The sequence below is a fragment of the Hwangdonia sp. genome (assembly GCF_048381975.1).
In the GTDB taxonomy this organism is placed as follows: domain Bacteria; phylum Bacteroidota; class Bacteroidia; order Flavobacteriales; family Flavobacteriaceae; genus Hwangdonia; species Hwangdonia seohaensis.
This window is the reverse complement of sequence record NZ_JBLWYT010000001.1, coordinates 461371-519041: the sequence shown is the minus strand read 5'-3', so window position 1 is coordinate 519041 and position 57671 is coordinate 461371. Positions and strand designations below refer to the sequence as shown.

The 57671-nt window shown below is 36.2% G+C and carries 46 protein-coding genes, 2 tRNA genes and 1 pseudogene (1 of these 49 running past the window's edge); 32 read left to right on the top strand and 17 right to left on the bottom strand.

The genetic code is table 11. The features are described 5' to 3' along the window. Positions 1-12: 12 nt before the first annotated feature. Together ACN5J7_RS02250 and ACN5J7_RS02245 are read left to right on the top strand one after the other, a co-directional pair. A complete protein-coding gene (locus tag ACN5J7_RS02250; protein WP_418602495.1) occupies positions 13-807 on the top strand; it encodes a hypothetical protein in 795 nt (264 codons plus the stop codon). A 3-nt stretch (positions 808-810) separates the two neighbouring features. Continuing rightward, entirely contained in the window at positions 811-1425 is a 615-nt protein-coding gene (locus tag ACN5J7_RS02245) for a deoxynucleoside kinase (protein WP_418602494.1), read from the top strand. 80 nt (positions 1426-1505) lie between these two features. Here ACN5J7_RS02245 and ACN5J7_RS02240 read toward each other — a convergent pair whose 3' ends face one another. Together ACN5J7_RS02240 and ACN5J7_RS02235 are read right to left on the bottom strand one after the other, a co-directional pair. Further along, positions 1506-3872: a sodium-translocating pyrophosphatase gene (locus ACN5J7_RS02240; protein ID WP_418602492.1), complete on the bottom strand. Its 2367-nt coding sequence runs from the start codon at positions 3870-3872 to the stop codon at positions 1506-1508. A 130-nt stretch (positions 3873-4002) separates the two neighbouring features. Then, positions 4003-4530: an inorganic diphosphatase gene (locus ACN5J7_RS02235; RefSeq protein WP_311939083.1), complete on the bottom strand. Its 528-nt coding sequence runs from the start codon at positions 4528-4530 to the stop codon at positions 4003-4005. 152 nt (positions 4531-4682) lie between these two features. On the opposite strand from ACN5J7_RS02235, the gene ACN5J7_RS02230 reads away from it, so the two are divergent. From ACN5J7_RS02230 to ACN5J7_RS02210, 5 genes are all read left to right on the top strand, one after another. Then, complete coding sequence (locus ACN5J7_RS02230) at positions 4683-6911, top strand: M1 family metallopeptidase (protein ID WP_418602489.1); 2229 nt, start codon at positions 4683-4685, stop codon at positions 6909-6911. 56 nt (positions 6912-6967) lie between these two features. Continuing rightward, positions 6968-7534: an SGNH/GDSL hydrolase family protein gene (locus ACN5J7_RS02225; RefSeq protein ID WP_418602487.1), complete on the top strand. Its 567-nt coding sequence runs from the start codon at positions 6968-6970 to the stop codon at positions 7532-7534. 94 nt (positions 7535-7628) lie between these two features. After that, complete coding sequence (locus ACN5J7_RS02220; protein WP_418602485.1) at positions 7629-8480, top strand: alpha/beta hydrolase; 852 nt, start codon at positions 7629-7631, stop codon at positions 8478-8480. A 61-nt stretch (positions 8481-8541) separates the two neighbouring features. Next, positions 8542-8847, top strand: a complete 306-nt coding sequence (locus ACN5J7_RS02215) for a hypothetical protein (protein ID WP_418602483.1) — start codon at positions 8542-8544, stop codon at positions 8845-8847. 106 nt (positions 8848-8953) lie between these two features. Continuing rightward, positions 8954-9949, top strand: coding sequence for a restriction endonuclease (locus tag ACN5J7_RS02210; protein ID WP_418602481.1), 996 nt, complete (start codon positions 8954-8956; stop codon positions 9947-9949). A 307-nt stretch (positions 9950-10256) separates the two neighbouring features. On the opposite strand, the gene ACN5J7_RS02205 is transcribed toward ACN5J7_RS02210, so the two are convergent. Beyond that, positions 10257-12770 (bottom strand): DUF5686 family protein, encoded by a 2514-nt coding sequence (locus ACN5J7_RS02205; protein WP_418602479.1) that lies wholly within the window; start codon positions 12768-12770, stop codon positions 10257-10259. Positions 12771-12833: 63 nt separating this feature from the next. Further along, on the bottom strand, positions 12834-13811 hold the full coding sequence (locus ACN5J7_RS02200; RefSeq protein WP_418602477.1) for a pyruvate dehydrogenase complex E1 component subunit beta: 978 nt from the start codon (positions 13809-13811) through the stop codon (positions 12834-12836). A 215-nt stretch (positions 13812-14026) separates the two neighbouring features. On the opposite strand from ACN5J7_RS02200, the gene ACN5J7_RS02195 reads away from it, so the two are divergent. The 7 genes and pseudogenes from ACN5J7_RS02195 to ACN5J7_RS02165 all read left to right on the top strand — a co-directional run bounded on the left by ACN5J7_RS02195 (position 14027) and on the right by ACN5J7_RS02165 (position 22501). After that, positions 14027-14773, top strand: a complete 747-nt coding sequence (locus tag ACN5J7_RS02195; RefSeq protein ID WP_418602475.1) for an electron transfer flavoprotein subunit beta/FixA family protein — start codon at positions 14027-14029, stop codon at positions 14771-14773. An 80-nt stretch (positions 14774-14853) separates the two neighbouring features. Next, the gene (locus ACN5J7_RS02190; protein WP_418602473.1) at positions 14854-15813 is read left to right on the top strand and encodes an electron transfer flavoprotein subunit alpha/FixB family protein; all 960 of its coding nucleotides are present in this window, start codon (positions 14854-14856) and stop codon (positions 15811-15813) included. A gap of 120 nt (positions 15814-15933) precedes the next feature. Continuing rightward, positions 15934-16551, top strand: coding sequence for a bifunctional nuclease family protein (locus ACN5J7_RS02185; RefSeq protein WP_311937434.1), 618 nt, complete (start codon positions 15934-15936; stop codon positions 16549-16551). A gap of 14 nt (positions 16552-16565) precedes the next feature. Continuing rightward, positions 16566-18095, top strand: coding sequence for a NupC/NupG family nucleoside CNT transporter (locus tag ACN5J7_RS02180; protein ID WP_418602470.1), 1530 nt, complete (start codon positions 16566-16568; stop codon positions 18093-18095). Positions 18096-18320: 225 nt separating this feature from the next. Continuing rightward, positions 18321-19145 carry a thymidylate synthase gene (locus tag ACN5J7_RS02175; protein WP_418602832.1) on the top strand — a complete coding sequence of 275 codons (825 nt, stop codon included), beginning with the start codon at positions 18321-18323 and terminating at the stop codon, positions 19143-19145. A 220-nt stretch (positions 19146-19365) separates the two neighbouring features. Next, positions 19366-19712, top strand: a pseudogene (gene thyA / locus ACN5J7_RS02170) (thymidylate synthase); the annotation flags it as partial. A 17-nt stretch (positions 19713-19729) separates the two neighbouring features. Beyond that, complete coding sequence (locus ACN5J7_RS02165) at positions 19730-22501, top strand: T9SS type A sorting domain-containing protein (protein WP_418602468.1); 2772 nt, start codon at positions 19730-19732, stop codon at positions 22499-22501. 70 nt (positions 22502-22571) lie between these two features. On the opposite strand, the gene ACN5J7_RS02160 is transcribed toward ACN5J7_RS02165, so the two are convergent. Further along, the gene (locus ACN5J7_RS02160; RefSeq protein ID WP_311937426.1) at positions 22572-22865 is read right to left on the bottom strand and encodes an isoamylase early set domain-containing protein; all 294 of its coding nucleotides are present in this window, start codon (positions 22863-22865) and stop codon (positions 22572-22574) included. A 336-nt stretch (positions 22866-23201) separates the two neighbouring features. On the opposite strand from ACN5J7_RS02160, the gene ACN5J7_RS02155 reads away from it, so the two are divergent. The 5 genes from ACN5J7_RS02155 (at position 23202) to lspA (ending at position 28351) form a co-directional block, all read left to right on the top strand. Beyond that, the gene (locus ACN5J7_RS02155) at positions 23202-24116 is read left to right on the top strand and encodes a dihydrofolate reductase (RefSeq protein ID WP_418602466.1); all 915 of its coding nucleotides are present in this window, start codon (positions 23202-23204) and stop codon (positions 24114-24116) included. 114 nt (positions 24117-24230) lie between these two features. Next, complete coding sequence (locus tag ACN5J7_RS02150) at positions 24231-25010, top strand: hypothetical protein (protein ID WP_311937423.1); 780 nt, start codon at positions 24231-24233, stop codon at positions 25008-25010. A gap of 185 nt (positions 25011-25195) precedes the next feature. After that, the gene (locus ACN5J7_RS02145; protein ID WP_418602464.1) at positions 25196-26752 is read left to right on the top strand and encodes an NAD(P)/FAD-dependent oxidoreductase; all 1557 of its coding nucleotides are present in this window, start codon (positions 25196-25198) and stop codon (positions 26750-26752) included. A gap of 213 nt (positions 26753-26965) precedes the next feature. Beyond that, entirely contained in the window at positions 26966-27859 is an 894-nt protein-coding gene (fabD, locus tag ACN5J7_RS02140) for an ACP S-malonyltransferase (RefSeq protein ID WP_418602462.1), read from the top strand. Beyond that, a complete protein-coding gene (gene lspA, locus ACN5J7_RS02135; RefSeq protein ID WP_311937415.1) occupies positions 27860-28351 on the top strand; it encodes a signal peptidase II in 492 nt (163 codons plus the stop codon). It abuts the gene before it with no gap. Positions 28352-28481: 130 nt separating this feature from the next. Here the strand turns inward: lspA and ACN5J7_RS02130 are convergent, their stop codons facing one another. From ACN5J7_RS02130 to ACN5J7_RS02120, 3 genes are read right to left on the bottom strand one after another with little or no spacing between them, the layout of a single operon-like run. After that, on the bottom strand, positions 28482-29375 hold the full coding sequence (locus tag ACN5J7_RS02130; protein ID WP_418602459.1) for a hypothetical protein: 894 nt from the start codon (positions 29373-29375) through the stop codon (positions 28482-28484). A gap of 11 nt (positions 29376-29386) precedes the next feature. Further along, positions 29387-31081, bottom strand: coding sequence for a SusD/RagB family nutrient-binding outer membrane lipoprotein (locus tag ACN5J7_RS02125; RefSeq protein ID WP_311937411.1), 1695 nt, complete (start codon positions 31079-31081; stop codon positions 29387-29389). 10 nt (positions 31082-31091) lie between these two features. Beyond that, a complete protein-coding gene (locus ACN5J7_RS02120) occupies positions 31092-34289 on the bottom strand; it encodes a SusC/RagA family TonB-linked outer membrane protein (RefSeq protein ID WP_418602457.1) in 3198 nt (1065 codons plus the stop codon). Positions 34290-34841: 552 nt separating this feature from the next. On the opposite strand from ACN5J7_RS02120, the gene ACN5J7_RS02115 reads away from it, so the two are divergent. Next, positions 34842-35624 (top strand): LytR/AlgR family response regulator transcription factor, encoded by a 783-nt coding sequence (locus ACN5J7_RS02115; RefSeq protein WP_418602456.1) that lies wholly within the window; start codon positions 34842-34844, stop codon positions 35622-35624. 20 nt (positions 35625-35644) lie between these two features. Beyond that, on the top strand, positions 35645-36760 hold the full coding sequence (locus tag ACN5J7_RS02110; protein WP_418602455.1) for a sensor histidine kinase: 1116 nt from the start codon (positions 35645-35647) through the stop codon (positions 36758-36760). On the opposite strand, the gene galE is transcribed toward ACN5J7_RS02110, so the two are convergent. Next, positions 36757-37779: a UDP-glucose 4-epimerase GalE gene (gene galE / locus ACN5J7_RS02105; protein WP_418602454.1), complete on the bottom strand. Its 1023-nt coding sequence runs from the start codon at positions 37777-37779 to the stop codon at positions 36757-36759. The genes ACN5J7_RS02110 and galE overlap by 4 nt on opposite strands. Further along, positions 37772-38905, bottom strand: coding sequence for a DegT/DnrJ/EryC1/StrS family aminotransferase (locus ACN5J7_RS02100; RefSeq protein WP_418602453.1), 1134 nt, complete (start codon positions 38903-38905; stop codon positions 37772-37774). The genes galE and ACN5J7_RS02100 overlap by 8 nt, the downstream gene beginning before the upstream one ends. A 133-nt stretch (positions 38906-39038) precedes the next feature. Here ACN5J7_RS02100 and ACN5J7_RS02095 point away from each other — a divergent pair, with 133 nt between their 5' ends. Together ACN5J7_RS02095 and ACN5J7_RS02090 are read left to right on the top strand one after the other, a co-directional pair. Next, positions 39039-40301, top strand: coding sequence for a 3-deoxy-D-manno-octulosonic acid transferase (locus ACN5J7_RS02095; protein ID WP_418602452.1), 1263 nt, complete (start codon positions 39039-39041; stop codon positions 40299-40301). Between the two features lie 126 nt (positions 40302-40427). Then, entirely contained in the window at positions 40428-40715 is a 288-nt protein-coding gene (locus ACN5J7_RS02090; protein WP_311937396.1) for a hypothetical protein, read from the top strand. A 107-nt stretch (positions 40716-40822) separates the two neighbouring features. Here ACN5J7_RS02090 and ACN5J7_RS02085 read toward each other — a convergent pair. From ACN5J7_RS02085 to mutS, 3 genes are all read right to left on the bottom strand, one after another. Then, positions 40823-40906 (bottom strand) — tRNA-Leu (locus tag ACN5J7_RS02085). Between the two features lie 30 nt (positions 40907-40936). Then, positions 40937-41008, bottom strand: a tRNA-Gly gene (locus ACN5J7_RS02080). A gap of 98 nt (positions 41009-41106) precedes the next feature. Then, positions 41107-43719 carry a DNA mismatch repair protein MutS gene (gene mutS, locus ACN5J7_RS02075; protein ID WP_418602451.1) on the bottom strand — a complete coding sequence of 871 codons (2613 nt, stop codon included), beginning with the start codon at positions 43717-43719 and terminating at the stop codon, positions 41107-41109. Positions 43720-43954: 235 nt separating this feature from the next. Here mutS and ACN5J7_RS02070 point away from each other — a divergent pair, with 235 nt between their 5' ends. The 3 genes from ACN5J7_RS02070 (at position 43955) to ACN5J7_RS02060 (ending at position 46119) form a co-directional block, all read left to right on the top strand. Then, positions 43955-44491 (top strand): RNA methyltransferase, encoded by a 537-nt coding sequence (locus ACN5J7_RS02070; RefSeq protein ID WP_311937387.1) that lies wholly within the window; start codon positions 43955-43957, stop codon positions 44489-44491. After that, positions 44484-45143 (top strand): class I SAM-dependent methyltransferase, encoded by a 660-nt coding sequence (locus tag ACN5J7_RS02065; protein ID WP_311937383.1) that lies wholly within the window; start codon positions 44484-44486, stop codon positions 45141-45143. The genes ACN5J7_RS02070 and ACN5J7_RS02065 overlap by 8 nt, the downstream gene beginning before the upstream one ends. 451 nt (positions 45144-45594) lie before the next feature. Beyond that, positions 45595-46119 (top strand): T6SS immunity protein Tdi1 domain-containing protein, encoded by a 525-nt coding sequence (locus ACN5J7_RS02060; protein ID WP_311937380.1) that lies wholly within the window; start codon positions 45595-45597, stop codon positions 46117-46119. 214 nt (positions 46120-46333) lie between these two features. Here ACN5J7_RS02060 and folK read toward each other — a convergent pair whose 3' ends face one another. Next, on the bottom strand, positions 46334-47464 hold the full coding sequence (gene folK / locus ACN5J7_RS02055) for a 2-amino-4-hydroxy-6-hydroxymethyldihydropteridine diphosphokinase (RefSeq protein ID WP_418602450.1): 1131 nt from the start codon (positions 47462-47464) through the stop codon (positions 46334-46336). Positions 47465-47771: 307 nt separating this feature from the next. On the opposite strand from folK, the gene ACN5J7_RS02050 reads away from it, so the two are divergent. The 4 genes from ACN5J7_RS02050 to rpsU all read left to right on the top strand — a co-directional run bounded on the left by ACN5J7_RS02050 (position 47772) and on the right by rpsU (position 52608). Further along, positions 47772-48476: a queuosine precursor transporter gene (locus ACN5J7_RS02050; RefSeq protein WP_311937372.1), complete on the top strand. Its 705-nt coding sequence runs from the start codon at positions 47772-47774 to the stop codon at positions 48474-48476. 108 nt (positions 48477-48584) lie between these two features. Continuing rightward, entirely contained in the window at positions 48585-51254 is a 2670-nt protein-coding gene (locus ACN5J7_RS02045; RefSeq protein WP_418602449.1) for an AsmA-like C-terminal region-containing protein, read from the top strand. A gap of 264 nt (positions 51255-51518) precedes the next feature. After that, complete coding sequence (locus tag ACN5J7_RS02040) at positions 51519-52382, top strand: sigma-70 family RNA polymerase sigma factor (RefSeq protein ID WP_418602448.1); 864 nt, start codon at positions 51519-51521, stop codon at positions 52380-52382. 31 nt (positions 52383-52413) lie between these two features. Then, on the top strand, positions 52414-52608 hold the full coding sequence (rpsU, locus tag ACN5J7_RS02035) for a 30S ribosomal protein S21 (protein WP_316981883.1): 195 nt from the start codon (positions 52414-52416) through the stop codon (positions 52606-52608). A gap of 196 nt (positions 52609-52804) precedes the next feature. Here the strand turns inward: rpsU and ACN5J7_RS02030 are convergent, their stop codons facing one another. Together ACN5J7_RS02030 and ACN5J7_RS02025 are read right to left on the bottom strand one after the other, a co-directional pair. Next, entirely contained in the window at positions 52805-53029 is a 225-nt protein-coding gene (locus tag ACN5J7_RS02030; protein ID WP_311937362.1) for a hypothetical protein, read from the bottom strand. Between the two features lie 67 nt (positions 53030-53096). Continuing rightward, on the bottom strand, positions 53097-53891 hold the full coding sequence (locus ACN5J7_RS02025; protein WP_311937360.1) for a DUF2797 domain-containing protein: 795 nt from the start codon (positions 53889-53891) through the stop codon (positions 53097-53099). A 164-nt stretch (positions 53892-54055) separates the two neighbouring features. Between ACN5J7_RS02025 and ACN5J7_RS02020 the strand changes: the two genes are divergently transcribed. Further along, complete coding sequence (locus ACN5J7_RS02020) at positions 54056-55570, top strand: GH3 auxin-responsive promoter family protein (protein WP_311937356.1); 1515 nt, start codon at positions 54056-54058, stop codon at positions 55568-55570. Between the two features lie 133 nt (positions 55571-55703). Beyond that, positions 55704-57329, top strand: a complete 1626-nt coding sequence (locus tag ACN5J7_RS02015; RefSeq protein ID WP_418602447.1) for an OmpA family protein — start codon at positions 55704-55706, stop codon at positions 57327-57329. A 300-nt stretch (positions 57330-57629) separates the two neighbouring features. Here ACN5J7_RS02015 and clpX read toward each other — a convergent pair whose 3' ends face one another. Continuing rightward, positions 57630-57671, bottom strand: partial view of an ATP-dependent Clp protease ATP-binding subunit ClpX gene (gene clpX / locus ACN5J7_RS02010; protein ID WP_311937351.1) — the 3' end only. It continues 1191 nt past the right edge of the window; the window shows 42 of its 1233 coding nt (coding positions 1192-1233); its start codon lies beyond the right edge, outside the window — the gene reads right to left on this strand; its stop codon occupies positions 57630-57632.

The window sequence follows — 57671 nt, the reverse complement described above, 5'->3', positions numbered from 1 at the left end:
CAGTTTAAATTAATGAGATTAATACCCTTCTTTTTCTTTTTTGTTTCCACAGTCGCGTTTCCACAAAAAACGATTAAAACAACATTCGTTAAAAAAATTGAGCTTAAAGCAGAAAGCATAATTTCCGTTGATAAAGTCAGCAATTTCGAAGTCATTAAATACATCGATAACAACACGTTATTTAGAAAGCATAAAGACGCTATTATTTATAATTACAGCAACGTACAATTGGGCGACATCACATCGGTTGATGCTTTTAGTCCTTTAAAAATCAAAGTCTTTTACAAAAACTTTAATACGATTGTGGTTTTAGACAATCGGTTTTCCGAAATGGATAAAATCGATTTCAACACCATAAAACCGTATAAAAATATATCGCATGTTTCTACAGGTTTTGGCAGCAAACTTTGGGTTTTCAATCAGGATTTGCAACAATTAGAGCTTTTCAACTATAAAACCGGAGAGGTTTGGGCAAAAGCACTCCCCGTGCAGTCGCTTGTAATTCAGCTTGTAAGCAGCTATACCTATTGCTGGTTGCTTACAGAAAAGTACTTGTATAAATACGATGCCTATGGTAGTCTTATTTATAAAATCGAAAATAAAAACTATATAGCCATGGCTTTAAATTATGGCAACATAGTGCTTCAATCCAACGATAAAAGCTTGTACTATTTACCAAAAAACAGTCAGGTTATTTCCCCGATTGAAACACCAAAATTGTTAATAAATCAGTTTTTACTAAACAGAGGAAGCTTGTATCTTTACGACAATGAATTTCTTCATGAATACCAACTAATAAAAGATTAAATTATGCACGTTGCAATTGCAGGAAACATTGGCGCGGGAAAAACAACGCTTACAAAATTATTGGCAAAACATTATAAATGGGAAGCGCAGCTTGAAGACGTTGTGGACAATCCGTATTTAGACGATTTTTACAATCAAATGGAACGCTGGAGCTTTAACCTGCAGGTGTATTTTTTAAACAGCAGATTTCGTCAAGTGGCTCAAATCCGTGAAAGCGGAAAAGACATTATTCAAGACCGCACCATTTACGAAGATGCGCATATTTTTGCCCCCAATTTACATGCCATGGGCTTAATGACCAATCGTGATTTTGAGAATTACTCATCGCTATTTGAACTTATGGAATCGTTTGTACAAGGGCCGGATTTGCTTATTTATTTGCGCAGTTCCATCTCTAATTTAGTGGATCAAATCCATAAACGCGGTCGCGATTACGAAAACTCCATAAGTATTGATTACCTAAGCAGATTAAACGAGCGTTACGAAGCTTGGACATCAAAATACGATAAAGGCAATTTGCTTATTATTGATGTCGATCAATTGGATTTTGTTTCGAATCCCGAAGATTTAGGTTACATTATCAATAAAGTGGAAGCTGAAATTAATGGGCTTTTTTAAAAGAATTATTTAGATATTTTATAACGAAAAAACCACATCGATTGATGTGGTTTTTTTTGTTATTATAAGGAATATTATAATTAACTATTATCTGCTTTCTTCAAATTTGAAACCGCTTGTTTTACTTCGGCTTCAGTACCTTCAAACGTTTCATAATTGGTCGTTTTCTCACCATTTTTGTTGATAACGGTAGTTACAACTGCTTTAAAAACGCCAGTTTCAACTTCATTCATTTCTACTTTAATTTCTTTTGAAATATTTTGAGCCACTAATTCCGTAGCCTCTTTTTCTTCGGAATAGGCTGCAACACCATCGGTAGTTATGGCGATACTAGGCGCGATAACCAATGCGACAACAGACATTAATTTTAAAAGGATGTTTAATGATGGTCCAGACGTATCTTTAAAAGGATCACCAACGGTATCACCAACAACAGCCGCTTTGTGAGCCTCTGTTCCTTTACGACCTTCTTCTTCAATGGTTTTCTTAGCGTTATCCCAAGCACCTCCAGCATTCGATTGGAAAATAGCCATAAGCACACCACAAGTCGTTACACCGGCAAGAAGGCCTCCTAACATTTCTGCGCCTCCAATAAATCCAACGGCCACAGGAACAGCGATTGCCAATAAACCTGGTAACACCATTTCTTTAATCGATGCCTTGGTTGAAATATCGATACATTTTCCGTAGTCTGCAACACCATCTGCAGCATCAAAAATAGCTCTATCCGCATCACTAGCCTTTGACATGTCTGAATCATACTTTCTCATAATACCTAATGCCGCTTTAAGCTCTGGAATATCCCTAAACTGGCGACGAACCTCTTCAATCATTGCCATAGCAGCTCTACCAACGGCATTCATAGATAAGGCTGAAAACACAAACGGCAACATACCACCAACTAATAATCCAGCCATAATTTTAGGTTGCGATACATCAATTGCAGTAACACCTGCTGTTTGCATAAATGCAGCAAATAGCGCCAAAGCTGTTAAGGCTGCCGAAGCAATAGCAAAACCTTTACCTACAGCTGCAGTTGTATTACCAACAGCATCTAATTTATCTGTACGTTCTCGAACTTCACTAGGTAATTCTGCCATTTCAGCAATACCGCCAGCATTATCACAAATTGGTCCATAAGCATCAACCGCTAATTGAATTCCTGTGTTTGCCAACATCCCTACAGCCGCAATTGCGATGCCGTATAACCCAGCAAAATGGTGAGACACGATAATAGCTGCAGCAATTAACAAGATAGGAATTGCTGTACTCATCATACCAACACCCAATCCAGCAATAATGTTTGTAGCCGATCCGGTTTCAGATTGCTTAACAATAGACATTACAGGTTTTTTACCTGTAGCTGTGTAGTATTCAGTTATTTTACCTACAGCTAAACCAGCGATTAAACCAGCGATTACAGCAATAAAAACACCAATAGAGGTATACTCTACGCCATTTAAGTTAAATGTTTCGGGAATAAATTCTTGAATTAAAAAGTAAGTCGCAACAGCCATTAATCCCGCTGAACCAAATTCACCAATATTTAATGCTGTTTGCGGATTCCCACCATCTTTTACTTTCACGAAGAAGGTTCCTATAATTGACATTATAATTCCTACAGCTCCGAGTACCAATGGTAAATACACAGCACCTAAACCATCAAAATTAGGTGTTATGATTATAGCTCCCAATACCATGGTACCTATAATAGAACCTACATACGATTCAAATAAATCGGCACCCATTCCGGCAACATCACCAACGTTATCACCAACGTTATCTGCAATTGTAGCAGGATTCAATGGATGATCTTCTGGAATACCTGCTTCTACTTTACCAACCAAGTCTGCACCAACATCGGCTGCTTTGGTATAAATACCGCCACCAACACGAGCAAATAAAGCTATTGAAGATGCACCTAATGAAAACCCGGAAAGTACGTTTAGTACCATTGGAATATTATCTGCTCCTGGCCACATCATTTGATATACCATAAATAAGCCACTTAATCCTAATATACCTAAACCAACAACGCCCAATCCCATTACAGCACCACCTGCAAAAGCCACTTCTAAGGCTCTTCCCAATGATGTTCTTGCCGCTTGTGTGGTTCTAACATTGGCCTTGGTTGCAACCTTCATTCCAATAAATCCAGCCAACGCCGAACAAATAGCGCCAACTATAAACGATATGGCTACCATCCAGTTTGAACCCACTTCATTATTCCCTTTAAAAAACAATAAGATAGCTACTGCAACCACGAAAATTGCTAAAACTTTGTATTCTGCTTTTAGGAATGCCATGGCACCGTCTGCAATGTTTTTTGCAATTCTGGCCATTTTAGCATCTCCCACTTCTTGTTTTGAAACCCAGCCACTTTTTATTAATACAAACACCAGTGCCAAAACACCAAAAGCGGGTAAAAAATTTACTATTAATTCCATATTTATTCAGTTAGTTTATTTAGTTAATATTTTTTTAACGGGGCTAAAAATAGGAAAATATAAGTGATAAAAAAAACCACCTTAAATATTAAAATGGTTTGTTTTTTTGTCCCGTCATAAAATAACGATACTATATTGTAAAAGTTCTTTTTTTCTTGTGCTCACTTTGCTCATAACGCTCTACACATTTATGATAAATATCTATGGCTTTTTCGGCATCTCCCCAACCGCCAACATCTACTTTCTTTTCTTCTAAATCTTTATAAACCTGAAAAAAGTGCTCGATTTCCTTTATGCGGTGCGGGTTCAAATCACTCAAATCTTTATTTTTGCTCCAAATCGGGTCTGAAACCGGTACACAAATAATTTTTTCATCCGGTCCTTTTTCATCCGCCATATGGAAAACACCTATAGGCTTTACTTCCATAACAACCATGGGGTACGTTGGCTCTATGCCCAAAACCAAAACATCAAGCGGATCTTGGTCCAAAGCCAATGTCTCTGGAATAAAACCGTAATCGCCCGGATACATCATGGACGAAAACAAGGTACGGTCAAAACGTATTTTATTCAGTGTAAAATCGTATTCGTATTTATTTCTACTCCCTTTTGGTATTTCAATTAATACATCAAAAGTCACGTCTTTTTTCTTAGTCATCTTTATTATTTTGGCCTGCAAAGGTACTGAACATGTTAAGATTTAACAACAAAATCCATTTGTTTTTTGCTTAAAACCAAGTATAAAACCAGCTGTAAGACTTAAAAATTATTATATTGCTTCACTGTTATAATTAATTATAAATCAATATTATGCGTCGTTTTCTATTTTTCCTAATTACAACTATTTTATGTTTATCAATTCAAGCCCAAACCCAAAAATGGCAAGGTAAATTTGAACCGATTGACCGCATGATAGCACCTCCAAACACCTATCGTGCTGCAAGTGGTGCTCCGGGAAAAGCGTATTGGCAACAACGTGCCGATTATAAAATAAAGGCTGTTTTAAACGAAGCTAACAACACACTTTCCGGCGAAGAAACCATTACGTATTACAACAACTCTCCAGACGATTTAAGTTATTTATGGATTCAATTGGAACAAAATGTGAATAAAAAAGGGAATGAAGACTTTGGCAGTATAAACAACGGTATTAAAGATGGCATGAATGCCAGACAAATGCAGTTTCTTACCAGAGCCATCAATTTTCCTGCGGGCTATTCCATTAAATATATAAAAGACCAAAATGGGCATGCCATAAAATCACTCGTTAATAACACTATGATGAAAGTATTGCTTGAAGAGCCTTTAAAATCGGGCACTTCCATGACTTTTTCCATAGCTTGGTCGTATCCCATAACCGATCGAAGCATGTATTTATTATCCCGGGAAGGCTACGAGTATTTTCCTGAAGACGATAACACCGTTTACTTAATTGCACATTGGTTTCCGCGAATGGCTGTTTATAACGATACCGAAGGCTGGCAAAATCAGCAGTTTCAAAAATTAGGTGAATTTGCTCTGGAATTTGGTGATTATGAGGTTGAAATTTCGGTTCCCGAAGACCATATTGTCGCTTCAACCGGAAGCCATCAAAACAGCGACCATGTTTTATCAAAAACGCAACAAAACAGAATGGAAACGGCACGTAATTCGTTTGATAAACCCGTTATGATTATTACCAAAGAAGAAGCCGAAGCAAACGAAAAAACAAAATCAAAAAAACTAAAAACCTGGAAATTCAAGGCTACCAATGTTCGTGATTTCGCCTTTGCATCTTCGAGAAAATTTTTGTGGGATGCTCAAGCTGTAAAGTTGCCAAGCAATACGGTTATGGCCATGTCGTTTTACCCCAAAGAAGGTTTGCCGGTGTGGCAAGAGGAATCTACAAAAGCTATTAAGCATGCTTTAGAAGTGTATTCTGAAGCAACCTTTGATTACCCATATCCGGTATGTATTTCGGTTAACACCTCCAATATTGGAATTGAATTCCCGATGATTAGTTTTAATGGCGGTCGTGCAATTAATGGCAAAATGAGCGATGCCGCCAAACAAAGTATGATAGGAACAATAATACATGAAGTGGGACATAACTGGTTCCCCATGATTGTGAGTTCAGACGAGCGTAAATGGATGTGGATGGACGAAGGTTTAAACACCTTTTTGCACCAGCGTACCGTTGCCGAACGCTACCCGGATTTTAACAGCACAACACCAAAAAGCATCGTGCCGTTTATGAGTGGCGATAAAAACATTTTGCGCCCTATAATGACGACCTCCGATAATGAATTAATGAGTCAGTTTGGAGCCAATTTCTATTTAAAGCCCACCGTTGGATTACAAATGTTGCGCAACTCCATTATTGGTAAAGAGCTATTCGACCAAGCATTTAAGGAATATGCCAACCGTTGGAAATTCAAACACCCCAATCCAGCCGATTTATTCCGAACGCTTGAAGATGCCACCGCAACCGATTTAGATTGGTTTTTTAGAGGTTGGTTTTTTACAACCGATAATGTGGATATGGAATTAACAAATGTAAAATGGTTCAAGGTTTTTGAGGAAAAGACGAATATTGAAGACCAAAAGCAAAAATCGCAATTTAAAATTGAAGGCGAAAACACTACTGTAAAAGCCAAAGATTTTTCTAGCGGTCCCGAGGTTATAAATATGACCACCACACCCGATGCAGCTTATGGTCAGTTTTTATCGCGACTTGATGAAACCGAAATTAGAAAACAAGTGTTGGGAAAAAATATTTACGAAGTAAGTATTAAAAATAAAGGCGGCTTAATTATGCCCGTAACCATTGAGTGGATTTATACCGATGGCTCTAAAGAAATCGATAAACTACCGGCTCAAATTTGGCGCAGAAACGAATACGAAGTAAAGCAGACCTTTATAAAAGAAAAGGAAGTTGCCGAGGTTAATCTTGACCCAAATTTTGAGTTTGCCGATGTTGATACCACCAACAATAGCTTTCCTAAAGTTGAAACAGAAAGTGAATTTGACGCCTTTAAAAATAAGGAAACTGGGAATTAGTTAAGATGAATCTTTTTAAATACATAGTAACCTTTTTTACATGCATCTGTCTTTTTTTGCAATTAGAAAGTCAGTCGAAACAAACCGAGTTTCATATTCTGTTTATTGGCAATAGCTTAACCTATTCCAACAATTTACCGCAATTGGTTAAAAAGCAAGCCAAAAAACACGGCATTACTGTAAAAACAAAAATGGTTGCCAAACCCAATTATGCGATTTCAGATCATTGGGAAGAAGGCGAGGTACAAAAATTAATAACAAGTAAAACCTACGATTTTGTGATTATTCAACAAGGCCCATCGTCGCAGCAAGACGGTAAACAATTACTGGTAGATTATGGCAAAAAGTATAGTATACTATGCAAAAACAGCAATGCAAAACTCGCCTATTTTATGGTATGGCCGCCCATTAATCATCCCGAACGGTTTAAAGGTGTAATAAACAACCATAGTTATGCCGCCAAAATAAATAACGCTATTCTTTGTCCCGTTGGCGCGATTTGGAAAAAATATTTTAACGCGACAAACAACTATGATTATTATGGCACCGACGGATTTCACCCTTCTAAAAAAGGCAGTGAAGCAGCGGCAAAAGTTATTGTAGAGTATTTGTTTCCTAAATAATTTATAAAAACTCAACTTAATTGCATTTGGCCTTGTAAAAAAATCTACTACCTTCGTTTAACTACCAATACAAAACATTAAACCTATATCATAAATGTCGCCAATTAAAACGATTCGAATAAAAATAATCCTAACATTTATTAGTATAATATTATGCAATTTTATTTTTGGCCAAAACGAAAACGAACAGAATAAGATAACTCCACTCTCGATTGGAGAGAAAATAAATTTCCAATCGAAAATACTTAATGAAAACAGAATTTTAAACGTTTATCTGCCAAACGGATACGCCACGGATTCAATAAAAGAATTTCCCGTAATTTATGTATTAGATGGTTCCATTGATGAGGATTTTATTCATATTTCTGGAATTGTACAATTTGGTTCCTTCTCTTGGATTAATATGATACCGGAATCAATTGTTGTTGGAATTTCTAATGTTGATAGAAAAAGAGATTTTACATTTCCAACGAATAACAAAAAAGACAAAGAAGACTTTCCAACAACGGGAAAATCCGAAAGATTCATCAATTTTATTGAAAAGGAATTGCAGCCATATATTGACACAAATTATAAAACAGATTCACTTAAAACTTTGATTGGGCAATCACTTGGAGGCCTTTTGGCAACTGAAATATTATTTAAAAACCCCAATTTATTTGATAATTATATTATCGCAAGTCCTAGTTTATGGTGGGACGACGAATCGTTGCTTAAATACACACCGAGGCCATACTCGTCCAAAAAATCCATTTATATTGCAGTTGGAAAAGAAGGCCAAATTATGGAACGGACAGCTAAAGCTTTATACCATAAATTAAACCTACTTAAGAAAGAAAATACGAATATATATTTTGAGTTTTTTGAAAAGCAAAATCACGGAGATGCCCTTCATTTAGCAGTATATAGTGCCTTTGAGAAAATATTTATGGAAGAAAAAAATTAAAAACATAAATTGAACTCTGTGTTAATCTGAAAAAGTATAAATTCAATTAACTGATAGTAATATGAAAAAAGAACACATCGAAAAAATGAGTATTCAAGAACTCGAAAAAAAGACCAAAACTTATAAAATGGCTACAATTGTGCTTAGCATACTCGTTTTAATAATGTTTGTAGCAAGCTTTCTTAATTACCAAGAAAGCGGACTAAGTTTTCCTGTTTTTATGCCTTTCTTCTTTGTGCCTATGGTAATAATTAACAGAATGACTTTTTTAAAACTACAAAAAGAATTAAAGTCAAGCCAAAAAGGGTTAAAAATAAAAGTTTTTTTTGATTACGCCTCTTTTGATTTTGTCAGAAAAAATATCTAAATTCGTTTGCAGCATTAAAACTATGACACACATAATTTGTATATAGTTAATATTAATTATATATAATTGTTGTGAGCAATTTGAGAAAAATACGTCTATGAAGTAAATGGGAGCTATAGTTTGGAGTTTTGAAAATTTTATAAATACAATGCTTGACATTGTAGTCATTAAAACTGGGTTAGTTATTAGCGAATCCTATTTATTGGAAATTTTAATAGAAGAGTTTCCAGAAGACAAAAGACTTCCTCAATATGAAGAAAAAAAGGATTACGCATTAAGAATTCGGTCAGAGGATTTTGATGAATATTGTTGGGCTGTTCGTCAAAGATTGGGAGAACTTGAAGAAGTAAGTCCTTTGTTTTTTAAAGACATAAACAGTATGATGACTTGGATGGATAAAGGTTATGACCCAGCAAAAATATTCTCGAAACTAATCGATTTCGCTAGTGACATTCACGACCCTGAAAACCCAAAACTTATTGACCCTAATGAAATTTTAGAAAGAGCAATAAAAGAAAATATCGCACCTGTTCCTCTCATTATAGAAGTAATGGATGGAATGATTAATAATCAACGTATTTCGAATGTTATAAAACCAGTTGAAGAAATACTCTGGGATGGTGGAATTGAATTAAGCTCATTATTTGAGAAAGAATCTATACCAAAATCAAAATCGGATTTTATAGAACAAAAATTTATTAATTTTCTTCAAGCAAATCCAGAAAAATTAGAATTTATGCATTGGAGAAATTTCGAAAGATTAACAGCGGAATTTTTTAAGAGAAAAGGATTTGAAGTTGAGTTAGGTCCAGGAACAAATGATGGTGGAATTGATGTTCGAGTTTATGACAAAAAGGATAATAAAAAACCATATATAATTATTCAATGCAAAAGACATAAAGAATCTAACCAAGTTAAGATAGAAACGGTAAAGTCGTTTTATACTGACGTTGAATTTGAAGGTGCTAAAAAGGGACTTATAGCAACAACATCAAAAGTTGCTGTTGGAGGAAAAAAAGTAGCCTCAATTAGAAAATATCCATTAGAATTTGCTGAAAATGAAGAAATAAAAGTTTGGGTTGATAAAATGAAAAAAAGATAAAAACTGCTCACAACAATGTGTATAATTCATTGCTAGTTATAGCGTACTTACGAAAGTCCTCGCGGACTTTCTATCTGTGATTTAATTGCTAACTTTAGTGCTTAAGCACGCAACGAAATCATACACTAGACCGTTAAACAAACCTCTCAAAAACAAAATCAACGTCACATTTAAACATACACTAGCAAATAGGTGCGTTAGCGATTGAACGGTTTGCTTGAAATCCTTTTTGTGAGGCACGAGCAAAAAGATTGAGTAGTGAAAGCGCGACCTGAGTTTTTACGAGGGGAACGCCCTAATAACCTGCCTAAAAATGAAACCCAAAGGTTCCGGTTACACCAAACTTACGTGCATCTGGGTATAGCTCGTTATCTTTATAATTGCCTCTAAAATTAAAGTCGATTCTGAATATTTTAAAAATATTCCCAACGCCTAAACCGTACTCGTAATAGGGCTTATTGTTTGGCGCCACAAGCGGAATGTTATTGGGATTGTTGGTGGTGTTTAAGTTGATATTCTCCTGCGAAATGTCGCCCCAAACGCCTCGAATACTCACAATTTCACGAAGGTTTAATTTGCGTAAAAACGGGATTCTTGAAAAGAAGCGACCATTAAAATTATGCTCGAAATGAAAAGATGCGTAAGTATCGGATACAAACTCGTAATAATCTAACTGCGAAAAGGTATTGTAAATTGAAAAATATGATTGGTTTCCGGGGATAACGCTTAACAATCCCAAGGGTACTTCGCCAAAGGTTTTACCGGCTTCGATAGTGGTGTACAGCCTACCAAAACCACCAAGCTGCCAGGGTTGTATGTACGATAGCTGCAGTTTGGTATAATTGAAATCGCTATTAAAAACCGTTTTATCGCCACGGCTAACTTGCGCAAAAATGCGTGCAAAATCATCGTTTGCCGTACGACGCTCTACGCCAAAGCCCGTCATTTTCCGTTTCGGGAAATAGGAAAGCGAAAGCGAGGTTTCAAATTGGTTTATTTCGGATGAAAAACCTGTTGAAGAATTGGCATCAACATAATCTAAACTAAAGGTTGGCGATGCCGATTCCAAAGTACGGTAGTTGGCACCGAGCCTAAAAATAACATTGCGCCAAGGCTCAAGCTGTACCGCTAAACTGGTTAAGTTTATAGCCGTTAATTTGTCGTTTGATCCGGTTCCTACAACCGATGACGATGCTAAACTACGCCCCAAAACATCGGTACTTGTAGTAAGGCTAGCCCCTATTTGCTCGACATCGCGCCGGTTTCCGCCAGAGATAATCAATCGGGTTTTTTTATCCAACAGCCATTTTCCTGAAATACCGTATTTAAATTTATCATCACTAAAACCGTAGGCCAAAAAACCTTCCAGTCGCCATAAATCGTTTCTGCCAAAATAGGTGCGTCCACCGGTTCGCAATCGCATCCCTTCAACTTCGTTAAACCCAAAGGTTGAAAAAATGGGGCCGTAATCTAACGGCAAGGTGTTAAACTCGATATAACCCGACGATAAAATGCTCCCTAAGTTATAAAGCCGTTTAAACTTTTTTACGGTTTTTAAGGTGTCCAACATTTTGTAAACCCCTTGTTCGTCTTTATTTAAATCTTCCAATCGGTTTTCTGCCCAAAACGTTTCATCTCTGTCGTAAACATCTTTATCGTAATTGTAAACTTCCCTGTCGTAAAACTTTCTATCTAAGGGTTTATCGAATTCGTAATTATTGAATAACGTGGTTCGTTTGCCGTACACACCACGCGAATCTTCTTTTTTGCTCAACGCAAAATCAGACATCATATAATCGCGTTTTACAAGGAAAAGCGAATCGTTCAACACTTCAAACTCCTGTTCGATATAAATCTCTTTTACCCAGTTTATATTGGCACTTTTTGAAGCTTGTAAATTAATTTCCTTTATGGCATAGGTAGAATCTGCGACCCAAAAATCGCCTTTAAAAGTAAGTTCGTTTTTTCGGCGCGGGTAATAAATAATATTGTAGCACCATTTATTGTCGATAAAGGCACTGTCGGACAACACATAATTATAAGTGTTGATGCCTGTTTTTGAAAGCGGACTCACGAAGCTTTTATCGAAAAATTTAAGGTAATTATCGTAAACGTTGTAATCGGAATACAAATCGTCAACAAAATCAATAACGACTTGATTATCGCTAAATCCCGAGTTTTTGTTTCCTTTTAAAACCTCTTTTTCTTTATTGATTACATTATCGCCATAAACCCTGGAAACGGCTTCGTTGATAAACATGGGCAAGTAGGTTTTTCCCGTTACGCGCGAGGTATCAACTTCGTTAAACACAAATTCCATACCTCTAAAAAGTTTGCTTTTAATAAGCGCACTATCGATGGTATTGATGTCGAATTCTACTTTTTCGTATTTATCGTATTCGTATTGTTTGTAAAGATTTAGGCCATTTTTGCGTTTGTGTTCCCAAATTTTACGCAGCAAATCGATAGCCGGATTATTCTTTTTCGATTGCTTTCCGGATACAATTACCACAGCATCCAATTGCGCTGTTTCTTCCTTTAAAGTGAATTTTAAATTGTAGTTTACTTTTTTGTCTAACTGAATTAACAATGTTTGGTAACCAATAAAAGAAACGGATAATGTGTCCCAAGTTTCGGCAGATTCCAAATAGAACCTCCCGTTTTCGTCGGTAATGGTACCTTCGGAAGAGCCTTTAAAAATAACATTGGCAAACGATACCGGCTCGTTAAACTCATCAAACACATGACCGCTAACTTTGGTTTGGGCAACTGCTGAAAAAAATCCTAGGAAAAGAAATATAAAAAGTAGTTTTATGTTCATAGTATAAAAAAACTTCATCAACAATCGTGCTAATGAAGTTTATATAACGTAAAAAAAATTAATTTATTTGTACAGTACTTTTTTAACGGCTTTAATCACCTCTGTGTAATCTGGTAGCCATTCTTCCAGTAAAACCGGTGAATACGGTGCCGGTGTATCGGCTGTATTAATTTTTACAATGGGGGCATCTAAATAGTCAAATGCTTCAGATTGCACTAAGTATGTAATTTCGGTGGCTACGTTTCCAAAAGGCCATGCTTCTTCTAAAATTACCAGTCTATTGGTTTTTTTAACCGACTCCACAATCGCTTTTCTGTCCATAGGACGCACGGTTCTCAAATCGATAATTTCACAAGAAATGCCTTCCTTTTCCAATTCATCGGCGGCTTTGTAAGCTTCTTTAATAATCTTTCCAAAGGACACAATAGTAACATCGGTACCTTCGCGTTTTATATCGGCAACGCCAATTGGCAAAACATATTCGCCTTCTGGTACTTCACCCTTATCGCCGTACATTTGCTCGCTTTCCATAAAAATAACAGGGTCGTCATCGCGAATGGCAGCTTTTAATAAGCCTTTGGCATCATAAGGATTTGATGGCACAATTACTTTTAAACCCGGAGTATTGGCAAACCAATTCTCGAATGCTTGCGAGTGCGTAGCACCCAATTGACCGGCAGAAGCCGTAGGGCCACGAAATACAATAGGGCATTTAAATTGTCCACCCGACATTTGCCTGATTTTTGCCGCATTATTTATAATTTGATCAATCCCAACTAACGAGAAATTAAACGTCATGTACTCCACAATAGGTCGGTTTCCGGTCATGGTAGAGCCAATGGCTATTCCAGCAAAACCAAGTTCTGCAATTGGTGTATCAATTACACGTTTTGCTCCAAATTCGTCTAACATACCTTTTGAAGCTTTGTAAGCACCGTTATATTCCGCAACTTCCTCACCCATTAAATAAACGCTTTCGTCTCTGCGCATTTCTTCGCTCATGGCTTCGCAAATAGCTTCTCTAAATTGAATTGTCTTCATTAAATGTGTTTTTAAATCTAATTGCAAAAATAACAATAAATAGATGACTTTGTTTAAAAGAATTATCTAAAATTTATTATGCACGCATAGTAAATATTCAAAATAAAATAATTAACTTCGTTGCCAAAATTTAGAAGTTATAAAACTATAGCGCAAACTATAACGTTGTAGTTCTGGACTTCGCAAGTAACTAGTCTTAATTTAATTACAAAAATATGAAAATTTTAGTGTGTATAAGTCACGTTCCGGACACTACATCAAAAATTAATTTTACGGATGACAACTCTAAATTCGACACCAATGGTGTGCAATTTGTTATCAATCCGAATGATGAGTTTGGTTTAACCCGTGCCATGTGGTTTAAAGAAAAACAAGGGGCCAGTGTCGATGTTGTAAATGTTGGTGGCGCAGAAACCGAACCAACTTTACGTAAAGCTTTAGCTATTGGTGCAGACAGCGCCATACGTGTTAATACTGCGGCTTTAGACGGATTTCAGGTCGCCAAACAATTAGCGAAAGTGGTGCAAGAAGGCGGTTACGATTTGGTAATTGCCGGTCGTGAATCTATTGATTATAATGGTGGTATGGTTCCTGGTATGTTAGCTGGTTTAACCAACGCCAATTTTGTAAACAACTGTATTAACCTTGAAGTTGATGGCACTAATGCTACGGCGATTCGTGAAATTGACGGTGGAAAAGAAACCGTTGCAACAACATTACCGCTGGTTATTGGTGGGCAAAAAGGATTGGTTGAAGAAAGCGATTTACGCATTCCGAATATGCGCGGTATTATGATGGCTCGTAAAAAACCATTAACCGTAGTAGAACCTGTTGATGCCAATGCCGAAACCTCTGCGGTTAAATTTGAAAAACCAACTCCAAAAGGTGCCGTAACACTGGTATCTCCTGATAATTTAGACGAATTAGTAAACTTACTTCACAACGAAGCCAAGGTCATTTAATAACCAAATTTCAATCACCAAATTCCAATCGTTTGATATTTGGAATTTGTTTTTTTGAAGTTTATATTTTGAAAAATATTATGTCAGTTTTAGTATATACAGAATCAGAACAAGGAAAATTTAAAAAAACAGCTTTTGAGGTAGCCTCTTACGCCAAAGCGTTAGCAAACCAATTGGGAACTACGGTAACAGCAGTGGCCATAAATGCAAACGATCCTTCGGAACTAGGAAATTATGGCGTTGACAAGGTTTTAAATGTGAACAATTCACAACTCGAGGCTTTTAATGCCAAAACCTATGCCGATGTTTTAAAACAAGCCGCGGAAAAGGAAAATGCCAAAGTTGTTATTGTAAGCTCCAGTGCCGATAGCAAATATTTAGCGCCACTTTTAGCCGTTGGATTAAACGCGGGATTTGCTTCCAATGTTGTTGAAGCACCATCGAGCACATCGCCTTTTACCGTTAAGCGTACAGCCTTTACAAACAAAGCTTTTAGCATGACAACCATTGACACCGATGTTAAATTGGTAGCGGTTTCCAATAATGCTTTCGGATTGGTAGAATCGGGTGGTAACGCTTCCGCGGAAGATTTTTCGCCATCCATTCCAGAGGCTGGTGTATCGGTACAGTCCGTAGATAAAGCCACCGATAAAGTAACCATTGCCGATGCCGAAATTGTGGTTTCTGGCGGTCGTGGTTTAAAAGGCCCTGAAAACTGGGGCATGATTGAAGAACTGGCCGAAGTTTTAGGTGCTGCTACAGCCTGCTCTAAACCGGTATCGGATTTAGGATGGAGGCCACATAGCGAACACGTTGGGCAAACCGGAAAACCTGTGGCAGCAAACCTTTATATTGCCATTGGTATCTCTGGAGCCATTCAGCATTTGGCGGGCATAAACGCCTCAAAAGTAAAAGTTGTTATCAATACCGATGCCGAAGCGCCTTTCTTTAAAGCCGCCGATTACGGTGTTGTTGGCGATGCTTTTGAAGTGGTTCCGCAGCTCATCGAAAAATTAAAAGCATTTAAGGCCCAACAATAAATTATTTTTTATAAATTGTATTGTTCCGCAGAACTGTTTAAATTAGCATAATATCGTAATTCTGCTTTTGCAGTTGGTTAAGTCCTAATTTAAACTGTTCTTTGCGCTTTTAATAAATTTATGAGTTTAGTAAGATTAAACATAAAAGGCATTTCCTATAGTCAAACCCAAAACGGCGCTTATGCCCTTATTTTAAATGAAGTTGATGGCGAACGCAAACTTCCTATTGTAATTGGTGCTTTTGAAGCACAATCCATTGCCATAGCTTTAGAAAAAGAAATTCGCCCACCTCGACCCCTAACTCATGATTTGTTTAAAAATTTCGCCGACAGGTTCGATGTGGTTGTTAAACAGGTGATTATCCATAAATTAGTCGATGGCGTTTTTTACTCCAGTTTAATCTGCGAGCGCGATAAAATCGAGGAAATAATTGATGCCAGAACCAGTGATGCCATTGCTTTAGCCCTGCGTTTTGACGCTCCTATTTTCACCTATAAAAATATCCTCGACAAAGCCGGTATTTACTTAAAAGTGAATCCGAAAAAAGAAGAGGAAGACGAACTACAAGACAGTATTTTGGTTGATGATTTATTGGCAAACGAATTAGAACCCAACGCACCCCGCGAAAACTATAAAGGAAAAACCCTTGAAGAACTTCACAAATTACTAGACGAAGCCGTTTCAAACGAAGATTACGAAGCTGCCGCACATATACGCGACGAAATTTCCAAACGTTAATTTATCACATATCTATGAAATCTTTTTTTTTGTCCCTAGTTGCTATTATAATCTTATCAACTTCTTCATTAATAGCACAAGAAACAGACAAAACTAAACGAACAGATACTATTGAAAATGTTTCGCAAACCGAAACCATATTAATAGATTCAACAAACATCAATTTTTCCGAAACTAAAATTGCAGATACTTCTGAAGGAGCCGCTTTAAATGAAACAAAAAGCACCATTATTGAAAGTCAGGGGTTTTCAATAAATAGCTTATGGCGTGGTGCTTTGGGGATGGTTACTTTAATTTTTATTGCCCTTCTTTTTAGCAGTAATAGAAAAGCCATCGATTGGAAAATTGTCGGCATAGGTTTAGCATTTCAACTCCTAATAGCCATAGGTGTTTTAAAAGTTAAATTCATCAAAAGTATATTCGAATTTGTTGGGGGGTTATTTGTTGAAGTATTGGAGTTTACAAGGGCAGGTAGCAAATTTTTATTTGAAGGTTTGGTTGTAGATATGGATACTTTCGGATTCATTTTCGCATTTCAAGTATTACCAACCATTATTTTCTTTTCGGCATTAACATCGGTTTTATTTTATTTAGGCATCATTCAAAAAGTAGTAAAAGCCTTTGGTTGGTTATTATCTAAACTTTTAAAGATTTCTGGAGCAGAAAGCTTAAGTGTGGCTGGTAACATTTTTTTAGGTCAAACCGAAGCGCCACTTTTAATTAAGGCATATTTAGAAAAAATGAATAAGTCCGAAATGCTGCTGGTCATGATTGGCGGTATGGCAACCGTTGCCGGTGCTGTATTGGCGGCTTATATTGGCTTTCTTGGTGGCGATGATCCCGCATTGCGTTTATTTTATGCCAAACACTTGTTAGCGGCATCGGTAATGGCAGCTCCGGGTGCTATTGTGATATCAAAAATATTATATCCGCAAACCGAAAACGTCAATACCGATGTTAAGGTTTCTCAAGAAAAAATAGGCTCCAACTTTTTAGATGCCATTGCAAACGGCACGACCGAAGGTCTAAAACTAGCTGTAAATGTTGGTGCTATGCTTTTGGTGTTTGTTGCTTTTATTGCCATGTTTAACGGTATTTTAGGTTGGATTGGCGATGTTACCGCTTTAAATGGTTGGATTGCTAGCAACACGTCGTACCAAAGCTTATCGCTCGAACTTATTTTAGGCTATATTTTCGCTCCTTTAATGTGGCTAATTGGCGTTGCAAAAGAAGACATGGCCTTAATGGGGCAACTCCTTGGCATAAAAATAGCGGCCAGCGAATTTATTGGTTACATACAACTTTCGGGTTTAAAAAACGTCGCCAATGCCACGCACTTGAGTTATCAAAAGTCAATAATCATGGCCACTTACATGCTTTGTGGGTTTGCTAATTTTGCATCTATTGGCATTCAAATTGGCGGCATAGGCTCCTTGGCTCCGGGACAACGAAAAACCTTATCTAAATTTGGGATGAAAGCGCTGATTGGTGGTACTATTGCTTCTTTAATTTCGGCGACTATTGCAGGAATGATTATCGGCTAGTAGCACATAGTTTCCAAAAAAAACACTTATCCTCAAAATATAAAATCTGGTTAATAACTTTTAATATCATTTAGGGTTTCATCAATCAGATTCAACTCATATTTTTTATTTTTATTCGCTGATAAATTTTGTCACGCTGAGCGCAATCGAACCATCTATTAATAGATTTTCGATTTTAAAACCAAGTTTAATTTAATGAGATTCCCACTTTCGTGGGAAATAATTATGAAGCAATACCACGATTTAGTAAAACACGTTTTAGAAAACGGCAACGAAAAAGGAGATAGAACAGGCACAGGCACAAAAAGTGTTTTCGGACATCAAATGCGGTTTGATTTAAGTGAAGGTTTCCCCATGGTTACCACAAAAAAGCTACACTTAAAATCGATTGTTTACGAGCTTTTATGGTTTTTAAAAGGCGATACAAATACTAACTATTTAACTGAAAATGGTGTTAGAATTTGGAACGAGTGGGCAGACGAAAATGGTGATTTAGGACCTGTTTACGGCCACCAATGGCGCAACTGGAATAGCGATGAAATTGATCAAATTAAAGAGGTAATCAACACATTAAAAACCAATCCGAACAGTCGTAGAATGTTGGTTTCAGCTTGGAATCCTTCGGTTTTACCGGATACTTCAAAAAGTTTTAGCGAAAATGTAGCCAACGGAAAAGCCGCATTACCGCCTTGTCATGCCTTTTTTCAGTTTTATGTTGCCGATGGGAAATTATCTTGCCAGCTCTACCAACGCAGTGCCGATATTTTTTTAGGCGTGCCTTTTAATATTGCAAGTTATGCCTTGTTTACCATGATGATGGCTCAAGTTTGTGGTTACCAAGTTGGCGAGTTTATTCACACATTTGGCGATGCACATATTTACAGTAACCATTATGAGCAATTGGAATTACAATTATCCCGTGATTTAAGACCGCTACCAAAAATGATTTTAAATCCTGAAATTAAAGATATTTTCGACTTTACTTTTGATGATTTTACTTTAATAGATTACAATCCACACCCTCACATCAAAGGTGTTGTAGCTGTATAACAATTTTACTTAATTTAAATAAAAAAAGCGCCTTCAAAAAATTTGAAAGCGTTTTTTAGTTTAACTTTTTTCGATTTTTTAACTATAGCGCTAACACACCATTTTCCGATGCGAATTCATTACTTTTATAAGCATCCGCTTGATCATCATTAACAAAAGTACCGTCAATAAGATATCTAAACTCATACGAATTATTTTTCTTTAAGTTTAAAGCCCCGCTTTTCAATTTTATGTTGCCAATGGGAAATTATCTTGTCAGCTCTACCAACGCAGTGCCAACATTTTTTTTGGGTCTGCTTTTTACATTTCAAGTAATGCACTGTTTACCAATATAATGGCTCGAGTTTGTGGTTACCAAGTTGGCGAATTTATTCATACCTTTGGTAATGAACACATTTACTGTAATCATTATGAGCAATTAGAATTACAATTTTCCCGTGATTTAAGACCGCTACCCAAAATGATTTTAAATCCTGAAATAAAGCTATTTTCGACTTTACTTTTAATGACTTTACTTTAGTAGATTATTATCCACACCCGTACACAAAGGGTGTTGTAGCTATTTAACTTAAAAATTCTTAGTCATGAAAAAAACTTTACTAATTGCATTATCTCTTTTACTGATTCTTGCAGTTGTGGTGATTGCAAAAAGTAATCAATCACAAAAAACAACCCTTGTAAAAATTGAAAGAAAATCAATTAACCCAACCCAAAAGGGTAAGAAAAAAACTCTTGAAGAGCGCGCTTTATATGATGAAGCCCGTAATTTATACGAATATTACAGGCAAGTTAACCCAAACACAGGCGTTATTTCGAAAGCGGATAAAAATCTTGAATTAAAGAATTCGAAGCGTTCCTTGTTAAAAAAAGATATGAAATCTGCAAAAATACCGGAAACGGCCTATTCCAACAGAGGACCTAGTAATTTAGGGGGAAGAACCAGAGCAATTGTTGTAGATAGAAGTGATGCTACGGGTAACACCCTTATTGCCGGTGGTGTTAGTGGCGGAGTTTTTAGAACAACCGACGGAGGTTCAAGTTGGACAAAAGTATCTGCCAATGATGAGATCCACAACGTAACCGCTTTGGTACAAGACCCACGATCTGGGTTTGAAAACACTTGGTATTATGGTACAGGCGAAGGTTTAGGCAATTCGGCTTCTAAAAGTGGGGCTTTCTACTTTGGTCAAGGTATTTGGCAATCTACAAATGGTGGGCTTACTTGGACACAAATGCCATCTACATCTTCAACACAAGAAGTTTTTAATTCTAGGTTCGATACGGTATACAACTTAGCTATTCATCCAATCACAGGCGATTTATTTGCTGCAATCAATGGAAGGGTTAGTCGTTTTAATGGCACTATTTGGTCAACAGAAGTAACCAATCCTGGAGGTTCAATAAACACTAGTTTTGCCACCGATGTAACTATTACCTCAACGGGTAGGGTTTATGCCGCTTTTTCTGGCACTCTCGACGCTTCAATTGAAGGCGTTTGGACGTCTTCAACAGGTAATAGTACAACGGGAGCATGGTCTAGGATTAATGCATCAGACTTTACACCAACAGGAAGGGTTGTTTTGGCTTTAGCGCCATCAAACCAAGATAAGTTGTATACTTTATTTGCAAATGGTATTAGCTCTGATTGCGATACAACACCAGCAGTAGAAGCAGATTTATGGATGTGGGATCAATTGACAACAACTTATACCGATTATTCCAGTAAACTGCCCGATGAAACAGGTTGTTCTAACGGGAATGACCCCTTTGGTATACAAGGCGGTTATGATTTGGTTGTAAGCGTAAAACCTGATGATGAAAATTTTGTTTTAATTGGAGGCACAAACGCATATAAAATCGTCGATATTGCTGTAGACGCAACGTTTACACGAATCGGTGGCTATGCAACGGCTGCAGGATATACACAATATGCCAATCACCACCCAGACATTCATGCGTTGGTATTTAGTCCGTTTAACAGCAATATACTTTTTTCAGGAACTGATGGCGGTGTGCACGCAACATCAGATATAACAGCAGCAACTGTTGCTTGGTCGTCACTCAATAACAACTATCAAACCTTTCAATTTTACCACGTATCTATAGACCCTGATTCTGGCTCTGATTTTGTTATTGGAGGCGCGCAAGACAATGGAACAACAGTTGGAGGCACGTCCATAGGCGCCTCATCTACAACAAGCCACATTCCTTTACTTAGTGGCGATGGTGTTTCTGTGGCTATTCCAAATTATACAGGTTGTGGCATTTCCTTTTTTGGTGGCTCTCAAAACGGCACCCTTTACAGATATTGCCAAAACACGAGTGGCTATACCGAAATTACACCGCGTATGTCAACAATGCCAGATGTGCTTTATCCCAGTCAGTTTGTCACCTATTATCATGTAGACCCAGATAACACCAATGCCATTTATTACGCTTCTGAAGGCACGTTGTTGCGTTCTACAGACGGAGCTAATGTAACACAAGATACCTGGACAAGTTTGAGCGATACAAATACTGCTTTTGGTCATGCCGATTATTTTCAAGCATTTTCTACAACAAGAGGTGTATATAATGCCCTAACAAGTTATTTGTTAATGGGTGGCGACGAAGGCCATATTTATAGATTGGATGATCCACAAAATGCTGCAAACATTTCAACGGCAATAGATATTACACCGCCAACCGCAACCATAGGATTTCCTTCTATTGTAACCGGTTTAGCCATTCATCCTACAAACAACGATATTGTTTTAGCAACATATTCAAATTACGGAACCGAAAGTATTTTTTTAACCACTAATGCAACCAACGCAACGCCAACTTGGACTTTAGTTGAGCGCAATTTATCTGCACATTCTATTAGGTCTGCTGCTATTACCGAGGTTGCTGGACAGACGCTGTATTTTGTTGGTACCGCCAGAGGTTTATACAGCACATCAGACCCAACAACTACAGATTGGGTAAGAGAAGCTCCAACAGAAATTGGTTTTGCCTTGGTAAGCTCGCTATCTTATAGGCCATCAGACAACCATTTGTTAGTTGGAACCCATGGAAATGGTATGTACGAAACTGTAATTACAGATAACCCTCTTAATGTAAAGGATGTTAATAATATAAGCGCTAATATGAGTTTATATCCTAATCCAGTAGAGAATGAAATAAATTTAAAGTTTACAGGCAGTTATGGAAAGGTTTCAAATTATATGATAACCAATATATCGGGGCAATCGGTTTTACACGGAGAAGATATTTCGAGCAACAAAATAGATGTTACAAGTTTACAAACGGGTATATACTTTGTTAAAGTAAAAATTAACGATAAAATTGGAACTAAAAAGTTTATTAAAATATAAATACAATACATAAAAAAAGCGCTTTCAAAAATTTGAAAGCGCTTTTTAGTTTAAATTTTTTCGGTTTTAACTATAGCGTTAATACACCATTTTCCGATGCGAATTCGTTGCTTTTATAAGCATCCGCTTGCTCATCATTAACATAAGTACCGTCAATAAGATATCTAAACTCATACGAATTATCTTTCTCTAAGTTTAATGTCCCTTTAAATGTACCGTTCTTTAATTTTTTTAACGAATTTGCTTTCTCGTCCCAATTGTTAAAACTTCCAACTACTGATACTTTTTTAGCTTCTTCTGCTGGTACCGTAAAAGTAACTTTACATATTGGTTTACTTTTTAAATACTGTTTTGTAATAGCCATGATTTTATTTTTTTTTAGTTTAGGTTCTGTTTTAAGCCGCAAATTTATAAAACAATTCCATATTTACGATTGTTTAAAACGCTTTAAGTCAAATAATTATGATTTTATCAATCCGCCTGAATAATAAATTAACGAAATAGCAGTTTTTAACTTAAAAATTACTAAAATGGCAAAGAAACCTTGCTATTTTTCCGACTAAATTTTATAGCATTTATAACTAAATCGTTTTAGTTTTCAAAGCACCATTGTCTTTTTGATACCAATTCACCAAATACGCTTAAAATTACATTTGGTATTACAAAAAGTTTTAACTTTACAAGCAATTATATTGTTGATATGTTCGGAAAAAAAAAGCCAAAACCACAAATTGATGCAGACCAATTAGAGCTTATTGAAAATGCTCAAAAACGCATTAAACAAAAAAAACGCTTATACGTCCACTTTGTTATCTTTTTAATTGGCGCGGTGTTTCTAATTGCTGCAAATACCGTTTTGGGCATTGGCAAAGATTTTACTTTGTTTGGCAAAGAATGGTTTTTATTTGCCATTTTATTGTGGCTTTTCTTTTTGCTCTATCATGTTTTTAACGTGTTTGTTACCCATAAATTTATGGGAAAAGATTGGGAGCGAAATCAATTGGAAAAATTGGTAACACTGCAACAAAATAGAATAGAAAAAATAAAAACCGAACTAAAAAAAGAAGCTCCTCATATTGCTGAAAGCGAGGTTTACAACGAATCTTTAAGCGTTAAAAATAAAAAATCTGAATTGACCATAATTGTCGCTGCCGCGGAAAATGACGCCATTGGAAAAGGCAATAAACTCATTTGGCATTTAAGCGACGATTTAAAACGCTTTAAAACCTTAACCAATGGGCATCATATAATTATGGGCCGCAAAACCTTTGAGAGTTTTCCAAAACCATTGCCTAACCGAACGCACGTGGTTATTTCTAGGCAACAAGACTACAAAGTTCCCAACGATGTTATTCTGGTAAATTCTTTGGAAGATGCCATAGATGCCGTAAAAAACGATTCCCAACCTTTTGTAATTGGCGGTGGCGAAATCTACAAACAGGCCATGGCTTTAGCCGATAAAATTGAGTTAACACGTGTACACGAAAGTTTTGAAGCCGATACGTATTTCCCGAAAATTGATACATCGGTTTGGAAAGAAACCGCCAATACCTTTCATACAAAAGATGCAAACCACGAGCATGAGTTTTCGTTTTTAACGTATGAGAGAAGATAATCAAACTTGACTTTGTCAGAAAAAATAGATAAATTCGTTTGCCGTCAGATATAAGGCGTTAAATGGCATTAAATAACGACGCTTATCTGCTAGCCATTATGCCCAATTAGAGCAATGAACCTAAAAGAATCATTAAAGGTAACAAAACTAGACTTAACAAATCTTGTATTTATGCCAGGTAGTGGTAGCGGAAGTGAACACTCTAAATTTGAAATATCGCCTAAAGATTTTCTCAGATTCTCTAAATTAGATTTTCATTCCAATAACAGTCAAGGTCTAATCAATTCACTTACAAACGCTAAAAGAGCAATTGACTGTCAAATTGACGAAACACTTAGTGTTTTAGGGATTGATTTTCAGGACATTCCGAAACAAAGTGAAGAAATTGTTTCCTTAATGGAATTTAACATAGATTTACCTTATAAATTAAAACTAATACAAGCTTTAAATTTAGCACCTGCATACATTGTTGCAAAAGCTAGAACTCTTAGAAATAAATTAGAACACTACTATAATTTACCTTCAAAAGAAGAAGTTCAAGAATCAATAGATATTGCAGAACTTTTTATTCGTTCAATAGAAGGAAAAACCAAAATATTAGAGGATGAGTTTTACATTACGGATTCAAAAAACAGAACAGACCTTTGGGAATTTAACTCTGGTCTTTCTTTTGGATTTGACAAAATAAATAAGAGTTTTAGAATTATACCTACAAAGAAAAAAGTTCATTTAGATTCTTTTAAGGTTGACTATAAAAATGTTGAATATTATGGACTATTAAGACTAATGCTTTCTATAGATGACGATTTTGAGTGTTTGAAATCTTTACAGCTAATTATGAATTTAATAGAACACGAAATTCCGATAAATAAAATAAAAGTTGAATGTGAATAAAAAAAGGGCATAACACCGTATAAATTTATTGCTTGTTCTCGCCTGCTTACGAAAATCCTCGCGGATTTTCTATTCAGTTTATTTTTAAGTGCTTAAAACAGGTTACTAACCATACACAAACACGGTAAACGAACCTTCAATAATTTATTCCCATTACCTTTTTCTATTTTCCGTAATTTCGCAACATGGTAAAAGAAACCCAACTTCGTATTACACTTAAAGAAGAAGAACAACCCGATATTTTAGTATTTAAGTCCGCACTAAAACTCGATATCGATAAAAGTGATATTACGGGTGTAAAAATTCTTAGAAAATCGATTGACGCCCGTAAACCTAAAATCTTTTTCAATTATAAAGTTGCGGTTTATATTAAAGAGCCTGTACCAAAAAACTCAGAATACACCTTTAATTATAAAGACGTTTCTAAAGCCAAACCCATTCATATTATTGGGTTTGGTCCCGCTGGCATGTACGCCGCCTTGCGCTGTATAGAACTCGGTTTTAAACCCATTGTTTTAGAGCGCGGAAAAAATGTGCAAGACCGCCGCAGGGATTTAAAAGCCATAAATCAAGATCATTTTGTAAACGAAGATTCCAATTATTGTTTTGGCGAAGGTGGTGCAGGCACGTATAGCGATGGTAAATTATACACCCGAAGCTTAAAACGTGGCGATGTGCGTCGCATTTTTGAAAACCTCGTTTTTCATGGCGCAACCAACCAAATTTTAGTCGATGCGCATCCGCATATTGGTACCAACAAATTACCCAAAGTGGTCCAGAATATTCGGGAAACCATTTTAAACTATGGTGGCGAGATTCATTTTGAAACACGTGTGGTCGATTTTACAATAAAAAACAACAAAATACAAGCCATTCAATTGCAAAACGGTAACGAAATGATGGCTAATCGCGTTATTTTGGCAACCGGCCATTCCGCTCGCGACATTTATTATTTACTTCATAAAAAGGAGATTGCTTTAAAGGCAAAATCTTTCGCTATGGGTGTTCGGGTGGAGCATCCACAGCATATTATTGACCGTATTCAATACCATTGCTCTGGCGAACGCCACGAGTTGCTTCCTGCGGCTTCATACGGATTGGTGCAGCAAGTAAACGAGCGCGGAGTCTATTCGTTTTGTATGTGCCCAGGCGGTTTTATAGTGCCTGCGGCCACCGCCAATGGCGAGGTTGTTGTTAATGGGATGTCGCCTTCAAAACGAAATAATCTGTATGCCAATTCGGGTATTGTCGTTGAAATAAATGCCGAACAAGATTTACGGAAATACGAGCAATTTGGGGTTTTAAAAGGGTTGGAATATCAAAAGAATTTAGAGAAATTAGCTTTTACAGCCGGCGGAAGAAGTCAGGTTGCTCCGGCACAACGTTTAACCGATTTTGTTGAAGGTCGCTTGTCGATTACGTTAAATGACACATCGTATCAGCCCGGGCTTAACTCGGCACCTCTGCATTCTTTATTGCCAAAATTAATTGGAAGCAGATTGCGAAAAGGCTTTGAAGCTTTCGGACCAAAAATGAAAGGCTATTACACCGAAGAAGCCAATATTGTGGGTGTGGAATCCCGAACCTCATCGCCTGTTAATATCCCAAGAAAAGACAATTTAGAGCACATAGAAATTGAAGGCTTATTTCCCTGTGGCGAAGGCGGCGGATATGCTGGTGGTATTGTTTCGGCTGCTATGGATGGTGAACGTTGTGCTGAAGCTGCAGTTGTTGGATTGTAACTTGGGTTCTGCGTTAGGGATTGAACGACATGTTTGAGCTCGCCGACGCAGGAGGAAGCGAGTAGTGAAAGCCCGACCCCTCTTGCCCTGAGCGGAGTCGAAGGGTTGGGGTAACGCCCAAATAATTATTTTTGTATGTTTTTCTAAAAGCAAAGTAACTCCTTTTGTTTAAAAGATTTATTCCTATTTTTGCAGCACTAAAAACTAACTAATATGAACGCATATATATTTCCAGGACAAGGTGCACAATTCTCAGGCATGGGTTTAGACCTTTATGAAAATTCGCCTTTAGCTCAAGAGTTATTTGAACAAGCCAATGATATTTTAGGCTTTAACATTACCGACACCATGTTTGAAGGTACTGCCGAAGCGCTTAAAGAAACCAAAGTAACCCAACCCGCCATATTTTTACACTCGGTAATTTTAGCCAAAACTTTAGGCGCTAGTTTTAAACCGGATATGGTTGCGGGGCATTCTTTAGGGGAATTTTCAGCATTGGTTGCCAACGGAACTTTAAATTTTGAAGACGGCCTAAGGTTAGTGTCGCAACGCGCTTTGGCCATGCAAAAAGCCTGTGAAATTCAACCAAGCACCATGGCTGCGGTTTTAGGTTTAGAAGACGAAATTGTTGAAAAAATCTGTGCTTCAACCGAAGGTATTGTGGTGGCGGCAAACTACAACTGCCCGGGGCAATTGGTAATTTCGGGTGAAGTTGAAGCTGTCAATAAAGCCTGTGAAGCTTTATTAGAAGCGGGTGCACGACGCGCTTTAGTATTGCCTGTTGGTGGTGCTTTCCATTCGCCTTTAATGGAACCAGCTCGCGAAGAACTGGCGGCGGCTATTGAAAACACGACTTTTAGCAAACCCAATTGCCCGATTTATCAAAACGTGACGGCACATGCGGTTATTAATGAAAACGACATAAAAGCAAATTTAATATCCCAATTAACAGCACCTGTACGTTGGACACAATCTGTACAGCAAATGATAGCCGACGGAGCCACTTTATTTACTGAAGTTGGTCCAGGTAAAGTTTTACAAGGTTTGGTAAAGAAAATTAATAGAGAAGCTGAAACCGCTTCTGCAACTTTTGAAAGTAATAGCTAAATGAAATTATCTCGACGCTCCATTTTTATATTTTCTGTAATTATTATCACTATTGCTCTTGATCAAATTTCAAAAATTTGGGTTAGAGCGCAAGTCGTTGCCGGTAGCCAATCTGAAATTATTGGCGATTATTTCACTTTGCACAATGTAGAGAACAAAGGTGCCTTTTTAGGCATGGGCAGCGAATTAAATGATACACTTAGAATCATTCTGTTACTAATTCTACCAATTGTTGTTTTGGCTTTGGTATTGCGTTATATTTTTAAAGAAAAAGCATTGGATAATTGGTCGCTTTTTGCTTTTGCAAGCATTATTGGTGGCGGTATTGCCAATGTTTACGACAGAATTGTTTACGGTTCTGTTACCGATTTTTGGCATATCGATTTAGGTGGTGTATTTAGAACCGGTATTTTTAATATGGCAGATTTATCGGTTACCACAGGTATGATTATTTTGGTGATAGTTACTTTTAGAAAAAAGAAAACCTCGTAATTTCACTTTTTAAATACTTCAAAATTTTATAAAAAAAGACTGTCTTTAAAAAGACAGTCTTTTAAATTAATCCCAATTCGTTTTAATATAAATTGATAAAAGTAATTACTTTATTGAGTTAGTTACCGGCTTAATTTGGTTTTAGTTCCAATGTAAATTGAATTCCTGCCAATCCACAACACGATGTTGCCGTATAGGTTAAATCAAGTGTAATTATTCCAGTGTCTGGGTCTAAGTTAGTTCCTGGACCTTGTGCAAAATCAACTTGCCCAGGAAAACTTAAAGACTTCTCTGTAACAGTTATTACGCCACAAACGTCGGTAAATTCTAAACCGATAGGGAAATCGGGTCCAAAGATATCTGCAGTTCCGTCACTCAAATTATAAGTTCCAGCTGCAGGCTGCGTAATTGTAACGGGCTGCGGACTTCTAAAATTACCAGGAATAGGAAGGTTTGACGATATAACGGTACTGATATAATTCCCTTCCAACATGGTAGGACAAGACACAGGATAACTTATTTTGATAGTGACTAATTTAGAATTGCTTAGTGTAGTTCCTGTATTATCAGTCCCATCGTTATTTAACAAACTTAAAACCCGACCATCTGGCATAGTAAACCGTGTAGAAATTGTTAAAACGTCTCCAAGTTGAAAATCATCAATGTTGTTTAATTCTGTAAAAGCAGCGTAAATATCATTGGTCGATAATGAGAAATCTCCCGGTAAAGTGACATTGCTAAATAAGGTGCTGTTATAAACAGGACCGGCTAACGTCGCGTAAGTTGCAATAATATCTGCCGATGCGGGCAGCCCTTGTGAAACAGAAGCATTAAAACTCATGTTTAAAGGCGTACCATTAAGCACCTTTGTTAAATCAAATATTTGATCGGCATTCGCATCTTTTGTAAAATTAGCTACTGCTCCTGCTTCTAAAACAAGTGCAGAATCTCCGCCATCTTTTTCACAAGAAAAACTAAAAAAAGTGGCTACAATTACAAGTAATAAAATTTTTATATGTTTCATTTTTATATGTTTTAATTGTCCCAAAACACTCTATAAGTCGCTATAGTTTTTTGTTCTGGAGCATTCTGATTAAGGTTTAACTCGTTTTCTGGCCAGAAAAATGTTCTATTATATGGGTTATTCAATGTGGTATCAGTATCTAGTAAAGGATATGCATCGCCATTGTCTAACTGATACTCGTTTGTGCCATTTGGATCTGCCAAAACAGGGTAGCCTGTTCTTCTGTAATCATTATATTGATCCATTTGGTCGCCATAAGTTGCCACCCATTTTTGGGTCATGATAATTTCCATTTGTTTTTCTGCGCTTGCTGCCGTAAATTCTGCTTCAATATTTGCAATAAAATCTGTAACGGCCGTTGAACCCGATAGCACTGGCACGGTTTGGGTTGTGCCTGTTCCTGCTACAACCTGATCTACCTTAGCAAAGCTTGCCGTTATGGCTTGAGTTAATTTTGCTGCAGCATCTCCAGTGATTAAACCTACATGCATAAGTTCAGCTTGGATATACAAAAACTCATCATAAGTTAATATTCTTCTTGGTGCCACTCCAGTTCCACTCGCAACGGTTCTTGCAAAACCTTGCCCGTCGTCATATCTTCCACCACATGGGAAAATACCCGGAAATGTAGCATCGTTGGCTACGGCACCATCTCGCCATGGGCCAACACTACCAAAACGTATGGTGAAAAATCCTGTAGAGGAATCCCAATAATCTGCTCGGGGATCGCCAGAAATAGGATCTGCTTGGTCTCTGGGAAATTGCCCAGGCTGCAATTGATTTGCCCAATAATAGGGTATTCTAGGGTCTTGGTTTCCTGTATGGATATTAGGATTCATTCCCATTAAAATCTCATAAAACCATGGGCTTACGTAATGATCTACCTGAGCACCGCCGTAAGCGGCTTGAAATAATTGGTTACGTTCGTCTTGTGGTGAAACCGTGGCTGTATGTATGAATTGAAAATCATCTGCATTTGATGCAAAGAAGTTATTTTCAGCCACCAATGCATCTAAAGCAGATTGACTAAACAATGGTGATGATGACAATCGGATTTGATTAAGTAATTTCAATTTAAACGTATTGGCAAACTTAATCCACTTACTTGTGGAACCGGCATAATAAAAGTCATCTGCCGCTGGAAGCAAACCACTGGGGTTATTCAAATTTACTTTGGCTTCATCAATTAAATTAAAAATATCTTGATATATAGTTTCTGAATCGTCAAAAACCGGACTCACAACGCCTTGTATTAACAATGTGGCCTCAGAATATGGGACATCGCCCCACAAATCGACCGCCACAGACATCATATACGCCTTAAGCAATTGCCCAATGCCTTTGTAAACCGTAGCGCCATCTGTCTCTGCTTGAGAGATCAATGTTTCCAAATCTGTTAATGCTAAATACACATTATTCCAATCGTTATTTAAAGGGATGTTATTGGCTTGGGTACCGTATTGATCTTGGCTGCTTCTTGAAACCCCCTGATGGGTTTGCGTCCCTAAGACTTCGCCACTAAAGTTGTTCCAATCGGCCAGTAATGCGGTTGTAATTTCTATATTGGGCAATAACTGATTCATTGGAGCAACAGTTGGGTTATCTGTATCTGTATCTACATCTAAATAGTTGTCACATCCAAAAAGCGATATAACGACGATAAATATTGGTAAAATATGATACCTTTTAAATTTTATATTTTTCATTTTTTGTTATTTAAAAAGTTAGGTTAATTTTAAATCCATAACGTTTAGACGTTGGCGCTGAAGAGTTTTCAATACCTTGAATTCTGCTCGAACCGAAAGATGTTATTTCTGGATCGTAATTGGTGTATCTTGGAACATTTGGTGCAAAATACCATAAGTTATTTCCAAAGGCACTTAAAGACATTTTACCGAAAGGTGTTTTTTCTAACCACTTTGATGGCACATCGTAGGTTAAATTTAATTCTCTTAAACGGTACACGGTACCGTCGTACACTGTTCCTTGATCGGTAGAATTTATGCCCCATGTATTGCTGGGTCCTCCACCCGTAAAATACAAGTCGTTTGTATCAAGCTGTGTTGTATTTGGGATTCGATTACCATTATTATCCAATGTATAATTTCCATTCACATCGCCGTAAAACCCTGGTATAATGTGAGTGCGTTCTCTATCTTCTGTATCTTTGGTAACCCCTCGTCCTAAAAGTGAGCCTATACTGACAGACTGAATATCGCCTCCTTCCCTCCAATCAAATTGAGCTCGGAAAGACCAGTTTTTATACTTAAACGTATTGATAAAGCCCATTTTAAAATCTGGTGTTGGATCGCCAATTATATCACTCACTGGGTCTTGGAATATCCATCCTGTAGATTGATCGATAATATAATTACCCTCATCATCCCTTTGGTGTTTGGTGCCAAAAAACACGCCGAACGGCTGCCCTTTAATAGCATAAGCTATCTGGTTTCCGTCTAGCCTAATTCTTTCAAGACCTTCAACCAACTCGGTAACCTCGTTGGTGTTTTTTGTGAATGTGGTAAATATGTCCCATTTAAAATTTTCGGTTTGAATAGGTACTAATGTTAAACCAATTTCTACACCGGTGTTAGTCATTTCTCCTATATTGGTATTAAATGATGTAAAACCACTGGACCTTGGAACAGAAACAGGTGAAATTAAATCGGTTGTGGTTTTTTTATACCAAGTAAAATCAATCGCAATGCGTCTTTTAAAAAACTCTAAATCCGCGCCAATTTCAATTTCATCTGTAAATTCCGGCGTAATGGATTGGTCTCCCAAACCTGTTCTATTTCCGATAACAGGAATGGATGCAAAAGGTATTCCTAAGGCAAATGTGGTGCTTAAAAATTCAGCACCTGCATCGTTACCAACCGATGCCCAACCGCCTCTAAGCTTTGCAAATGTTAGCACGTTGCTATTTAATTTGAAGGCCTCGGTAACAATTAAGGATAAACTTGCCGAAGAATAAAAGTAAGACCGATTATCTATTGGTAAGGAAGAAGACCAATCGTTTCTACCTGTTCCGTTTAAAAATAAAAAATCTTTGTAAGATAATGTTAGATCTGCAAATACGCCTACGTTACGTTTTCTTAAAAACCCAACACTGGTAGGCAGAAATAAACTGTTTTGATTCGAAACCGTTACTGTATTTGCCAATGTATATATTCCCGGTGAAATAAAAGTTGTTCCTAAATTCACATCTCGAGTAAATGAATTCTGATACGTATTAAATCCTGTAATAACCGATATGTCCAAATCATCTGTGAGCGTATAATCAAAATTCAATAGGAATGTAGATTCAATATCTTCGATAGTTGCAGAGTCTAAAGTAATTGTTCCTCCTGTTAAAGCTGAAGCTATGGATTGCGGATGTCTAATTTCCTTTCTATCCAAGTCATATTTATTGTAACCTACTTTAAACGATGCTGAAATATGATCGTCAATGGGTACGCCAATACTTAAATTCGTAACAACTCTATTTGTGTTTGTCGTTACCTGATCGTTCTCCCAAGACCATAACGGGTGATCCCAACCTGTGTTTGGAATTACAGACCCACCAGTGAGTGGATTGGTATAGGGAATGGACAAATCCCAAGTACGCCCTAACCACAATGTTCTTGCAAAAGAAGCCGAAGATCCAGCAAATTGATTATTCCCAAAAAAGCCTCCTACTTGCTGGGTATCAGAATAACTTAAAGAACCTCCAACCGTAATATTGTTTGGAAGCTTAAAGTTTCCTCCAGCTGAAAAAGAAGTTCTGTCGTAAGTATTAAAAGGGATGTAACCTTGTTGTTCCAAATCGGACAATGTAACACTAAAACTACCGTTTTCGTTTCTTGAAGATGCTGTAATTGAATTATCTAAAACAATACCTGTTTTAAACAAATCCTTAACATTGTTTGGCTGTGCCACATAAGGCAGTGTTTCAATTAAACCGGGACCATACACATCCGGGAAAGCGGTTACCCAACTATTCCACACGGGAATGGTTTCCAAAGTATCAAAAGCTGGACCCCATGAGCCATTGGAGCCTGCATTAAAATTAAACTGTGTACCCTGCCCGTATTTATTTTGGTACTCCGGTAGGTTGGCTATTTCTTCAAAATAAGTACCACTACTTACATTGATACTTAGCTTATTATTAGTACTTCCCGATTTAGAAGCTCCAGATTTGGTAGTAATAACAATAACGCCATTGGTTGCTCTTGAACCATATAAGGCTGCCGCCGCTGCACTTTTTAATACTGATACAGATTCAATACTATTGGGGTCTAAACTAGAAATACCAGACTCGTAAGCACCACCGCCCGTAGTTTGGCTAGATGTTGTTACCTGAGAATTGTCATAAGCAATACCATCTACAATAAATAAAGGCTGACTTGCACCCCCTATAGTCGTTTGCCCTCGAATACTTATTTGGTTTGAAGCTCCGGCAACACCATTAGAAAAATTAACATTTACACCTGCAACTTTCCCAGATAACGAGCGCAATAAATCGGGTTCTGAGTTTTCAAGAATTTCTTCTGATTCAACCTGACTTACCGAGTAACCTAAATCCTTGGCATTACGTTTAATACCAAAAGCAGTAACTACAACTTCTTCCAGGGATGTGGCATCATCAACAAGCTGCACATTAATGGTACTTGATTCTCCTACAACTACCTCTTTAGCCGTATAGCCAATAAAACTAATTACAAGTGTAGCACCTTGGTTAACTTTAGTTGAATAATTACCATCAAAATCAGAAGAGGTGCCTGATGTCGTTCCTTTAATTAAAACAGTTGCCCCTGGAAGCGGTAAACCAGAACTATCTGATATGGTACCAGACACTGTTTTTTCTTGTGCAAAAGATAATTGCACAACAAACGCCAGTAATAACGTTAGTAATCCACTAAACTTTTTTTTCATTTGTTTATATTTTATGAGTTAGTCTGTGCAGATTGTAGAAAAGGAAGACAGCAAAGAAATTTTTTAAAAGACTAATTCAAAAAAATCATACTCTACGAAATGAAATCAAAGTTTAGAGAAACCCCGAATTTTTTTATTAAAGCAAAGCTCTAAAACTGCCTTACCTTTTACAATTGCAATAGTAAAAGAAGTAGTTTAATTGGCTTTTTAAGGCAAGTTTGATTTGAAGTATGCACAAAATGATTTAAGCTACTTATTTAGTAGGCTAAGCGGATTAACACTTTGTTAACGCAGACTTACCAAATATATATTAACTTAGATACGCCAATAAAAACGCGTAATTACAGCTAAATTGAATCATTTTAATAACAAAAAGCTTGGTAAATGCCATTGAGGTAAAATTATAATAAATTGATTTAAAATGCCTGTTTTTTGCATTGTATGAATTTCAAGTTGATTTGAATGCCCGTTTTTATGCTGTAAAAAGATTTGCAGCAACTTAAAAAGTTGATTTTTTATACTAGTTTCGAATACTTAATTAATAATTTAATAATGATTGCTCCAATTAAGGCCATAATAATAGATGATGAATTCTTAGCTAGAAAAAGGGTTTCTAATTTATTGAATGATATTAAAGACATTGAATTAATTGAAGAATGCAGCTCTGGAAAAGAGGCCATAAAAGCAATACACGACAAAAAACCTGATCTTATTTTTTTGGATATTCAGATAACCGACATGACGGGTTTTGACATCCTTAAACAGATTGACGAATCCGCAATGCCTCTAATAATTTTTATAACCGCTTTTGATGAATTTGCCTTAAAGGCTTTCGATTTTTTTGCCTTTGATTATTTATTGAAACCTTTTAAGGACGAACGTTTTTTTCAATCCACCAATAAAGTGATTGATATGTTTTCTTCAAACAAATCAGACGGGTTAAACAAAAAAATAAACAACTTACTACAGTATATTGAAAACCCCAATACCGATTTTTTTGAAACTAAAAACTCTAAACTAGCTATTAAAGCTAATGGTAAAATATCGTTTATCGAAAAAAATGACATAAAATACATTCAAGCCTCTGGTTATTATGCAGAGATTTTTACCGAACAAAAAAAATATCTTTTACGAGAATCCTTAAGCTCGTTGCTACATCAATTAAAATCATTCAAATTTACTAGAATTCACAGGTCAACCATTATTAACACCTCGTTAATCAAAGAGGTTTTATACTCCAATTACGGTGAGATTGATGTGAAAATGCAGGACGAAAAACTCTTTAGAATAAGTAAATCTTACAAAAAGGAGTTTCAGAAAAAAATGGGGTTTTAATTAATTCGAGAACATTCTTTATGATAAAAAAATTAAAAAAGTATTTAGACTTTAAACTTATAGCCATTCTATCGTTTGTCTATTTGCTATTTATTATTATTTATTCTTCAAAAAACGCCTATTTACGAATCTTAATCAAAAGAAAAACAGATTGGGGAGAATTTGTTTTTAACAATGTTTTAGACTGGTGCCTAATTATAATCTTTATGGTTTTTATAGCCATTACCACAAAGTATTTAATGAGTAAAAAAACAAAGCTCATTTTAATTGCTTTTATACATTTATTTTTTTCGTTTTTTATAGGCGCATTTACCATTGGTATTTCGTGGTGCATTGATATGCTCAGAAACCCTTCGGATGAAGTTAACTTTTCTTTTGAAGAGCTTTGTATAACTTTTATAAGACTGGTGGATTTACATTTTTTAATCTACATATCCTTAGTGGCGCTAATCTATATGTATTACTATTTGAAAAAAGTTGAAGAAAGCAAAATACAAACCATAAAGCTTCAAGAGCAACTTTCAAAATCGCATTTAAAATTTCTTCAATCTCAAATGCATCCGCATTTTCTATTCAACACGTTAAACGGGATTCATTCCTTAATGGATATAAATATTGAAAAGTCTAAAACCATGGTTGTCGATTTAAGTGATCTTTTAAGAAATGTATTGGATAAAAAAGATGAGAATTTAATTGAACTGCAAGAAGAACTGAAAATACTTAAAAAATACATCCACATTAAAAAAACGCGCTTTTCGGACCAACTTAATATTCATCTCAATATCGAAGCGGGTTTGGAAAATGTTTTGGTGCCCAACATGCTCATTCAGCCCATTGTCGAGAATTCCACCAAACACGGTTACGGCACGGAATTTATTTCATTGGAAATTATAATCGATATTTATAAAAAAAACGAAAAGCTTATTATTAAAGTTCAAAATGATGGAAAAGCGTTAAAAGAGAAACTTCCCGCTTTGCTAAAAAAAGGTACGGGACTTAAAAACATTAAAGAACGATTGGCCTCCTTATATGGCAACAATTATAAGTTCAAAATTTATAACGAATCTGGTAAAGTGGTTACCAAGGTAAGCTTCCCTATAAAATTATCGATATCTAAAATTGAAAAAGAATTTTAACCCTTTCTAACTTTTTGCTCCCATTTCCAAGCAGAACGCATGGCATCATCAAGGGTTAATTCCGTTTTCCAACCTAACTCGTTATTGGCCTTGGTGGTATCGGCATAGGCCGAAATAATATCGCCTTCTCGTCTGCCAACAATTTTATAATTTAGCTTTTCTCCCGAAACTTTTTCGAAGGCTTTAACCACTTCCAAAACAGAGCTGCCTTTTCCTGTTCCTAAATTAAAGGTTTCGTAATTTGCTTTGTTTTTATTTTGCAATAAGCGATTAAGCGCCACAACATGTGCTTTGGCTAAATCGACTACATGAATGTAATCGCGGATACACGTCCCGTCTGGCGTTGGATAATCGTCACCAAAAACGGATAACTGCTCACGAATACCAATAGCTGTTTGGGTAATAAATGGCACCAAATTTTGTGGTACGCCTATAGGCAATTCCCCTATTTTTGCCGATTCGTGCGAACCAACCGGATTAAAATAGCGTAATGCAATCGCTTTTAAGCTTGGGGTTACTTTACAGGTATCGCTTATAATTTCCTCACCTATTTGTTTGGTGTTACCGTATGGCGATTCCGCTTGTTTTACTGGCGCATTTTCGGTTATTGGCAATTCATCGGCTTGACCGTAAACCGTACAAGAAGAACTGAAAATAAATGACGCCGAAGGTAATTTTTTCAACTCTTTTAAAATATACACCAGCGTAGAAATGTTGTTTTCGTAATACAACAATGGTTCTTGCACACTTTCGCCAACCGCTTTACTTGCCGCAAAATGAATCACCCCTTTTATGTCGTTATGCTTTGCAAAGAAGTGTTCTACTTTCGGTCTATCCTTTAAATCCAGTTTTTCAAAAATTGGAGTTTTTCCCGTAATAGCGGAAATACCATCTAAAACATTTTCAGAAGAATTCGACAAATCATCAATAATAACAACCTCGTAGCCTTCGTTTTGTAATTCTACAACCGTATGCGAGCCAATAAAACCTAAACCGCCTGTAACTAATATTTTATCCATTTATAAAATTTATAAGAGTTGATGTGATATATTCGATTTGTTCGTCATCCAATTCCGTGTGCATGGGTAACGAAATAACATCTTTAACCAATTGATTGGTAACAGTAAAATCTGCTTCGTTATAACGCGTATCAGCATAAGCCTTTTGCCTGTGAAGCGGAATTGGATAATACACTCCACACGGTATGTCGTGTGCGTTTAAGTGCTTTACCAAAGCATCTCTATCTACACCTTTTACCTTTAAGGTGTATTGATGGAACACGTGATTATCATCACTCCCCGTTCTAAAAGGAATTTCAACGTTATTTATATTTTTAAATGCCGCATCGTATTTGTTGGCGGCCTCTCTTCGTCTATCGCAATAATCATCTAAATACGGTAATTTTGCATCTAAAACAGCCGCTTGAATACTATCTAATCTGGAATTCACTCCAACAACATCGTGATGGTAACGCTCGTACATCCCGTGATTTACAATACCTCTAATCGTGTGCGCTAAATCATCATCGTTTGTAAAAATGGCACCACCATCGCCATAACAACCTAGGTTTTTTGATGGAAAAAACGAGGTAGAGCCCACGTGGGCAATAGTTCCGGCTTTGGCTTTTGTTCCGTCTTTATAGGTATATGTGGCACCAATGGCTTGCGCGTTATCTTCAATAACAAATAAATTATGGGATTTTGCAATCTCCATGATAGCTTCCATATCAGCACACTGCCCAAACAAATGCACAGGAACTATGGCCTTTGTTTTTGGTGTGATGGCTTTTTTAATGGCTTCAATATTTATATTGAAATCATCCGGATTAACATCTACTAAAACCGGGGTTAAATTTAGCAAGGCGATAACCTCTACAGTCGCTGCAAAAGTAAAGTCGGCCGTAATAACCTCATCACCTGGCTTTAAGCCTAATCCCATCATGGCAATTTGCAACGCATCGGTACCATTGGCACAGGGAATAACATGTTTTACATTGAGATACTGCTCTAAATTCTTTTGAAACTCATGAACTTTAGGCCCGTTTATAAATGAGGTGGTGTCAATAACCTCCTGAATTGCTGGGTTTACAACATCTTTTATTTGATTGTACTGACCTTTAAGGTCTACCATTTGAATTTTCTTCATCTAAAAAATTTTATAGTTCATTTATACTAAGAAAATAAATGAACATTATTTTAATGAATACACTTTTTAATAGCTTTAATGTAGCGAAATTACAAAATTCATAAGCGTTAACCAACGTATTTATTTTAAAGAAATGTATTTTAGCATTAAAGAAATAAAATTGGGTTTAATTTATAATTTATTAATTTATTTGGCACAATTGGGCTTAAAATGTGTTGCGCCATTTAACAAAAAAATTGCATTAGGCGTTAAAGGACGCTCTGAAACTTTCAACATTCTAAAAAATAACCTTAACAAAACCGACAAAACGCTTTGGTTCCATTGTGCCTCTTTGGGCGAATACGAACAAGGTCTTCCTGTTTTTAAAGCCTTACGCGAGCATTACAAAACACATAAAATCGTGCTCACTTTTTTTTCGCCTTCTGGGTACCAAATTCGTAAAAATTCACCCATTGCCGATGTTGTTGTTTATTTGCCAATAGATACAAAAAGGAATGCCAAAACCTTTTTAAATATGGTAAACCCCGAACTTACCATTTTTGTTAAATATGATATTTGGCCCAATTTTTTAAATGAATTAAAACAACGGCAATTACGCGCTGTTTTAATTTCGGCCGCATTTAGGGAAAATCAATCGTTTTTTAAATTTTACGGCAAAACACTGCGGGATGCTTTATTTACTTTCGAACATATTTTTACTCAAAACAAAGCTTCAAAAACATTGTTGGAGTCCATAAACTACAATCGTGTTACCGTTTCTGGCGACACCCGTTTCGATCGTGTTTACAGTCAATTAAACCAAAACAATCGGTTAGATTTTATCGAAGATTTTAAGGGCAACAACTTATGCGTTGTAGCTGGAAGCAGTTGGTTACCGGACGAAAATTTATTTGTAGATTACATTAATAATGAAACCGCAAAGGGTGTAAAATTTATATTGGCGCCTCATAATATTAATAATGCCCAAATAAAAAACTTAAAAGAAAAATTACATACCGAAACCGTTTTATTTAGCGAAAAAAATGAAAAGGACTTCTCGCAAGCACAGGTGTTTATTATTGACACCATAGGCTTGCTAACTAAAATATACCATTACGCCGATATAGCTTACGTTGGTGGCGCCATGGGAAACACGGGCTTGCACAACACCTTAGAGCCCGCCGTTTTTGGTGTTCCTATTATTATTGGGAATAATCACGTTAAATTTCCTGAGGCTAAATCTATGATTGATATTGGCGGGATGTTTTCTATTTCCAATCAAAAAGAATTCAATACCATATTAAATGAACTTGTTGAAAACGAGGACAAAAGACTGGATTCGGGTAGTAAGAATTTAGATTACATTAAAAAAAACAAAGGCGCTGTCATCCAAATCCTCGATTATCTGCGTATATAGAATGATTTTAATATCAAATGTTAAAAAATTAACACAATCTTAATAGGTTTTAACAATAAGTTATTAAATTCGTAATCTAGATTTTAAAAATTAACACTAAAACAAAAACCAATGAAAAAATTATTTTTGAGCACTGCTTTATTGCTAGTATTAGGCTTATCATTTACATCTTGTAGAGACACCAAAAAGGCAGAAGATTCAATAGAAGAGGCTGTAGAAGCTACAGAAGAAGCTGTAGAAGAAGCTGCTGATGCCATTGAAGACGCTGTTGATGATGCAGGTGACGCTATAGAAGAAGCCGGTGATGATGCTGGTGAAGCAATAGATGAGGCTGCTGACGCTGCTGGCGAAGCTGTAGACAAGGCTGCTGAAAGTGCAACACAAAAAGTAAAAGAAGCTACCGGCGGAAATTAAAAAACGTCTAAAGTTTAAAGAACCACCTTTTAGGTGGTTTTTTTATGCTTAAAAGTTAAATACATAAAACAAAAAAAGCCGAAACGAATGTTTCGGCTTTTCATCTGTACTGAAGACGGGACTTGAACCCGTACGTCCTAATGGACATTGGATTTTAAGTCCAACGTGTCTACCAATTCCACCACTTCAGCAACTTTGGTATGTTTTAAGAAAGTTTTCAGAGCGAAAGACGGGATTTGAACCCGCGACCCCCACCTTGGCAAGGTGATGCTCTACCCCTGAGCTACTTTCGCAGTAATTATAATGAACGAGCAATATCGCTATTGCGGATGCAAATTTAAAATATTTCTAGGAATTCCAAAGCCTTTTTAGAGAAATTATAAAATTATTTTTACGCTTGTTTTTTCTTCACCAACATCCGCTTAATTTCGTTCAATTTCATTAGCGCTTCAACAGGTGTAAGTGTATCAATATCAATGTGTAGAATTTCTTCTTTTATATTCTCCAACAATGGATCGTCTAAATTAAAGAAGCTTAACTGCATCTCGTCGTTTAACGATTTTACTTTATCGGTGAGTTCTTCACTTGAGTGCGATTGCTCTAGTTTTTTTAATATTTTGTTCGCACGATGCAAAACCTGCTGTGGCATGCCCGCCATTTTTGCAACGTGAATACCAAAACTGTGCGCGCTTCCACCTTCAACCAATTTTCGTAAAAAAAGCACATTGTCTTTTAATTCTTTTACAGACACATTAAAGTTTTTTATGCGCGAAAAAGTCTCGCTCATTTCATTTAACTCGTGATAATGTGTGGCAAACAGGGTCTTGGGTTTTGCAGGATGCTCGTGTAAATACTCACTAATTGCCCAAGCAATCGAAATACCGTCATAGGTACTTGTACCTCTTCCAATTTCATCTAAAAGCACCAAACTTCTGTCGGAAATATTATTCAATATTGAAGCCGTTTCGTTCATTTCTACCATAAACGTAGATTCTCCCATCGAGATATTATCGCTGGCACCAACCCTTGTGAAAATTTTATCCACCAATCCAATTCGAGCGGTTTTGGCCGGCACGAAACTTCCTATTTGCGCCAATAAAACAATGAGTGCGGTTTGACGTAAAATAGCCGATTTACCAGACATATTAGGTCCAGTAATCATAATGATTTGCTGTGTTGTTCTATCTAAAAACACATTGTTTGCAATATAGTTTTCGCCAATGGGCAATTGCTTTTCGATAACGGGATGCCTCCCATCCTTTATATCCAAATCAAACGAATCGTCAATAGTGGGATAACTGTATTTATTCTCTTTTGCCAATTGCGAAAACCCACATAAACAGTCTATTTGCCCAATTAAATAAGCATTTTGCTGTACGGGTTTTATATACTGATTTAACCAAATTACCAATTCTGAAAACAACTGCTGCTCAATGGCTAAAATGCGTTCTTCAGCACCTAAAATTTTGGCTTCGTACTCTTTAAGCTCTTCGGTTATATACCGTTCGGCATTAACCAAAGTCTGCTTTCGTATCCACTCTTCCGGCACTTTATCTTTGTGCGTGTTACGGACTTCAATATAATACCCGAACACGTTATTCGAGGCTATTTTAAGCGATGTAATGCCCGTGCGCTCACTCTCGCGCTCCAACATAGCATCCAAATAATTTTTTCTGGATTTTGACAACGCCCTTAACTCGTCCAATTCCGAAGAAAATCCAACAGCAATACTATTTCCTTTTAAAACATTAACGGGTGCTTCTTCATTTAAAGTTTCCTTTATTTTCTCACGAAGCACATCGCAACCTTGTAATTTATCGCCAATAATTTTAAGCGATTCGTTATCACAATTTGAAGCCAACGCCTTTATGGGCACAATAGCTTCTAAAGAATTTTTAAGCTGAATAACCTCGCGCGGATTTACTTTTTCTGTGGCCACCTTAGAAATTAAACGTTCTAAATCGCCAATATGCTTGATGTGATTCTGAATTTTTTGAAGCGTTGATTTGTCTTTGGTCAAAAAACTAACCACTTCGTGTCGCTGTTTTATTTTTTCAACATGTTTCAAAGGCAATGCCAACCAGCGTTTTAACAACCTGCCGCCCATGGGCGAAATGGTTTTATCAATCACATTTAATAGCGTTACGGCATTGTTATTTGTAGAGTGATAAAGCTCTAAATTCCGGATGGTGAATTTGTCCATCCACACATAATCATCTTCCGCTATTCTAGAAATTGAAGTAATGTGCTGCAATTTATTATGTTGCGTTTCGCCCAAATAATGCAAAATAGAACCTGATGCAATAATGCCTTCGTACAAATCTTCAATACCGAAGCCTTTAAGCGTTTTTGTGTTGAAATGTTTGGTTAGGGTTTCGTAGGCATAATCGGTTTGATAGACCCAATCCTCTAAATAAAAGGTATGAAAATCGTCGCCAAAGGTGTCGTTAAAAAGAGTGCGCTTTTGTTTGGACACCAACACTTCGCTCGGGCTGAAATTTTGAAGTAACTTATCGATATATTCCGCATTGCCTTGCGAGGTTAAAAATTCGCCTGTTGAAATATCCAAAAACGAAATGCCAATATATTTTTTTTCAAAATACACCGAACATAAAAAGTTGTTGGATTTCGATATTAAGACCTCATCGTTTAAAGCCACACCAGGCGTAACCAATTCGGTAACACCACGTTTTACAATGGTTTTGGTTTGCTTTGGGTCTTCAAGCTGATCGCAAATAGCAACCCGCTCGCCCGCTTTTACCAACTTAGGCAAATACGTGTTTAACGAGTGGTGCGGAAAACCGGCCAACTCAATTTCGCTTTCGCTACCTGCACCGCGTTTGGTTAAAATAATACCTAAAATACCCGCCGTTTTTACGGCATCACTTCCAAAGGTTTCATAAAAATCGCCAACACGAAACAACAACAAAGCATCAGGATACTTGGCCTTAATGGCGTTGTACTGTTTCATTAACGGTGTTTCTTTTTTTGATTTTTTTGCCAACGGAATTTTGTTTTTAAGTAAGTTTGCTAATGTAATTAATTATTGATGTTTTTTTAAGCCGAAACGCTAGAAGTTATCTACAATTATTAACAAAATACTAACTTTTAGGTCGCTGCGAATACACGAATGATTGACTTGAAAAGATTTGTATGGGTTTAAGAAAATATCCGTGCTTTCATGGCGAATAAATAAAATTAAGATTTCCGCCTTCGCGGAAATAAAAAAACGATATTCAATGCGCAAACTAAAAAATAGCGAATTAGACCGATTAAGCATTCATGCTTTTAAAGACGCCCAAAAAACACCGTTAATCATTATTCTCGACAACATTAGAAGCTTAAATAACATTGGTTCGGTTTTTCGAACCAGTGACGCCTTTTTAATCGAAAAAATTTATTTGTGTGGCATTACGGCAACGCCTCCGCATAAAGACATACATAAAACCGCATTGGGAAGTACCGAAACGGTAGATTGGGAATACGCCGAAAACACTTTAGATGTGGTTGAAAAACTTAAAGCCGAAAACGTAAAAATATGTGCGATTGAGCAGGCCGAAAATGCCACCATGCTTAACGATTTTACAGTTTTACCCAACACCAAATACGCCTTGGTTTTTGGCAACGAGGTAAAAGGTGTTGCCCAAAATGTGGTAAACATTAGCGATGTGGTTATTGAAATTCCTCAATTTGGCACCAAACATTCTTTAAATATTTCGGTGAGCTGTGGCGTTGTGGTTTGGGATTTGTTTAGCAAACTTAATTGCAGTGACTAAAAAACCAAAACAGCCTTGGCCCACAAAAGCAGTGATGCATCAAATTTACGAAAGGCATCTTTGGGGCGGAAACGAGACCGATTTTTATTCGGGAGAAGGCTCGCACAATCCAGAAATCACAAAGCCATATTTAGAGGCGGTCTCCACATTTTTAAAATCTTTTACAAACCCGCTAACGGTATGCGATTTAGGTTGTGGCGATTTTAATATCGGCAAGCAACTCACCAAATACACTAAAAAATATAGTGCCGTAGATATTGTTGAATCCCTTATTGAAAGAAATAAAACATTATTTAAAGAAGACAACTTAGAGTTTCGCTATTTGGATATTTCAAAAGAAGCACTCCCCCAAGCAGACTGCGTTATTTTACGGCAAGTTTTGCAGCATTTATCGAATGCTGAAATACAAAACATTTTAAAAAAATTAAAAACTTATAAATACATCATTCTAACGGAACATATACCTTTGGGTAACTTTACCCCGAACAAAGACATCATTTCCGGGCAAGGGATTCGGCTAAAACAAAACAGCGGTGTTAACATTTTGGAAGCGCCTTTTAATTTTAAGATTAAAAATGAAAAACAACTTAACAAGTATGTTTTGGATGATAAAAAAGGACGTATTGTAACGACGTTGTTTGAGGTGTTTTAGCGGTGGTTTTTTGAGTGAACTCGTTTTTGTCATTCCGTGCTTGACACGGAATCCAATAATAATCGAAACTGAAATGTAGATTCCTGCCTTCGCAGGAATGACAAAATTAACTTACAATTCAACTTGGTTCTAATTTTAAAAAAAATTAACTTCGCTTATCGGTGGATATTAATCATTGAAACAGATTGATATGCAAAAACCATGGTAAAACATTTAATGAAAAACTGATTGGAACCATTTAAACTAATAGAAAGAGTTAACTCCTTAGATACTTTTCTTGAATTTATCAAAGCTCTAATGCTTGACAAAAGAGAGGAAGACGAAAAAGAAAATTAGAACCATCATCACCTTATTCATCCGGACATAATGGTTGGGAACATAATGATATTGCTTCACTTCTTGATGCTATACACGCTGGCACAAAGGACAGTGGGTTTTCTGAAGAGGCAAGTTGGAAAAATTTTGCAGAAATAATTTATATTGGGAAAATCTACGAATAATGAAAATTACTTGGAACGACTTAAAGATTGATTTTAAACACATTGACCAAAATCGGTTGACAGAAAGTTGGAGTTGGTTAATCGGAACTGATAAAAAACCAATTTTAATGTCTAGTATTGGGGATTTATTTCTTGCTGATGAAAAAGGGTTCTGCTTTTGGCTTAATGTTGGAGAGGGAATTTTCGAAAAAGTGGCTGACAACATCGAAGAGTTTAAATCTAAACTAAAAGACAGTGAACAAGTTGACGAATGGTTTTTAATTGGACTTATAGAAAAATTAAAAGAAAGCGGACTTGAGTTAACCGAAAAGCATCTTTACGGATATAAAAAATTGCCCGTTTTAGGTGGAGAATATGAGCCAGAAAATTTTGAATTAACTGATATTGAAGTTCATTTCGAATTAAGCGGACAAATTCATAAACAAATTAAAGATTTGCCAGACGGAACAAAAGTCAATTTAACAACAACCGAATAAAAAACGTTTTACAACACGATGTATAAAACATAGCTAATAAGTACAAAACCGAAAGGTTTTTTATATTTAGAAAGTCCGCCAAATTTTTAATTTGGCTTTAAAAAGAGAAAAACTAAAACAAAATATAAAAATTTGGCTCTATATTAATCCGAAAAGTTAGTGTCTTTTTACACGCTACGTTTCATATACAAAACCGATAAGCGGAACTCCAAAATCACATCCCACAAATCTCATCCAAAACCCATAAATAATCCCCTCGATTTTCAACAAAATCCCTGTCGGAAATATCAATGATTTTTACATTAAAATCGCTTTGGGTTTTTAAAAATTCCAAATAACCCGCGTTTATTTTTTCCAGGTATTCGTTGTCTATATTCTGCTCGTAATCGCGTCCGCGTTTTTTAATGTTTTGTTGCAACCGTTCGGTGTTTTGATACAAATACACGTATAATTCAGGCTTTTTTAAATCTTTGTACATCAAATTAAAAAGCTTTCGGTATAACATAAACTCATCTTCAGCCAAAGTAATCTTTGAGAAAATAAGCGATTTAAACACGTCGTAATCGCTCACGATAAAATCTTTAAACAAATCGAGTTGCGCCAAATCGTCTGATATTTGCTGGTAGCGATCGGCCAAAAAACTCATCTCCAAAGTAAAGGCGTAACGCTGGGCATCTTCGTAAAATTTAGGCAAAAACGGATTATCGGCAAAACGTTCTAAAATAAGTTTCGCATTAAAATCGTGCGCCATTTTAGTAGCTAAACTGGTTTTTCCGGCGCCAATATTCCCCTCAATGGCAATGTAGTTGTATTTTGAAAAATCATAGACTTTGCTCGGATTTTTCAACCAAATATTAATGGGTTCCAAAACCGATTCGTCTTCACATTCCGCCAACAAAACCGAGACGACTTTATGGTTTTTGGGGTGCTTTATTTTAGATGCAATATCGTTAAGCGGTTGCAGTACAAACCTGCGTTTTTCCATTTCGGGATGCGGCACTTGAAGTGTTTGGGTATCGATAATTTGGGTTTCGGCAAAAACAATGTCCAAATCAATGGTTCGGGCTTCATAACCCGCTCTCTTTTTTCGGGTGCGCCCTAAAGCGGTTTCAATAGACAACAGTTCCTGTAACACCTGTTCCGCACTCAAATGCGATTCCAATACCGCACAGGCATTAAAAAAATCATCACTTTCAAAACCAAAAGCAGGCGATTTATAAACTTTCGAAATCAGTTTTATATGCCCTATCTTTTTATGAATGGCATCCATGGCGTTTTGTAAATTTTTAAATTTATCGCCTTTGTTGCTGCCTAATGCAATATAAAATGTAGTTGGTTTTTTCATTGAGAAAGCAAATTAACTAAAACAATTTTTAATCCTTTATATTTACGAGACGTATTTATTCACAATTATTGGTTCTCGATACAATGCTCTTGTGTAGCATCACTCAAACTTGTTTAGAACTGACAATAATGAATAACGAATGTCACTTTGAGTGATTCCGGTTTTTTCATCGGTATTGTATCGAGAAGCTATAGAAATCAAAATTTAAAACAATTAAAATAAGTATATAGAATCAGACAAGTTCTCGATACAATGCTCCTGCGTCGCATCACTCGAACTGACAATAAATTATTTATTCACAATTTATATGACATTAAAAGACAAACTTGCGGCACAGCGTATTTACATGCTTTTAGGGGCGCTATTTATAACATCGTTGGTGGTTTCAAACTTGATTTTTCAAAAGTTTTTTTATTGGCACCCGTTGGACATTGAGGTTTTTGGGAGCAAACTTTTTATTGTGTCGGTTGGTATTTTACCCTATCCCATTACCTTTTTAATCACCGATTTAATTAGCGAGATTTACGGTAAAAAGCGGGCAAATCAAGTAGTGGTTACCGGTATTTTTGCCTCTTTATTTTCGGTATTAATTGTTTATGTTGCCGATGTGGTTCCCGCTTTTGCAGATTCGCCCATTAACGATTCTATTTTTACAAAAGTATTTGGCCGAACCATTTTAGCCGTTGGCGCCAGCATGACGGCCTATTTATTTGCGCAATTTGTAGATATTCAAATTTATCATTTCTGGAAAAAACTCACCCGTGGCAAATACCTTTGGCTGCGCAATAATTTCTCGACGTGGTTATCGCAATTTGTCGATACCTTTTCGGTTGTTTTTCTGTTGTGCTTTTTCGAGGTTTTGCCCTGGAGTCTTTTTAAAGGCTTATTGGTTAGCGGGTTTTTATTTAAGGTTTTTGTAGCCGCTTGCGACACGCCTTTTTTATATTTGGGCGTATATTTATTCAGAAAACGTTTTAATTTAAAGGTAAATGAAGAGATAGATTTACTTTAATTTCTTTTAAGTTAATATTACTTTCGTTAAGGTTAAACTTTTATTAAACTTTTTAGTTATTTAAACTTAAACACAAACACACTCGTATATTTATATAAACTCGTTTTTATGAAAAAAGCTTTAAAAATTATTGGCATTACATTACTAATTATCATTGTACTTTTAATTGCAATTCCTTTTGCGTTTCAAGGCCAAATTAAAGACATGGTTAAGCGATTTATAAACGAGAACGTCAATGCCAAAGTGGAGTTTAGCGATGTTAGCCTAAGTTTTATCAGTAGCTTCCCGCAAGCCCATGTTAGCGTAAGCGATTTGGTGATTACCAATTTTGCGCCTTTTAAAGACGAAACGTTGGCCACCGCAAAAAACATCGCGTTTACCATGCCTATTAAAGAGCTGTTTAAAAAAGCCGACGACGACCCGATAACCGTAAATTCCATTGATGCCGACGAAGTTTTATTAACCTTAAAAACAAATAAATTTGGCGATGTTAATTATGATATTGCCAAAGCAGAAGAAAAGGCTTCAACCGAAACACCATCAAGTAGTTTTCCCTTTAATCTTGAAGAGTACAGCATCAACAACAGTGCGTTAACGTATTTGGATGAAGCTTCAAATATGATCATCCACGTATCTGAAATAAACCATACAGGCAACGGTATTTTTTCCGCGGAAGCGTCAGAATTAAACACCAAAAGTGAAGCCAATTTGAGCATTACCATGGATAGCACTACCTATTTAAGCAACAACCCCGTAAAATTGGATGCTTTAATTGGGTTGGATTTAAACAACAGCATTTACACCTTTAAAGAAAACAAAGGTTTTATTAACGATTTGCCTTTGGAGTTTCAAGGTTTTGTGAAGCTGTTGGAAAACGGACAGGAGATCGATATCACTTTTAAAAACCCGGAATCTGATTTTAAAAATTTCTTGGCGGTGATTCCAAAAGCCTATTCAAAAAATATTGACGATGTACAAACGACGGGCGATTTTAAAATAAGCGGTATTATAAAAGGGTTGAATTCGGATGAAACCATTCCTAATTTAGACATTACTATCACTTCAAACAACGCCTCGTTTAAATATCCCGATTTGCCAAAACGTGTGAGCAATATTTCCATAAATACATCAATAAAAAACACCACGGGCAATGTAGATGATACGTTTATAGCCATTGATATACTCGATTTTAAAATTGATGACGATGTGTTTAAATCGTCGGCAACCTTAAAAAACATCACCAAAAACATGTTGGTTAACGCCAATATTGACGGGGTTTTAAATTTAGCCAACATTACCAAAGTGTACCCCATTGAATTGGATAATGCGTTGAGCGGTATTTTAAAAGGAAAAATCAATACTTCTTTTGACATGAAAGCCATTGAAACCAATGCTTATGAGCGTATTAAAAATAACGGTTCGGCCAGCATTACCGATTTTGTGTTTTCATCGGAAGATATTGTAAACCCCATTCATATTTCAAAAGCAGATATGACCTTTAATCCGGGAACGGTTTCGTTAAATCATTTTAAAGCCAAAACGGGAGATAGCGATTTAAACGCTACCGGAACGATTAAAAATCTACTGGGTTTTTTATTGAGCGACAACACCTTGCAAGGGAATTTTAACGTGAATTCCAACGTATTTAAAGTGAGTGATTTTATGAAAGAAGATGAAGCTTCCGCTGAAAACAAAACGACAACAAATACCGAATCGCTAAAAATTCCCGCCTTTTTGGATTGTACCATTAATGCCGATGCCAAAACCGTGGTTTACGACAATTTAAATTTAAAGGATGTTAAAGGCACGCTGTTAATTAAAGACCAGCAAGCCACCTTAAAGAACATGACCTCCAGTATATTTGACGGCGCGTTATCGATTACCGGCGATGTGTCAACAAAAAGCGAAACACCCACTTTTAATTTAAATTTGGGCGCTAATGGGTTTGATATTGCGCAATCGTTTAACAACATGGAATTGCTTCAAAATTTAGCGCCCGTAGCCAAATTGCTCGCTGGTAAATTAAATACAACCATTAATCTTTCGGGTAAATTAGACGAAACATTTTCACCCGATTTGGTTAGCATGTCCGGTAACGCTTTCGCGGAATTATTAGCAACTCGAATTGGCGCAAACCAAAGTGAATTGATAACAAAACTTGAAGGCGCACTAAATTTTATAGACTTTAAAAAATTGGATTTAAAGGATTTAAAAACCAAACTGGAATTCGCCAACGGACAAGTAAGCGTAAAACCATTTCAAATAAAATACGACGATATTGTAATTAATGTTTCGGGCTCCCACGGTTTCGATAAAACCCTAAATTACAGCGCTATTTTTAACGTACCCGCAAAATATTTAGGCAGCGAGATCAACCAGTTAATTGGAAGAATCAACACCGAAGAAGCTAAAAATATCGCCATTCCCGTTACGGCCAATATTGGTGGCTCTTACACGAGTCCGACCGTAAAAACCGATTTAACCAGTGGCATTAGCAGCCTAACAAAACAACTTATTGAGATTGAAAAACAAAAACTATTAAATCAAGGCAAAGACAAAGTAAAGGATTTAATTGGTGATGTTATTGGCAACAATAAAACCAAAACCGACTCGCTTAAAAAAGAACAAAACAATACGGTTAAAGATGTTTTAGGTGGTATTATCAATAAAAACAAAACACCAACAGATTCTACAAAAACAAATACCAATGATGCGGTTAAAAATGTGCTTGGAGGTTTATTGGGCGAAAAGAAAAAAGCAACGGATACGGTTAATTAGTTGTTAGGAATTGCCCAAATTTATCATTCGAACAATATTTTTATTAAATATAATGGAATGAAGTGTTTATCTAAAATTATTTGAAGGCTTCAATTTTGGAATACAAATACCCAAAATCTTTAAAATTGCCCAAAATCTTTAAAAAAACACTAAATTTTGTTCGTTTTTGCCCGTTTTTACATAAAAAATGGTTAAAAATTAGGTTTTATAAAATATAAAGTTATGTTGTATGGCGATAATTTTTTAAATTTTATATAAATAGATATGAGGCAATTAAAAATCACCAAACAAGTTACTAATAGAGAGTCTAAATCGCTTGATAAATATCTACAGGATATTAGCAAAATACCGTTAATTACCGCAGATGAGGAAGTGGAGTTGGCTCAAAAAATTCGCCAAGGCGATCAAAAAGCATTAGATAAACTTACAACCGCTAACTTGCGCTTTGTTGTTTCAGTCTCAAAACAATACCAGAATCAAGGCCTATCGTTACCCGATTTAATTAACGAAGGCAATGCTGGCTTAGTAAAAGCGGCCAAACGATTTGATGAAACCAGAGGTTTTAAATTTATTTCTTATGCTGTTTGGTGGATTCGACAAGCAATTCTTCAAGCTTTAGCAGAACAATCTCGAATAGTTAGATTACCTTTGAACAAAATTGGTTCTATAAATAAAATAAACAAGGCTTATTCATTTTTAGAACAAGAGCATGAAAGAGCGCCGAGTGCTGAAGAAATTGCTAAAAACCTAGACCTTTCGGTTAAAAACGTAAAGCAGTCTTTGAAGATTTCTGGCAGACATGTTTCAATGGATGCGCCTTTAAAAGAAGGGGAAACATTTAGTTTGTACGATGTTGTAATGTCTGATGAATCGCCAAAACCAGATAATGGTTTAATGAGAGATTCCTTAAACATAGAGTTAAATAGAGCATTGGACACATTATCGGAAAAAGAGGCCGAGGTAATACGAAACTATTACGGCATAAGTAAAAAGCATCCCATGAGCCTTCAGGAAATAGGCATTTCGTTTGGGTTAACACGCGAACGCGTAAGACAAATAAAAGAAAAAGGTATCCGCAGATTGCGACATACCTCTAAAAGTAAAGTATTAAAAACGTATTTAGGATAGTCCTAAAACAAGAAACCATTAAAAAAAATATATGCTAAAAATTATTGTAAAAGATGGCGAAAACATCGAACGCGCCTTAAAACGTTACAAAAGAAAACACCGTAACATTAAAGTTATGCAGAATTTAAGAGACGGACAGTTTTTTACTAAACCTTCAGTGAAAAGACGTCGCGAAATTCAAAAAGCCGCTTACATTCAAAGGTTACGAGATCAAGAAGATATATAGTTTTCTAGTTTCTTTACAAAACATAAAGGCTGTCTAAAAAAAGGGCTTAACGCTTGTTAATTTGAGCTAAGCCAATTTTTCAATGCAATAAAATCTGTGCATTCAAACTATCGTTTAGGTTAAATATTCACTTTTTTTTTAGACAGCCGCTTTATTAGTAAATTTCCAAAGGTTCCAACATGCTTTTAAAAAACGGCTAGCTTCTATAGCCTATAGGGTTGTCTTCATAAAAATCATCAAAAGTTTTAGTGGTTGTATAATTGTCTTTTAAAACCTTATAAACCGTAATAACCACAAAAAGCTGCCCGAAACACATAAGATAAAACACCCAGTTAAAAGGCATGTTTAGTGACGCCATAATGGTTAACGTTACCAACAAGAGTGTTGCAATAACAACATAAAATATACCTGTAATTTTCATTTTTTACTTTCAATTTACTAAATAACAGGGTTTTATGAAAATTTACAGCGTTAAAAATAGTATAAAACTACGGCAAGCTTATTTGAACAACCAAGCCTTCATTGGCGCGAATATTAAAAACGGTATCGTCTTCAAATATTAAATATTGGCCTTTTAATCCAACCAACGTTCCAGTGTATTGTTGCTGCTTGATAATATTCAAGCTTTTAGGTTTTAAAGGATATTTATAAACAGGGAAATCTATGTTTGTTTCCGTATTATTTTCGATAAAATAGTCTTTAGCCTCATCCGGAATGTATTGCTTCAGTCGCTCACGCCACTCTACTAAATCTTCATCTTCCACATCGTTTTTAAGCATTTTCCGCCAGTTGGTTTTATCGGCCACATGGTCTTTTAAAGCTACTTCGGTTATACCTGCCAAATACCTGTTTGGTACTTCTACAATTTCAATGGCTTCGTGTGCGCCTTGATCTATCCAACGTGTCGGCACTTGCTGTTTTCGGGTAACTCCAACTTTTACGTTACTGGAATTTGCCAAATACACAATGTGTGGCTGCAACTGTACTTTCTTTTCATAGGCCAAATCGCGGTCTTCTTTACCCAAATGTGCCGTACTTAATTCGGGGCGCATAATCCAATCTGCCGCTTGAGGCACTTCAAAAAAACATTGCTTATCAAAGCCTTGTCGGTAAATGGGCTTATCCAATCCGCAATTTAAACACTGATATTTAACAAATTGCATAGTTATGGTTTTGTTCAACAGCTGATTCATGTTTAAAAAATCGTTTTCAAACACCAAATAATATTGAATGGGTTGCGAAAACTCTGTTTCCATTTTTGTTAAAACACCTTGGTAGGTCATCTGTTTAAAATTTTTAATTGTTTCAGAATGTAACAAAAATTTTATCACATTCAGGAATTCGCATCAAAATTTCAAACATTTATTTGAAAAACCTAAATGTTAATTTTTGATACGCATTTCATAAAAAAAAGTCTTATTTTTAAGAACTTAAAGATAAAATAAATATGCCAATTCCTTTAGTAAATTCTATTGCTTCTTGGTTTTTAAAAAAACGATTTCATCAAATCGATTTATTTTTAAAATACCCAAACGAAGTACAAAACGAATTGCTTTTAAGCCTTATAAACACTGCTAAAGATACCGAAATTGGCAAACAGTACGATTTTGCGTCCATTACCAATTACAGCACATTTGCAGAGCGTATACCTATAAAAAACTACGAAGGTTGGCAGGATGTTATTGAGCGATCGCGCAGGGGTGAAACCAATATCTTTTGGCCGAGTCCCATAAAATGGTTTGCAAAATCTAGCGGCACCACCAATGCCAAAAGTAAATTTATTCCGGTTAGCAGCGAATCTTTAGAAGACTGCCATTACGCCGCCGGAAAAGACTTGTTGTGCATGTATCTCAACAATAACGAGGATTCGCAGTTGTTTACGGGCAAAAGTTTACGCTTGGGCGGAAGTAAGGAATTGTACAAAGAAAACGGTACTCTTTTTGGTGATCTGTCGGCCATTTTAATCGACAACATGCCTTTTTGGGCAGAATTTAGCAGCACCCCAAGCAACAAAGTCTCGTTAATGAGCGATTGGGAATATAAGATGCAAGCTATTGTTGATGAAACCATAAACGAGAATGTTACCAGTTTGGCCGGCGTGCCCTCATGGATGCTCGTGCTATTAAACAATGTTTTGAAAACCACGGGCAAACAGAGTTTATTTGATGTTTGGCCCAATTTAGAGGTGTACTTTCATGGCGGTGTTAGTTTTACGCCTTATGTCGATCAATACAAAAAAATACTGCCTAAAAACAGTTTTAAGTATTACGAAATATACAATGCTTCAGAAGGATTTTTTGCCATTCAAGACCAAAACAATTCAAGTGAATTATTATTGATGTTGGATTACGGCATTTTTTATGAATTCATTCCCATGGATGTTTATGCAACTTCGGAAGAAAAAGCTATTCCGTTAAGCGACGTAAAGCTCAACCAGAATTACGCGGTGGTCATCACCACAAATGCCGGTTTATGGCGTTATAAAATTGGTGATACCGTTCGGTTTACTTCTTTGCATCCGTATAGAATAAAGGTTTCCGGCAGAACCAAACACCATATTAATGTTTTTGGCGAAGAACTTATTATTGAAAATGCCGAAGATGCCTTGAAAAAAGTGTGCAAGCGCACCAAAGCTGAAATTGTAGATTACACGGCTGCACCCATTTTTATGAACGGCAAAGAAAAGGGCGCACACGAGTGGCTGATTGAATTTAAAACACCACCAAAAGACCTGGGTTATTTTAATGAATTGTTCGACAATACTTTAAAGGCGTTAAACTCAGATTACGAAGCTAAACGCTACAACAACTTAACCCTTAACAAACCTAAAATACACATGGCTCGTGAACGCTTATTTTATGATTGGCTTAAGGAGAACAACAAATTAGGCGGCCAACATAAAATACCCAGACTCTCCAACACCAGGGATTATTTAGATGATTTGCTGCGTTTAAATACCTAAATTTTCAACGATCAAAAGCCGCTGACAAACAATGACTTAACGAATTAAATCGTACTTAGTCTAGTAAATTTCATTTTATATTGGATTAACAACTATTTTTAAATTCCTAATTAATCCAAAACCCTCTTTTAAAATGAAAACCAAGGTATTCGTTATCATTTGTCTTATCTCAAATTTAATATTTAGCCAAGGGTCAAATCTCATCGCAGGAAATATCAACACCTCAAAATCCGCTTTAACATATACTAATAATACTTCAGTTTCACCTATCGACATTGGTGCTAACGGTTTTGATTTTGAGCTTTTAGATGCTGGCGTTAATACCAAATACTCAGAAATTGGCACTGGTTTTTTTAGAAATAAACTCATTTTGGTGTCGACCAAAAAACTGGGTGGATTAGCAAAAATTGATGTGAACACAAACGAAGCTTACAAAGAATTGTTTTGTTTGGATATTAGTAAAAACGGAACACTAAGCCGGCCTTTATTATTTTCAAGGATATTGAACACCAACGATAATGAAGACCAACTTACGTTTTCACCAGATCAAAAAACCGTTTATTTTACAAGAAGTAACCGAAAAAATTCACTCGAATATAAATTATACAAAGCCAATCTGGAAGAAGGCTCGCACGGAAATTGGGTTAATGTGGAACTGCTAAGCATTAATAAAAACAATGTTTCCATTGAAACGCCTTTTTTAAACCGAAGGGGCGACAAGCTTTATTTCGCTTCTAATATGCCCGGATCTATTGGCGGCTACGATATTTATGTAGCCAACGTTAAGGCCGATGGCACTTTAGACACACCTAAAAATCTAGGGCATTCCATTAACACCACTTCCGATGAAAAATACCCATCGTTATCTATGGATGGGAAACATTTATATTTCTCCTCAAAAGGGCATCAAAGTTTTGGTGGTTATGATTTGTTTGTAAGTAGAATTCTGAGTGATTCGTATAAAGCACCAAGAAATCTTGGAAACACCATCAATACCAGTTACGACGAAATTGCCTATTTTTTAGCCACAAAAACCAAAGGTTATGTGTCTTCAAACAAACCCAACGGGAAAGGCAGTTTTGATATTTATACAGCGGTTAATGACGAAATTGTTCAATCTATACAAGGAAAAGCCATTGATTTGGTTACAAAAATCAAATTGCCAAATACGCTTATCATATTAAAAGATGAAGACAACAATGAAGTAGCAAGACAAATGACAAATGCCTCCGGGGCATTTAACTTTGACAATATTGTGCCTTTTGAATTGTACACGTTGCACACCGAAAAAGATGGTTTTAAAGATGCTGCATTTGAATTTTTAGCAAATAGAAATTTTGATACAACATACAATAAAGATTTAGAGCTGAATACTACCGAACCCGTGATTGCCGAAGTTGATGATGAATTAAGAATTGTGTTGGAAAATATTTATTTCGATTTTGCGAAGTACAGTATTAAAGAAGAGTCGACTATTTCGTTAAATAAAATCATAAAAGTACTAAATGATAATCCAGATATTACACTAGCTATTAATGCACATACCGATATTAGAGGCAACGATGCTTATAATTTGAAATTATCTAAACAAAGAGCAAAATCTGCAGTAAACTATTTAATTAAAAACGGAATTTCCAAAAGCAGATTATCATCAAAAGGTTACGGCGAAACAAAACCGTTAATTGATTGCAAAACCAATTCGTGTACCGATGAGGAGCATCAATCTAACCGTCGTATCGAGTTTGTTATTTTGGATTAAGGGACACCGTTGTTTATTAAACCCGACTAAATGCAAGGTTAAAAAGTGTTTAAACGAGTATTTCGTCTAATCATCTAAAAGCTTAAAAAACTTTTTGTGAACTATATAATTAAATATACTTTTAAAACGTATTAATTGCTATACGACAAAAATTCAACATAATATTTTTAACAATCCTCATTAAAAAACTGTTGTATTCTAATAAAAAATTAGTCATAGTGTCCATTATTAATTAACATCCATAAAACAAAAAACCACGCAAATTGCGTGGTTTTTTTATAGTCTTTAAGTCCTGAAAACTTAAGAAACCGCTTTGAGTTTCTTTATTGTGGTTTTGGTTAA

Coding starts and splice junctions, on each gene's coding strand:
- ACN5J7_RS02250 (WP_418602495.1), top strand. CDS start 13: ATGAGATTAATACCCTTCTTTTTCTTTTTTGTTTCCACAGTCGCGTTT.
- ACN5J7_RS02245 (WP_418602494.1), top strand. CDS start 811: ATGCACGTTGCAATTGCAGGAAACATTGGCGCGGGAAAAACAACGCTT.
- ACN5J7_RS02240 (WP_418602492.1), bottom strand. CDS start 3,872: ATGGAATTAATAGTAAATTTTTTACCCGCTTTTGGTGTTTTGGCACTG.
- ACN5J7_RS02235 (WP_311939083.1), bottom strand. CDS start 4,530: ATGACTAAGAAAAAAGACGTGACTTTTGATGTATTAATTGAAATACCA.
- ACN5J7_RS02230 (WP_418602489.1), top strand. CDS start 4,683: ATGCGTCGTTTTCTATTTTTCCTAATTACAACTATTTTATGTTTATCA.
- ACN5J7_RS02220 (WP_418602485.1), top strand. CDS start 7,629: ATGTCGCCAATTAAAACGATTCGAATAAAAATAATCCTAACATTTATT.
- ACN5J7_RS02215 (WP_418602483.1), top strand. CDS start 8,542: ATGAAAAAAGAACACATCGAAAAAATGAGTATTCAAGAACTCGAAAAA.
- ACN5J7_RS02210 (WP_418602481.1), top strand. CDS start 8,954: ATGGGAGCTATAGTTTGGAGTTTTGAAAATTTTATAAATACAATGCTT.
- ACN5J7_RS02205 (WP_418602479.1), bottom strand. CDS start 12,770: ATGAACATAAAACTACTTTTTATATTTCTTTTCCTAGGATTTTTTTCA.
- ACN5J7_RS02200 (WP_418602477.1), bottom strand. CDS start 13,811: ATGAAGACAATTCAATTTAGAGAAGCTATTTGCGAAGCCATGAGCGAA.
- ACN5J7_RS02195 (WP_418602475.1), top strand. CDS start 14,027: ATGAAAATTTTAGTGTGTATAAGTCACGTTCCGGACACTACATCAAAA.
- ACN5J7_RS02190 (WP_418602473.1), top strand. CDS start 14,854: ATGTCAGTTTTAGTATATACAGAATCAGAACAAGGAAAATTTAAAAAA.
- ACN5J7_RS02185 (WP_311937434.1), top strand. CDS start 15,934: ATGAGTTTAGTAAGATTAAACATAAAAGGCATTTCCTATAGTCAAACC.
- ACN5J7_RS02180 (WP_418602470.1), top strand. CDS start 16,566: ATGAAATCTTTTTTTTTGTCCCTAGTTGCTATTATAATCTTATCAACT.
- ACN5J7_RS02175 (WP_418602832.1), top strand. CDS start 18,321: ATGAAGCAATACCACGATTTAGTAAAACACGTTTTAGAAAACGGCAAC.
- ACN5J7_RS02165 (WP_418602468.1), top strand. CDS start 19,730: ATGAAAAAAACTTTACTAATTGCATTATCTCTTTTACTGATTCTTGCA.
- ACN5J7_RS02160 (WP_311937426.1), bottom strand. CDS start 22,865: ATGGCTATTACAAAACAGTATTTAAAAAGTAAACCAATATGTAAAGTT.
- ACN5J7_RS02155 (WP_418602466.1), top strand. CDS start 23,202: ATGTTCGGAAAAAAAAAGCCAAAACCACAAATTGATGCAGACCAATTA.
- ACN5J7_RS02150 (WP_311937423.1), top strand. CDS start 24,231: ATGAACCTAAAAGAATCATTAAAGGTAACAAAACTAGACTTAACAAAT.
- ACN5J7_RS02145 (WP_418602464.1), top strand. CDS start 25,196: ATGGTAAAAGAAACCCAACTTCGTATTACACTTAAAGAAGAAGAACAA.
- fabD (WP_418602462.1), top strand. CDS start 26,966: ATGAACGCATATATATTTCCAGGACAAGGTGCACAATTCTCAGGCATG.
- lspA (WP_311937415.1), top strand. CDS start 27,860: ATGAAATTATCTCGACGCTCCATTTTTATATTTTCTGTAATTATTATC.
- ACN5J7_RS02130 (WP_418602459.1), bottom strand. CDS start 29,375: ATGAAACATATAAAAATTTTATTACTTGTAATTGTAGCCACTTTTTTT.
- ACN5J7_RS02125 (WP_311937411.1), bottom strand. CDS start 31,081: ATGAAAAATATAAAATTTAAAAGGTATCATATTTTACCAATATTTATC.
- ACN5J7_RS02120 (WP_418602457.1), bottom strand. CDS start 34,289: ATGAAAAAAAAGTTTAGTGGATTACTAACGTTATTACTGGCGTTTGTT.
- ACN5J7_RS02115 (WP_418602456.1), top strand. CDS start 34,842: ATGATTGCTCCAATTAAGGCCATAATAATAGATGATGAATTCTTAGCT.
- ACN5J7_RS02110 (WP_418602455.1), top strand. CDS start 35,645: ATGATAAAAAAATTAAAAAAGTATTTAGACTTTAAACTTATAGCCATT.
- galE (WP_418602454.1), bottom strand. CDS start 37,779: ATGGATAAAATATTAGTTACAGGCGGTTTAGGTTTTATTGGCTCGCAT.
- ACN5J7_RS02100 (WP_418602453.1), bottom strand. CDS start 38,905: ATGAAGAAAATTCAAATGGTAGACCTTAAAGGTCAGTACAATCAAATA.
- ACN5J7_RS02095 (WP_418602452.1), top strand. CDS start 39,039: ATGTATTTTAGCATTAAAGAAATAAAATTGGGTTTAATTTATAATTTA.
- ACN5J7_RS02070 (WP_311937387.1), top strand. CDS start 43,955: ATGCGCAAACTAAAAAATAGCGAATTAGACCGATTAAGCATTCATGCT.
- folK (WP_418602450.1), bottom strand. CDS start 47,464: ATGAAAAAACCAACTACATTTTATATTGCATTAGGCAGCAACAAAGGC.
- ACN5J7_RS02050 (WP_311937372.1), top strand. CDS start 47,772: ATGACATTAAAAGACAAACTTGCGGCACAGCGTATTTACATGCTTTTA.
- ACN5J7_RS02045 (WP_418602449.1), top strand. CDS start 48,585: ATGAAAAAAGCTTTAAAAATTATTGGCATTACATTACTAATTATCATT.
- ACN5J7_RS02040 (WP_418602448.1), top strand. CDS start 51,519: ATGAGGCAATTAAAAATCACCAAACAAGTTACTAATAGAGAGTCTAAA.
- rpsU (WP_316981883.1), top strand. CDS start 52,414: ATGCTAAAAATTATTGTAAAAGATGGCGAAAACATCGAACGCGCCTTA.
- ACN5J7_RS02030 (WP_311937362.1), bottom strand. CDS start 53,029: ATGAAAATTACAGGTATATTTTATGTTGTTATTGCAACACTCTTGTTG.
- ACN5J7_RS02025 (WP_311937360.1), bottom strand. CDS start 53,891: ATGACCTACCAAGGTGTTTTAACAAAAATGGAAACAGAGTTTTCGCAA.
- ACN5J7_RS02020 (WP_311937356.1), top strand. CDS start 54,056: ATGCCAATTCCTTTAGTAAATTCTATTGCTTCTTGGTTTTTAAAAAAA.
- ACN5J7_RS02015 (WP_418602447.1), top strand. CDS start 55,704: ATGAAAACCAAGGTATTCGTTATCATTTGTCTTATCTCAAATTTAATA.